The sequence below is a fragment of the Pseudomonas sp. GW821-FHT12A04 genome (assembly GCF_058807755.1).
The window spans coordinates 57672-115043 of sequence record NZ_JBXAQZ010000017.1; the positions used below are offsets into that span (position 1 = coordinate 57672).

The 57372-nt window shown below is 59.9% G+C and carries 48 protein-coding genes and 1 tRNA gene (2 of these 49 running past the window's edge); 17 read left to right on the forward strand and 32 right to left on the reverse strand.

Annotated features, from left to right (window positions below):
- From AC1RS8_RS24675 to AC1RS8_RS24690, 4 genes are all read left to right on the forward strand, one after another.
- Nucleotides 1-706, forward strand: the end of a protein-coding gene (locus AC1RS8_RS24675) for a phenylacyl-CoA dehydrogenase (RefSeq protein WP_057713032.1). It extends 1100 nt beyond the left edge of the window; the window shows 706 of its 1806 coding nt (coding positions 1101-1806); the start codon falls outside the window, past its left edge; its stop codon occupies nucleotides 704-706.
- A gap of 195 nt (nucleotides 707-901) precedes the next feature.
- Nucleotides 902-2194 (forward strand): GGDEF domain-containing protein, encoded by a 1293-nt coding sequence (locus AC1RS8_RS24680; protein ID WP_057713033.1) that lies wholly within the window; start codon nucleotides 902-904, stop codon nucleotides 2192-2194.
- An 85-nt stretch (nucleotides 2195-2279) separates the two neighbouring features.
- A complete protein-coding gene (locus AC1RS8_RS24685; RefSeq protein WP_489339348.1) occupies nucleotides 2280-4076 on the forward strand; it encodes an acyl-CoA dehydrogenase C-terminal domain-containing protein in 1797 nt (598 codons plus the stop codon).
- A gap of 249 nt (nucleotides 4077-4325) precedes the next feature.
- Nucleotides 4326-6104 carry an acyl-CoA dehydrogenase C-terminal domain-containing protein gene (locus AC1RS8_RS24690; protein ID WP_489339347.1) on the forward strand — a complete coding sequence of 593 codons (1779 nt, stop codon included), beginning with the start codon at nucleotides 4326-4328 and terminating at the stop codon, nucleotides 6102-6104.
- A 227-nt stretch (nucleotides 6105-6331) separates the two neighbouring features.
- Here AC1RS8_RS24690 and AC1RS8_RS24695 read toward each other — a convergent pair whose 3' ends face one another.
- Nucleotides 6332-7261, reverse strand: coding sequence for a LysR family transcriptional regulator (locus tag AC1RS8_RS24695; protein ID WP_057713036.1), 930 nt, complete (start codon nucleotides 7259-7261; stop codon nucleotides 6332-6334).
- Nucleotides 7262-7430: 169 nt separating this feature from the next.
- Between AC1RS8_RS24695 and AC1RS8_RS24700 the strand changes: the two genes are divergently transcribed.
- From AC1RS8_RS24700 to AC1RS8_RS24715, 4 genes are all read left to right on the forward strand, one after another.
- Nucleotides 7431-8714, forward strand: coding sequence for an aspartate aminotransferase family protein (locus AC1RS8_RS24700; RefSeq protein WP_489339346.1), 1284 nt, complete (start codon nucleotides 7431-7433; stop codon nucleotides 8712-8714).
- 251 nt (nucleotides 8715-8965) lie between these two features.
- The gene (locus AC1RS8_RS24705) at nucleotides 8966-9322 is read left to right on the forward strand and encodes a type II toxin-antitoxin system RelE/ParE family toxin (RefSeq protein WP_150814013.1); all 357 of its coding nucleotides are present in this window, start codon (nucleotides 8966-8968) and stop codon (nucleotides 9320-9322) included.
- Nucleotides 9315-9635, forward strand: a complete 321-nt coding sequence (locus AC1RS8_RS24710) for a helix-turn-helix domain-containing protein (protein WP_046039442.1) — start codon at nucleotides 9315-9317, stop codon at nucleotides 9633-9635. Before AC1RS8_RS24705 ends, AC1RS8_RS24710 begins: the two co-directional genes overlap by 8 nt.
- 84 nt (nucleotides 9636-9719) lie before the next feature.
- Nucleotides 9720-9878 carry a YqaE/Pmp3 family membrane protein gene (locus AC1RS8_RS24715; RefSeq protein ID WP_003228885.1) on the forward strand — a complete coding sequence of 53 codons (159 nt, stop codon included), beginning with the start codon at nucleotides 9720-9722 and terminating at the stop codon, nucleotides 9876-9878.
- A 131-nt stretch (nucleotides 9879-10009) separates the two neighbouring features.
- Here the strand turns inward: AC1RS8_RS24715 and AC1RS8_RS24720 are convergent, their stop codons facing one another.
- The 10 genes from AC1RS8_RS24720 to AC1RS8_RS24765 form a co-directional block, all read right to left on the reverse strand.
- Nucleotides 10010-11836, reverse strand: coding sequence for a S9 family peptidase (locus tag AC1RS8_RS24720; RefSeq protein ID WP_489339345.1), 1827 nt, complete (start codon nucleotides 11834-11836; stop codon nucleotides 10010-10012).
- Entirely contained in the window at nucleotides 11802-12974 is a 1173-nt protein-coding gene (pqqE, locus tag AC1RS8_RS24725) for a pyrroloquinoline quinone biosynthesis protein PqqE (protein WP_489339344.1), read from the reverse strand. Before pqqE ends, AC1RS8_RS24720 begins: the two co-directional genes overlap by 35 nt.
- Nucleotides 12946-13221, reverse strand: coding sequence for a pyrroloquinoline quinone biosynthesis peptide chaperone PqqD (gene pqqD / locus AC1RS8_RS24730; RefSeq protein WP_015097086.1), 276 nt, complete (start codon nucleotides 13219-13221; stop codon nucleotides 12946-12948). The genes pqqE and pqqD overlap by 29 nt, the downstream gene beginning before the upstream one ends.
- Entirely contained in the window at nucleotides 13218-13970 is a 753-nt protein-coding gene (gene pqqC, locus AC1RS8_RS24735; RefSeq protein WP_489339343.1) for a pyrroloquinoline-quinone synthase PqqC, read from the reverse strand. Before pqqC ends, pqqD begins: the two co-directional genes overlap by 4 nt.
- 124 nt (nucleotides 13971-14094) lie before the next feature.
- On the reverse strand, nucleotides 14095-15006 hold the full coding sequence (gene pqqB, locus AC1RS8_RS24740) for a pyrroloquinoline quinone biosynthesis protein PqqB (RefSeq protein WP_489339342.1): 912 nt from the start codon (nucleotides 15004-15006) through the stop codon (nucleotides 14095-14097).
- An 81-nt stretch (nucleotides 15007-15087) separates the two neighbouring features.
- Complete coding sequence (gene pqqA, locus AC1RS8_RS24745; RefSeq protein ID WP_003444522.1) at nucleotides 15088-15162, reverse strand: pyrroloquinoline quinone precursor peptide PqqA; 75 nt, start codon at nucleotides 15160-15162, stop codon at nucleotides 15088-15090.
- Nucleotides 15163-15320: 158 nt separating this feature from the next.
- Nucleotides 15321-17750 (reverse strand): pyrroloquinoline quinone biosynthesis protein PqqF, encoded by a 2430-nt coding sequence (pqqF, locus tag AC1RS8_RS24750; protein WP_489339341.1) that lies wholly within the window; start codon nucleotides 17748-17750, stop codon nucleotides 15321-15323.
- Between the two features lie 38 nt (nucleotides 17751-17788).
- Nucleotides 17789-18583 carry a carbon-nitrogen hydrolase family protein gene (locus tag AC1RS8_RS24755; protein ID WP_489339340.1) on the reverse strand — a complete coding sequence of 265 codons (795 nt, stop codon included), beginning with the start codon at nucleotides 18581-18583 and terminating at the stop codon, nucleotides 17789-17791.
- Nucleotides 18584-18595: 12 nt separating this feature from the next.
- Nucleotides 18596-20278: a flavin monoamine oxidase family protein gene (locus AC1RS8_RS24760; RefSeq protein WP_154861035.1), complete on the reverse strand. Its 1683-nt coding sequence runs from the start codon at nucleotides 20276-20278 to the stop codon at nucleotides 18596-18598.
- A 222-nt stretch (nucleotides 20279-20500) separates the two neighbouring features.
- Nucleotides 20501-20962 carry an Lrp/AsnC family transcriptional regulator gene (locus AC1RS8_RS24765; protein ID WP_223502307.1) on the reverse strand — a complete coding sequence of 154 codons (462 nt, stop codon included), beginning with the start codon at nucleotides 20960-20962 and terminating at the stop codon, nucleotides 20501-20503.
- 185 nt (nucleotides 20963-21147) lie between these two features.
- On the opposite strand from AC1RS8_RS24765, the gene AC1RS8_RS24770 reads away from it, so the two are divergent.
- Together AC1RS8_RS24770 and AC1RS8_RS24775 are read left to right on the forward strand one after the other, a co-directional pair.
- The gene (locus tag AC1RS8_RS24770; protein WP_489339339.1) at nucleotides 21148-23499 is read left to right on the forward strand and encodes a glucose/quinate/shikimate family membrane-bound PQQ-dependent dehydrogenase; all 2352 of its coding nucleotides are present in this window, start codon (nucleotides 21148-21150) and stop codon (nucleotides 23497-23499) included.
- Between the two features lie 158 nt (nucleotides 23500-23657).
- Nucleotides 23658-24338 (forward strand): zinc metalloprotease, encoded by a 681-nt coding sequence (locus tag AC1RS8_RS24775; protein ID WP_489340650.1) that lies wholly within the window; start codon nucleotides 23658-23660, stop codon nucleotides 24336-24338.
- Nucleotides 24339-24353: 15 nt separating this feature from the next.
- Here the strand turns inward: AC1RS8_RS24775 and AC1RS8_RS24780 are convergent, their stop codons facing one another.
- From AC1RS8_RS24780 to rpsU, 8 genes are all read right to left on the reverse strand, one after another.
- A complete protein-coding gene (locus AC1RS8_RS24780; protein WP_489339338.1) occupies nucleotides 24354-24782 on the reverse strand; it encodes a hypothetical protein in 429 nt (142 codons plus the stop codon).
- Entirely contained in the window at nucleotides 24772-25374 is a 603-nt protein-coding gene (locus AC1RS8_RS24785) for a nucleotidyltransferase domain-containing protein (RefSeq protein WP_057713049.1), read from the reverse strand. Before AC1RS8_RS24785 ends, AC1RS8_RS24780 begins: the two co-directional genes overlap by 11 nt.
- 68 nt (nucleotides 25375-25442) lie before the next feature.
- Entirely contained in the window at nucleotides 25443-25763 is a 321-nt protein-coding gene (locus AC1RS8_RS24790) for a DUF3077 domain-containing protein (RefSeq protein WP_489339337.1), read from the reverse strand.
- A gap of 397 nt (nucleotides 25764-26160) precedes the next feature.
- Nucleotides 26161-26237: transfer RNA gene (locus AC1RS8_RS24795), tRNA-Ile, on the reverse strand.
- Between the two features lie 15 nt (nucleotides 26238-26252).
- Nucleotides 26253-29999 carry a bifunctional diguanylate cyclase/phosphodiesterase gene (locus AC1RS8_RS24800; protein ID WP_150814000.1) on the reverse strand — a complete coding sequence of 1249 codons (3747 nt, stop codon included), beginning with the start codon at nucleotides 29997-29999 and terminating at the stop codon, nucleotides 26253-26255.
- 122 nt (nucleotides 30000-30121) lie between these two features.
- Nucleotides 30122-31969, reverse strand: a complete 1848-nt coding sequence (rpoD, locus tag AC1RS8_RS24805; protein WP_057713062.1) for an RNA polymerase sigma factor RpoD — start codon at nucleotides 31967-31969, stop codon at nucleotides 30122-30124.
- Between the two features lie 67 nt (nucleotides 31970-32036).
- Nucleotides 32037-34004, reverse strand: coding sequence for a DNA primase (gene dnaG / locus AC1RS8_RS24810; protein ID WP_008051597.1), 1968 nt, complete (start codon nucleotides 34002-34004; stop codon nucleotides 32037-32039).
- Nucleotides 34005-34485: 481 nt separating this feature from the next.
- Nucleotides 34486-34701 (reverse strand): 30S ribosomal protein S21, encoded by a 216-nt coding sequence (gene rpsU, locus AC1RS8_RS24815; RefSeq protein ID WP_002551877.1) that lies wholly within the window; start codon nucleotides 34699-34701, stop codon nucleotides 34486-34488.
- A gap of 199 nt (nucleotides 34702-34900) precedes the next feature.
- On the opposite strand from rpsU, the gene tsaD reads away from it, so the two are divergent.
- Nucleotides 34901-35926: a tRNA (adenosine(37)-N6)-threonylcarbamoyltransferase complex transferase subunit TsaD gene (gene tsaD / locus AC1RS8_RS24820; RefSeq protein ID WP_057713063.1), complete on the forward strand. Its 1026-nt coding sequence runs from the start codon at nucleotides 34901-34903 to the stop codon at nucleotides 35924-35926.
- Between the two features lie 23 nt (nucleotides 35927-35949).
- Here tsaD and plsY read toward each other — a convergent pair whose 3' ends face one another.
- Nucleotides 35950-36519, reverse strand: a complete 570-nt coding sequence (gene plsY / locus AC1RS8_RS24825) for a glycerol-3-phosphate 1-O-acyltransferase PlsY (protein ID WP_057713064.1) — start codon at nucleotides 36517-36519, stop codon at nucleotides 35950-35952.
- A gap of 74 nt (nucleotides 36520-36593) precedes the next feature.
- On the opposite strand from plsY, the gene folB reads away from it, so the two are divergent.
- Both folB and folK read left to right on the forward strand, forming a co-directional pair.
- Nucleotides 36594-36950: a dihydroneopterin aldolase gene (gene folB / locus AC1RS8_RS24830; RefSeq protein WP_008051601.1), complete on the forward strand. Its 357-nt coding sequence runs from the start codon at nucleotides 36594-36596 to the stop codon at nucleotides 36948-36950.
- Nucleotides 36941-37459, forward strand: a complete 519-nt coding sequence (gene folK, locus AC1RS8_RS24835; protein WP_489339336.1) for a 2-amino-4-hydroxy-6-hydroxymethyldihydropteridine diphosphokinase — start codon at nucleotides 36941-36943, stop codon at nucleotides 37457-37459. The genes folB and folK overlap by 10 nt, the downstream gene beginning before the upstream one ends.
- Nucleotides 37460-37541: 82 nt before the next feature.
- Here folK and AC1RS8_RS24840 read toward each other — a convergent pair whose 3' ends face one another.
- From AC1RS8_RS24840 to AC1RS8_RS24890, 11 genes are all read right to left on the reverse strand, one after another.
- Complete coding sequence (locus AC1RS8_RS24840; RefSeq protein WP_489339335.1) at nucleotides 37542-38771, reverse strand: multifunctional CCA addition/repair protein; 1230 nt, start codon at nucleotides 38769-38771, stop codon at nucleotides 37542-37544.
- A 63-nt stretch (nucleotides 38772-38834) separates the two neighbouring features.
- Nucleotides 38835-40397, reverse strand: a complete 1563-nt coding sequence (locus tag AC1RS8_RS24845) for a SpoVR family protein (protein ID WP_057713067.1) — start codon at nucleotides 40395-40397, stop codon at nucleotides 38835-38837.
- Nucleotides 40394-41665 (reverse strand): YeaH/YhbH family protein, encoded by a 1272-nt coding sequence (locus AC1RS8_RS24850; protein ID WP_057713068.1) that lies wholly within the window; start codon nucleotides 41663-41665, stop codon nucleotides 40394-40396. Before AC1RS8_RS24850 ends, AC1RS8_RS24845 begins: the two co-directional genes overlap by 4 nt.
- A 204-nt stretch (nucleotides 41666-41869) precedes the next feature.
- Nucleotides 41870-43792, reverse strand: coding sequence for a PrkA family serine protein kinase (locus AC1RS8_RS24855; protein WP_057713069.1), 1923 nt, complete (start codon nucleotides 43790-43792; stop codon nucleotides 41870-41872).
- A gap of 297 nt (nucleotides 43793-44089) precedes the next feature.
- Entirely contained in the window at nucleotides 44090-44419 is a 330-nt protein-coding gene (gene glpE / locus AC1RS8_RS24860; RefSeq protein ID WP_008051614.1) for a thiosulfate sulfurtransferase GlpE, read from the reverse strand.
- A 33-nt stretch (nucleotides 44420-44452) separates the two neighbouring features.
- A complete protein-coding gene (locus AC1RS8_RS24865) occupies nucleotides 44453-45334 on the reverse strand; it encodes a symmetrical bis(5'-nucleosyl)-tetraphosphatase (RefSeq protein WP_489339334.1) in 882 nt (293 codons plus the stop codon).
- A complete protein-coding gene (gene apaG / locus AC1RS8_RS24870; RefSeq protein WP_095944860.1) occupies nucleotides 45334-45714 on the reverse strand; it encodes a Co2+/Mg2+ efflux protein ApaG in 381 nt (126 codons plus the stop codon). The genes AC1RS8_RS24865 and apaG overlap by 1 nt, the downstream gene beginning before the upstream one ends.
- A gap of 114 nt (nucleotides 45715-45828) precedes the next feature.
- Nucleotides 45829-46638 (reverse strand): 16S rRNA (adenine(1518)-N(6)/adenine(1519)-N(6))-dimethyltransferase RsmA, encoded by an 810-nt coding sequence (rsmA, locus tag AC1RS8_RS24875; RefSeq protein ID WP_349736338.1) that lies wholly within the window; start codon nucleotides 46636-46638, stop codon nucleotides 45829-45831.
- Entirely contained in the window at nucleotides 46635-47624 is a 990-nt protein-coding gene (gene pdxA / locus AC1RS8_RS24880; RefSeq protein ID WP_489339333.1) for a 4-hydroxythreonine-4-phosphate dehydrogenase PdxA, read from the reverse strand. The genes rsmA and pdxA overlap by 4 nt, the downstream gene beginning before the upstream one ends.
- The gene (surA, locus tag AC1RS8_RS24885; RefSeq protein WP_139212578.1) at nucleotides 47621-48937 is read right to left on the reverse strand and encodes a peptidylprolyl isomerase SurA; all 1317 of its coding nucleotides are present in this window, start codon (nucleotides 48935-48937) and stop codon (nucleotides 47621-47623) included. Before surA ends, pdxA begins: the two co-directional genes overlap by 4 nt.
- Nucleotides 48918-51716 (reverse strand): LPS-assembly protein LptD, encoded by a 2799-nt coding sequence (locus AC1RS8_RS24890; RefSeq protein ID WP_489339332.1) that lies wholly within the window; start codon nucleotides 51714-51716, stop codon nucleotides 48918-48920. Before AC1RS8_RS24890 ends, surA begins: the two co-directional genes overlap by 20 nt.
- Nucleotides 51717-51846: 130 nt before the next feature.
- On the opposite strand from AC1RS8_RS24890, the gene AC1RS8_RS24895 reads away from it, so the two are divergent.
- From AC1RS8_RS24895 to AC1RS8_RS24905, 3 genes are read left to right on the forward strand one after another with little or no spacing between them, the layout of a single operon-like run.
- Nucleotides 51847-52866 carry an aminoglycoside phosphotransferase family protein gene (locus tag AC1RS8_RS24895; protein WP_057713075.1) on the forward strand — a complete coding sequence of 340 codons (1020 nt, stop codon included), beginning with the start codon at nucleotides 51847-51849 and terminating at the stop codon, nucleotides 52864-52866.
- Nucleotides 52863-53534, forward strand: coding sequence for an N-acetylmuramate alpha-1-phosphate uridylyltransferase MurU (gene murU, locus AC1RS8_RS24900; RefSeq protein WP_489339331.1), 672 nt, complete (start codon nucleotides 52863-52865; stop codon nucleotides 53532-53534). The genes AC1RS8_RS24895 and murU overlap by 4 nt, the downstream gene beginning before the upstream one ends.
- Nucleotide 53535: 1 nt before the next feature.
- Complete coding sequence (locus AC1RS8_RS24905) at nucleotides 53536-54303, forward strand: TerB family tellurite resistance protein (RefSeq protein ID WP_057713077.1); 768 nt, start codon at nucleotides 53536-53538, stop codon at nucleotides 54301-54303.
- A 137-nt stretch (nucleotides 54304-54440) separates the two neighbouring features.
- On the opposite strand, the gene AC1RS8_RS24910 is transcribed toward AC1RS8_RS24905, so the two are convergent.
- Nucleotides 54441-55430, reverse strand: a complete 990-nt coding sequence (locus tag AC1RS8_RS24910) for an alpha/beta hydrolase family protein (protein WP_489339329.1) — start codon at nucleotides 55428-55430, stop codon at nucleotides 54441-54443.
- A 73-nt stretch (nucleotides 55431-55503) separates the two neighbouring features.
- On the opposite strand from AC1RS8_RS24910, the gene AC1RS8_RS24915 reads away from it, so the two are divergent.
- Nucleotides 55504-57372: the 5' portion of a PAS domain-containing sensor histidine kinase gene (locus AC1RS8_RS24915; RefSeq protein WP_489339328.1), read on the forward strand. Its footprint extends 528 nt past the window's final position; only the first 1869 of its 2397 coding nucleotides appear in the window; the start codon lies at nucleotides 55504-55506; its stop codon lies off the right edge, out of view.

A 57372-nucleotide genomic window follows, 5' to 3' on the forward strand; every position in this document is an offset into this window, starting at 1 on the left:
CGCCAAGCAGGTCGACATCGTCAAGTACGGCGTGGACGAAGAAGAGAAGAAGAAAGCCGACGCACTGCTGGCGTTCATGACTCCAATCGCCAAAGCCTTCATGACCGAAGTCGGTTTCGAATCGGCCAACCACGGCGTGCAGATCTACGGCGGCCACGGCTTCATCGCCGAGTGGGGCATGGAGCAGAACGTCCGCGACAGCCGTATCTCGATGCTGTACGAAGGCACCACCGGTATCCAGGCACTCGACCTGCTGGGCCGTAAAGTGCTGATGACCCAGGGCGAGGCTCTGAAAGGCTTCACCAAGATCGTCCACAAGTTCTGCCAGACCAACGAAGGCAACGAAGCGGTTCAAGAGTTCGTCGCTCCGCTGGCCGCATTGAACAAGGAATGGGGCGAGCTGACCATGAAGGTCGGTATGGCCGCCATGAAAGATCGCGAAGAAGTCGGCGCGGCCTCCGTGGACTACCTGATGTACTCCGGTTACGCCTGCCTGGCCTACTTCTGGGCCGACATGGCGCGCCTGGCTGCCGAGAAACTGGCTGCCGGCACTTCCGAAGAGGCGTTCTACACCGCCAAGCTGCAGACTGCGCGCTTCTACTTCCAGCGCATCCTGCCGCGTACCCGCACTCACGTCGTAACCATGCTGTCGGGCGCCAACAACCTGATGGACATGAAAGAAGAGAACTTCGACCTGGGCTACTAAGCCTTAGCGAAGTACTTGAAAAAGCCGCTGCTCCTTCGGGAACAGCGGCTTTTTTGCTTTAAAGGTTGGCGGTGGAAAATGTTTGCAACGCCCTTTGAAAAATACCTCAGTAATTCACTCAGTAACTCGGGCGTCCTGCCGTTACAGTAGTTGGCACATTGCCATCTATTGATTTGACGGGTCGGAGCTTTACCCTTGCCGCGCTCATCTGCTGTACGTTTCAGTCATTTCCTGCCGTCATTGCTGCTGTTGGTGGCGGGGCTTGCGGCTGCTTACATCAAGGATCTGAACGTCTTCTTCACGTCGCTGTTCAACGTGCTGCCCACCCTGGTGTTGTTGCTCGGTGGCGCCTATTGCGCGGTGTACCGACGCCAGCGTGAACTGTTTCTGATGGTCACGGTGTACATCGCCTACTTCCTGCTCGACACCCAGACCGACTATTACCGCGACAACGGCAAGGTGCGTGACGACGCCGCGGTGGTCTTTCATTTGTGTTGCCTGCTGCTGCCGCTGCTGTTTGGCGTGTTCGCGGCGTGGCAGGAACGCACCCATCTGTTCCAGGACATGGTGGCGCGCTTCGCGGTCTTGCTGGCGGTCGGCAGCGTGGCGCTGGGGCTTGAGCAAAGTTATCCACACGCGCTGCTGATCTGGCTGTCGGAGATTCGCTGGCCTGCCTTGCATGGCGCCTGGATGAGCCTGATCCAGTTGTCCTATCCGGTGTTCATCGCTGCGTTCCTGTTGCTGGCCTGGCAATACTGGCGCAACCCGCGACCGCTGCATGCCGCGCAATGGGTGGGGCTGCTCGGGTTGTTCTGGATGTTGCCGAAAACCTTCATCCTGCCGTTCACGCTGAACATCATGTGCAGCCAGGTGATGCTGATGATCGCAGCCGCCGTTGCCCACGAGGCCTATCAAATGGCGTTCCGCGACGAACTGACCGGGCTGCCGGGCCGTCGCGCGTTGAATGAACGCATGCAACGGTTGGGGCGCAACTACGTGTTGGCCATGAGCGACGTCGACCACTTCAAGAAATTCAACGACACCCACGGCCACGACGTCGGCGACCAGGTGCTGCGACTGGTGGCCAGCAAGCTGTCGAAAATCGGCGGTGGCGGTAAGGCGTATCGCTATGGCGGCGAGGAATTTGCCCTGGTGTTTGCAGGCAAGACCCTCGAAGAGTGCATGCCGCACCTGGAAGTCATCCGCGAGTCCATCGCCACTTACAACATTCAGCTGCGCAATCAGGAAAACCGCCCGCAGGACGATAGTCAGGGGCGCCAGCGGCGTGCCGGTTCCGGTGCGTCGAGTGTGTCGGTGACGGTCAGTATCGGCGTTGCCGAACGGATCGAACAACGCACCCCCGAAGAGGTGCTCAAGTCCGCTGACCAGGCGCTCTACAGCGCCAAGGGCGCCGGGCGCAACTGCGTGATGGCGTTCGGGCAGAACCGCCGTGGCGCCGTGCGCATGGACGCCGCTACGGTTGAGTGATGATGGCGCATTCAGCGAGCGCAAAGTGATTGTGAGGTGTGGTCGGCAGCAGTAGGTTGGAGAAATCTGCCGACGGAGAATGACCATGCCCGAGTACAAAGCTCCCTTGCGCGACATGCGCTTTCTGATCGACCACGTCTTCGACTTTCACAGCAACTACGCCGCGCTGGGGGCCACCGATGCCAGCCCGGACATGGTCAATGCGATCCTCGAAGAAGGGGCGAAGTTCTGCGAAAACGTACTGTCGCCGCTGAACCGCAGTGGCGATGAAGAAGGCTGCCATTTCGACAATGGCGTGGTCACGACGCCCGCGGGCTTCAAGCAGGCATTCGCCCAATATGTCGAGGGCGGCTGGCATGGCCTGGCGGCGGATCCGGTTTACGGCGGTCAAGGGTTGCCGATCTCTCTGGGTCTGGTGATCAGCGAGATGGTGGCTTCCAGCAACACCTCATGGGGCATGTACCCCGGACTGACCCACGGTGCGATGTCGGCGATCCACGCCCATGGAACCGAGGCGCAAAAGCAGACCTATTTGAAGAAGCTCACCGCTGGCCAATGGACCGGCACCATGTGCCTGACCGAAGCCCATTGCGGCACCGACCTGGGCATCATCAAGACCCGCGCCGTGCCTGCGGCCGATGGCAGCTACGCGATCTCCGGCAGCAAGATCTTCATCTCCGCCGGCGAGCACGACATGAGCGCCAACATCATTCACCTGGTGCTGGCCAAATTGCCGGACGCACCGGCCGGAACCAAAGGCATTTCACTGTTCATCGTGCCCAAGTACCTGCCCGATGCGACGGGGGAAGCGGGCGAGCGCAACGGCGTGTCCTGCGGCTCGATCGAACACAAAATGGGCATCAAAGCCTCGGCCACCTGCGTGCTGAACTTCGACGAGGCCAAGGGCTTCCTGATCGGCGAGCCGAACAAGGGCCTCAACTGCATGTTCACCATGATGAACCACGCGCGACTGGGCACCGGCATGCAAGGGCTGTGTCTGGGGGAGGCGAGCTTCCAGGGCGCGATCAAATACGCCAACGACCGTTTGCAGATGCGCTCGCTGACCGGCCCGAAAGCGCCGGAAAAGGCCGCTGACCCGATCATCGTGCACCCTGATGTGCGGCGGATGTTGTTGACCATGAAAGCCTTCAACGAGGGCAACCGCGCGCTGACCTACTTCACCGCACAGTTGCTCGACGTTGCACACCTGAGCCCGGACGAAACGGCGCGCCGGGATGCCGAAGACTTGCTGGCGTTCCTCACTCCCATCTGCAAAGCCTTCATGACCGACACCGGGCTGGAGGTGACCAACCATGGCTTGCAGGTGTTTGGCGGTCACGGGTTCATTCGTGAGTGGGGAATGGAGCAACTGGTACGCGACTGCCGGATCGCGCCGATCTATGAGGGCACCAACGGCATTCAGGCGCTGGACCTGCTCGGGCGCAAGGTACTCGGCAGCCAGGGCAAACTGCTGCGTGGCTTCACCAAAATCGTCCACAAGTTCTGCGCGGCGAACGCCGAACATCCACAACTGGCCGGGTATGTGGCGCAGCTCAATCAACTGAACCAGCAGTGGGGTGAATTGACCACCAGGGTCGGTATGGCGGCGATGAAAAACCCGGACGAAGTCGGTGCTGCGTCGGTGGATTACCTGATGTACAGCGGTTACATCATCCTCGGCTACCTGTGGTTGCGCATGGCGCTGGTGGCTCAGGCGCAGCTCGATGCGGGCAGCGGTGATGGTGACTTTTGCCGGGCCAAACTGGCGACCAACGAGTTTTACTTCAAGCGTCTGTTGCCACGCACTGCCGCTCATCGGGCGGCCGTCGAAGCAGGTAGCGATTGCCTGATGCAACTGCCGGCGCAGATGTTTGCGCTCTGACATCGCCCTCTGCTCGCGATGGTCGTCAACGAAAACGCGTAAAACCCGATGCCCGCGGCGTCTTCGGGTTTTTCGCGAGCGAGCTCGCTCCTACAGTTTCATCCGTTCACTCCCGCCTACGGCAATGACTAAAAATAACAAAACGGTCATGAGTTGACCCTATGTGTCGCAAAAGTTGTTGAGGTACACTCCGACCCAACGAAAACACTCTTCCTGTGAATCACCTGTATAGATCTTGCGAGGTTTGCCATGGCTGACTACAAAGCGCCCCTGCGCGATATGCGCTTCGTCCTCAATGAAGTGTTCGACGTCGCCAAACTCTGGGCCGAACTGCCTGCACTGGCCGAAACCGTCGATGCAGAAACCGTCGAAGCCATCCTGGAAGAAGCCGGCAAAGTCACCAGCAAAAGCATCGCACCGCTGAGCCGTGCCGCTGACGAAGAAGGTTGCCATTGGGCGGACGGTGCCGTCACCACGCCGGCCGGTTTCCCGCAGGCCTATCAGACCTACGCGGAAGGCGGCTGGGTCGGTGTCGGTGGTGATCCGTCCTATGGCGGCATGGGCATGCCCAAAGCCGTTTCGGCCCAGGTCGAGGAAATGGTCAACTCCGCCAGCCTGTCGTTCGGCCTGTACCCGATGCTGACCGCCGGTGCTTGCCTGTCGATCAACGCCCACGCCAGCGAAGAACTGAAAGCCGCGTACCTGCCGAACATGTACGCCGGCATCTGGGCCGGTTCCATGTGCCTGACAGAGCCGCACGCCGGTACCGACCTGGGGATCATCCGCACCAAGGCCGAGCCTCAGGCTGACGGTTCCTACAAGGTCAGCGGCACCAAGATCTTCATCACCGGTGGCGAACACGACCTGACCGAAAACATCATCCACCTGGTGCTGGCCAAGCTGCCGGATGCGCCGGCGGGGCCGAAAGGCATTTCGCTGTTCCTGGTACCGAAGTTCATGGTCAATGCCGATGGCAGCCTGGGCGCACGCAACCCGGCCAACTGCGGTTCGATCGAACACAAGATGGGCATCCAGGCGTCCGCCACCTGCGTGATGAACTTTGATGAAGCCGTGGGTTACCTGGTCGGCGAGCCGAACAAAGGCCTGGCGGCGATGTTCACCATGATGAACTACGAGCGTCTGGGCGTTGGTATCCAGGGCCTGGCCACGGGCGAGCGCTCGTACCAGAACGCCGTGGAATACGCCCGCGACCGTCTGCAAAGCCGTTCGCCGACCGGCGCGCAGAACAAGGACAAAGTGGCTGACCCGATCATCGTCCACCCGGACGTGCGACGCATGCTGCTGACCATGAAAGCCTCGAACGAAGGTGGCCGTGCATTCTCCACCTACGTGGCGATGCAACTGGACACCGCCAAGTTCAGCGAAGACGCCGCCACCCGCAAGCGTGCGGAAGACCTGGTGGCGTTGCTGACCCCGGTGGCCAAAGCGTTCCTGACCGACCTTGGCCTGGAAACCACCGTACACGGCCAGCAGATCTTCGGCGGCCACGGCTATATCCGTGAGTGGGGCCAGGAGCAACTGGTGCGTGACGTGCGCATCACCCAGATCTACGAAGGCACCAACGGCATCCAGGCGCTGGACCTGGTCGGGCGCAAGATCGTCGGTAGCGGCGGGGCGTTCTACAACCTGTTCGCCGACGAGATTCGCCACTTCACGGCGACCGCCAGCGCGGACCTCGCCGAGTTCACCAAGCCGCTGAACGACGCCGTGACCTCCCTCGATGAACTGACTGCGTGGTTGCTGGACCGGGCGAAGAGCAATCCGAACGAAATCGGCGCGGCGTCGGTCGAGTATCTGCAGGTGTTCGGCTACGTGGCCTACGCCTACATGTGGGCCCTGATGGCCAAGGCGGCATTCGGCAAGGAAGCGCAGGACGATTTCTACGCCAGCAAACTGGGCACGGCGCGCTTCTATTTTGCCCGCCTGCTGCCGCGCATTCACTCGTTGAGCGCGTCGGTGAAGGCCGGTAGCGAATCGTTGTTCCTGCTGGATGCGGGACAATTCTGATGAAGTAACGTTATGTAAGCATTCTCTTACATAACGTGCTGCTGTTCTCCCATAGATGCAAATTGGATCCACGGCTAATCTACTTCTCATGGACGTAGCGCAGGAAGCGCAAAGCAACAACAGGGACACGTAGGATTCTGCCAGGACGGCGGAGTGAAATGGATGTCAGGGAAACAGTCTGCAAAGCCCCGCTTCGGCGGGGTTTTCTTTTGCCTGAAGAAAAGTTTTCAGCTTGGCCCATCCAGAGCCTGCGCGCTGTTCAAGCGCCCGTCCGGGCCATTTATCACTTCTTCCAGCAATGTCCGCAGCAATGCCAGCGAGGCCTGCTGCCGTTGCACATCCCGACACACCAAACCGACTTTCAGCGGCACTCGCGGTTCGCTCAGGGGTTTCCACAGCAGTTCGTGGTTGCCATGGGTCTTTTGCGAGCGACCGGGCAGTACCGTCGCCAGGCGCGTGTGGGGCAGGCTGTCGAGGATGCCGGCCATGTTGTTCAATTCGGCTTGCACCTGTGGGCGACGTCCGAGGCTTGTCAGCTGTGCCTGCCAGATCTGCCTGATCTGAAACTCTTCGCCCAGCAGCAACATCGGCAGTTCGGCAGCCTGACTCATGGACACTTTCTTGAATTCACGCAGCGGATGCTCTGCCGGGATGACCAGGGTCAGTTCGTCTTCGTACAGCATCACGCCATGCAAGCCAGGCTGGCGGGGTGGCAGGTAGCTGATGCCGATATCCAGAGAACCGTTGAGCAGTCGCCGCTCGATTTCCAGGCCGGTCAGTTCGTAGATCTGCACCACCAGATGCGGCTGCGCCTTGCGCACCCGCTCGAGCATCTGCGGAACGAGGCTGGTGTGCACGGTTTGCAATACACCGATGGCCAGGGTGCGCAGTGCCTGACCCTTGAAGTTGCCGAGCGCTTCCCGTGCCCGTTGCAGGCCATCGAGCAAAGGCAGGGCATGGTTGTACAGCGTGTGGGCCGCGAGAGTCGGCAACAGGCGTTTGCTACTGCGCTCGAACAGGCTCACATCGAGATTTTGCTCGAGGTGGCGGATTTGCTGGGACAGCGCCGGCTGGGAGATGGACAGGCGCTCGGCGGCCCGGCCCACGTGGCCTTCTTCATAGACCGCGACGAAATAACGCAGTTGCTTGAAATCCATAAGTATTACTTATCGAAAATGCTGGGAAATCGAAATGGCTGAACGCCTCGCCTGAGCCTAGTCTAACCGCATTCACAGGGCTTACAGGGCCACAGAGCGCGATGAATACCCTTTGCTTCGATGGTATTTACATAGGTAAGGCAAAAAACCTCAAAAAGGTTTTTTTCAGATGAATCTGTTCAGTCTGCGCCGCAGTCCTCCCAGTCTCGATGATCTGGTCATGGACGCCTCCCCGCCATCCCAAGGCGTTAACCTTTCCAGCGAGTACTTGATGCCCAGTGTCGAGCGGCCAAAACAGGTGTTTGTGCGTGGCCAGGGTTCATGGTTGTGGGACAGCGATGACCGTGCGTACCTGGATTTTTCCCAGGGCGGCGGGGCCAACAGCCTCGGTCATAGCCCTTCGGTACTGGTCAATGCAATCGCAGCCCAGGCTCAGTCGCTGATCAACCCGGGTTTTGGCCTGCATAACCGCGGCATGCTCAGCCTCGCCGAACATTTGTGTGCCAGCACCGGCAGTGACCAGGCCTACCTGCTCAATACCGGCAGCGAAGCCTGCGAGGCGGCGATCAAACTGGCGCGTAAATGGGGTCAACGGCATCGCGGCGGTGCGTCGCGAATCATTGTGGCCAACAACGGTTGCCATGGCCGCAGCCTGGCGACGATTTCGGCGTCGGACAGTTCGACATTGGCCAACCGGTTCGAGCCGCAATTGCCAGGCTTCAGTCGTGTTCCGTTCAATGACCTGCCAGCGTTGCATGCGGCCGTGGATGAACGGACCGTAGCGATCATGCTCGAGCCGATCCAGAGCGAAGCCGGCGTGGTCCCGGCCACCGCGCACTATCTCAAGGGCGTTGAACGCCTGTGCCGTGAACTCGGCATTTTGCTGATCTTCGACGAAGTGCAAACCGGCATCGGCCGTTGTGGCACCTTGCTCGCGGAACAGTCCTGCGGCGTCATGGCGGATATCGTCGTGCTCGGCAAAGGCTTGGGCGGCGGCGTGCCATTGGCCGCGCTGCTGGCGCGGGGCAAAGCTTGCTGTTTCGACATTGGCGAGTTGGCAGGTACTCATCACGGTAATGCGTTGATGACCGCGGCGGGGCTTTCGGTGCTCGATACCGTGCAGGACAAGGCTTTCCTCAAGCACGTCGCAGAGGCCGGTCAACACCTGCGTGAAGGGTTAGGGCGTTTGGCCCATCGTTACGGTCACGGCGAGTTGCGCGGACAAGGGTTGCTTTGGGGGCTGACGCTGTCGGACGACTCCGCTGACGCGGTGGTCAAGGCCGCGCTGTACGAAGGCTTGCTGCTCAATGCCCCGCAAGCCGACTGCCTGCGCTTTACCCCTGCGCTAAATGTCAGCAACGCCAACATCGATGAAATGCTCCTGCGCCTGGCGCGCGCCTTCTCCCGAGTGCGAACCGCACAATTGCAGTGCCGCAAAGGGATTGCCGTCTGATCAGGCGCGCCCTGTACACATTCCAGAACCGTCTCGCGGTATAACGCACGCCTCACGCCCGACACTTTTGGCGTGGGGCGTTTTTTTGTGGCCGGTTTTTTCCAAAGGCAGTTTCGGCTTGAGCGGTTAACACATTAATGGCTTTCTAGCGTGCATCGGCAGGGAGTGCCGGTACTAGCGAAACGGTGTTGCTGTCGCGTTGGTTTTGATTTCTATACCACTGAGTGGTATGTTTTATGGAAGGGATGCCCATGTCACCAAGGCTGTTCAAGACAAAGCGCTTCGCAATGCAGGCTGCCAAGGCCTGGATCGGTGATGACGAGCTCCGGGAGGCATTCACCGAAATGCTCAATGGTCGGGCTGACAATTTGGGTGGCGGGGTCTGGAAGAAGCGCTTGAATGCCAACCGCCATCGCTCGATTATCCTGGCCAGGGGCGGTGCTCATTGGGTCTATCAGTTTCTGTACGCAAAAAAAGATCAGAGCAATATCAGTCCCAGGCATTTGCTCGACTTGCGAGAGTTGGCCAAGACATATGGTGGACTGACCGAAATGGAAATTCAGCAATTGCTGGATGCAAAGGAGTTTGTGGAGATACTAAATGAGTAAAAAATTCAAAAGTGAGCTATCGGAGTCGATCCACGAATCGGCCAGTGCCTTGTACGCCATAGGTGCAATCAGCAAGGCGACCATGCGTGAGTTCGATGAATCCTGTCTTGCAAGAGTGCCGGATGCGATTCCCGCGCAGGAGATCAAGGCACTGCGCGAGCGCAACAATGTCAGCCAACCGGTGTTCGCGCGCTACCTGAACACCAGTGCTTCCACGGTCAAGCAATGGGAAGCAGGGGATAAGCACCCCAGTGGCATGGCGTTGAAGTTGCTGAGTATCGTGCGCAAACACGGTCTGGAGATACTGGCCTGAGGAATCGGGCTGAACCCTGACAAACGGCGCAGGTCGATTAGCTGTAGGGCTCGAACGAGTCCACCCCCAATCAGGAGCTGTCCCATGGACTTTATTCGCATCATCATCGCCATCCTGTTGCCGCCACTGGGTGTGTTTCTGCAAGTAGGATTCGGCGGGGCGTTCTGGCTGAATATTCTGCTGACGTTGTGCGGTTACATTCCGGGGATCGTGCATGCGGTGTACATCATCGCCAAGCGCTGAATTTTTGCGGCGTTAGATCGATCGCTTTCGCGGGCAAGCCCGCTCCCACAGGATTTGTGCACGCAGCAGAACCTGTGGGAGCGGGCTTGCCCGCGAAGGGGACGCCACCGTTTCGGCAATGAACGCAGGCTTCAGTCCACTGAATCCATCACCCGCCGATAAAACAACCACTCCTGCTCCAGAGCATGGGCCTGGTTACCGGCCTTGCGAAAGCCATGGCGTTCATCGGCGTAGTAATGCGCTTCGACCAGGATGCCGTTGTCCTGCAGTGCCGTGACCATGTCACGGGTCTGTTGCGGGACGACCACGGCATCCAGTTCTCCTTGAAAGAAGATCATCGGCACGCGGATGTTGCCGGCATGCAGCAGCGGCGTGCGGGCGGCGTAGCGTTCGGCATCCAGTTGCGGATCGCCGATCAGCCAATCCAGATAGTCGCTTTCGAATTTGTGGGTCGCGCGCCCCAGCGCCACCGGGTCGCTGACCCCATACAGGCTGGCGCCGGCGCGGAACACGTTGTGAAAGGCCAAGGCGCAAAGGCTGGTGTAGCCGCCGGCGCTGCCGCCACGAATGAACGCCTGGTCGCCGTCGATCAAGCCTCGCTGCTTGAGGTAACTGACCACGGCGCAGGCGTCTTGCACATCAACATCACCCCAACTCAGGTGCAGTGCCTGGCGATAGGCCCGGCCATAACCGCTGCTGCCGCGATAGTTGAGATCGGCCACGGCGAAGCCCCGCTGTGCCCAGTACTGGATACGCGGATCGAGCATCGGGTAACACGCCGAAGTCGGACCGCCATGGACGAACACCACCAATGGTGGTTTCGCCTCGCCGGTCATCGCCGGGTAGAAGAAGCCGTGTGCTTCGCCTGAGCCACTTGGGTAGCGCAAGGTTTGCGGGCGGCTGATCTGTTCGGGAGCAAGCGGTGCGATGCCGCCGGCGAGCACTTGCACTTGCCGGCTCTGACGGTCGATGGCGATGACGGCGGTTGAACTGACGGGCGACGCAGCGATGCAATAGATGAACTGCTCATCCACGGCGAGATGGCGGAAGCGGCTGTAGTCGCCGGTAAAGTCGGCGCTGGAGTCGCCGCCTATGGCCAGTCGGCCAAACCCGCCCTCGGTCCAACTGGCCAGATAACTGTTATCGCTCAGCGGCAACCAGGTGCTGCCGCCGAGTTGCCAGGGCGCGGGGCCATGGTCGGCGCTGGCACTTGGCAATGGGCTCAGGCCTTTTTCAGACTCTTTCCATGGCTGCCAGTAACCTGCGCGATCCGTCAGGCAATACAGGCGACCGCCGGCATCAAACCGCGGTTGTTGCACAGACTCTTGAACGCCATCGCCCGCCACACAACGAGCCTCGGCAAAGCCGCCGTTGGCGAGGCGTTCGGCAACCATCAAGCGGGTCGCTGTCCATGGTTGATCCGGGCGACTCCACTCGATCCAGGCCAGGCGCCGGGCATCAGGGCTCAGCGTCGGTGCCGCGTAGAAATCAGCACCCTCGGCCAGCAAGTGACGTGCGCCATCCAACAGATCGATCGCCACCAATCGGTGTTGATCGCGGTGCTCCTCGACCGCCAGCACTTGCCCGTTGGCGAACTGCAGATCGCCATAACGGCATGCTCCGGACGTCAGCCTTTCGGGCGCTTCGTCTTGCAGTGATTGTCGATACAACTGCTGGTCGGCCTCATTGACGAAAACGATTCCATCGTCCGTCAGACACAACGCTCCACCGCCATATTCGTACACCCGACTGCGCACGCTGAACCCCGGTGGCGTCAGGCATTTCGCTGCGCCGTCACGCCAATGCCAGATCCGGCACGCAGCGTCTTCGGGGCGGTATTCGTTCCAGAACAGGCCCTGTCGACCGACCTGCAGTTCGGCAAAATCGATACCGGCGGCCACGGCTTTGGCAGCGCTGAAAGGTTCAGCTTTTGGCGATGAGGCGTGAGTTTCGTTCATTGCGAAAGGCCAGTTGGTCGATGGTCTGGGTCGCGTGCCCGGCTTCTTCGCGAGCCTTGAGGATCACGCCGTGTTGTGGCGACTTGCTGCATACCGGGTCGGCATTGCTTGCATCGCCGGTGAGCATGAACGCCTGGCAGCGGCAGCCGCCGAAGTCTTTTTCTTTTTCGTCACAGGAGCGGCACGGCTCGGGCATCCAGTCGTACCCGCGAAAGCGGTTGAAACCGAACGAGTCGTACCAGATGTGCTGCATGCTGTGGTCGCGCACGTTGGGAAACTGCACCGGCATCTGTCGGGCACCGTGACAGGGCAGGGCGGTTCCGTCTGGTGTGACCGTCAGGAAAATACTGCCCCAGCCGTTCATGCAGGCTTTCGGGCGTTCTTCGTAATAGTCCGGCGTGACGAAAATCAGCTTGCACGGATGCCCTTCGGCTTCCAGTTTTGCGCGGTATTCGTTGGTGATGCGTTCGGCGCACACCAGTTGCTCCTTGGTCGGTAAAAGCCCAACGCGATTGAGTTGCGCCCAGCCGTAGAACTGGCAGGTGGCGAGCTCGACGAAGTCCGCTTCCAGTGCGATGCACAACTCGATGATGCGGTCGATCTGGTCGATATTGTGCCGATGGGTGACGAAGTTCAGCACCATCGGATAACCGTGGGCCTTCACCGCCCGGGCCATTTCCAGTTTCTGCGCGAAGGCCTTTTTCGAGCCGGCCAGCAGATTGTTCACCTGCTCGTCACTGGCCTGGAAGCTGATTTGGATGTGATCGAGACCGGCCTTCTTGAAGTCGCTGATTTTCTGTTCGGTCAGGCCGATGCCGGAGGTGATCAGGTTGGTATAGAAACCCAGCTTGCGGGCTTCAACGATCAGCTCTGCGAGGTCCTGACGCACCAGCGGTTCGCCACCGGAAAAGCCAAGCTGCGCGGCGCCCATTTCCCGCGCTTCACGAAACACCTTGATCCACTGCTCGGTGCTCAGCTCTTTGCCTTGCTCGGCGAAATCCAGCGGATTGGAGCAGTACGGGCATTGCAGCGGGCAGCGATAGGTCAGCTCGGCGAGCAGCCACAGCGGCAAGCCGACCTCGGGTTTGGGCGGTACTTGCCTTGATGAATCAGGCAAGTTCGATCCAGTGCTGCGCACGGGCAACCTCCATGAATTGCTCGATGTCGTCTCCGAGTTCGGGCACGCCGGGAAACTGTTGGTCGAGCTCATTGATGATGGCCGCGACATCCCGTTCACCATCAATCAAACCGCCGATCAGCGCGGCACTTTCGTTGAGCTTGATCATGCCTTCCGGGTACAGCAGCACGTGGCCTTTTTGCGCCGGTTCGTACTGGAAGCGGTAGCCGGGACGCCAGGTCGGGGTCTTGCTGCGATCGAAACTCATAAGGTGATTCCTTTGTGCCAGACCCGTTCCCCGGTCACGCTGTGATACGGCGGGCGTTTCAGTTCGTAGGCCATGCTCATGGCATCAAGCATGCTCCAAAGAATGTCCAGTTTGAACTGGAGAATTTCCAGCATGCGCTCCTGGCCTTCACGGGTGGTGTAGTGCTGCAACGTGATCGCCAGACCATGCTCGACATCACGCCGTGCCTGGCCCAGGCGCGTGCGGAAATACTCGTAGCCGGCCGGGTCGATCCATGGGTAGTGCTGGGGCCAACTGTCCAGGCGCGATTGGTGGATCTGCGGGGCGAACAGTTCGGTCAGCGAGCTGCTCGCGGCTTCCTGCCAACTGGCGCGGCGGGCGAAATTGACATAGGCGTCCACGGCGAAGCGCACGCCGGGCAGTACCAGCTCCTGGGAACGCAGTTGGTCCGGGTCGAGGCCCACGGCCTGGCCCAGGCGCAGCCAGGCTTCGATGCCGCCGTCTTCACCGGGCGCACCGTCGTGGTCCAGCAGGCGTTGAATCCACTCGCGGCGGATCTCGCGGTCCGGGCAGTTAGCCAGAATGGCCGCGTCCTTCAGGGGGATGTTCACCTGATAGTAGAAACGGTTGGCGACCCAGCCCTGGATCTGTTCGCAGGTGGCCCGGCCTTCGTACATCGCCACGTGATAGGGGTGATGGATGTGGTAGTAGGCGCCCTTGGCGCGCAGGGCCGCTTCGAATTCGGCGGGGGACATTGGGGTGTCAGTCATTGCGGTTCTCCGGGGAACAACCAGGATATGTGTTGCTGCTGCCGGCCTCATCGCGAGCAAGCTCGCTCCCACAGGGGAATGCGGTCAACTGTGGGAGCGAGCTTGCTCGCGATAGGGCCATCCGCTACAGCACAATACTCATGCCGTCATACGCCACTTCAATCTGACGCCGATCCAGTTCCGCGCGTTCTGGCGAGTCTTCATCGAGAATCGGGTTGGTGTTGTTGATGTGGATAAGTACTTTGCGCTGGTTGGGCAATTGCTCAAGCACTTCGAGCATGCCACCGGGGCCGTTCTGCGCCAGGTGTCCCATCTCGCGACCGGTGCGGGTGCCGACGCCGCGACGCTGCATTTCATCGTCATCCCACAACGTTCCATCGACCAGCAGGCAATCGCTGCCGGCCATGATTTCCAGAAGCCCTGCATCCACCTTGCCCAAGCCCGGTGCGTAGAACAGTTTGCCGCCGGTGTTGAGGTCTTCGACGATCAGGCCGATGTTGTCGCCCGGATGGGGGTCGAAGCGGTGTGGTGAGTACGGCGGCGCGGCACTGCGCAACGGCAGCGGGGTGAAGCGCAGGTTCGGGCATGCCGGTACGCTGAAGTTCTGGTCGAGTTCGATGCGATTCCAGGTCAGCCCGCCATTCCAGTGGTTGAGCATGGTGAACAGCGGAAATCCGGTGCTCAGGTCTTCATGGACCATGTCGGTGCACCAGACCTGATGCGGGCACCCTTCGCGCAACATGAGCAGGCCGGTGGTGTGGTCGATCTGGCTGTCCATCAGGATGATTGCGCCGATCCCGGTATCGCGAAGGGCGCGGCCCGGCTGCATCGGGGCGAAGCCCTGGAGTTGGGCGCGGATGTCCGGGGAAGTATTGCACAGCACCCAGCTCACGCCGTCATCGGAAATCGCGATGGACGATTGCGTCCGCGCCTTGGCCCGCAGGCTGCCGTCGCGAAAGCCCGCGCAGTTCACGCAGTTGCAGTTCCACTGGGGGAAGCCGCCGCCGGCAGCGGAACCTAGAATCTGGACAAACATGGACGCTCCATCATTTCAACGCTGAAAATAAAACGCCTCGGATAACCGAGGCGTTGTGCTGCATCTCTGCCAAAGCTGAGATTAGCGGCTTGCGAAGTACATGGTGACTTCAAAGCCAATACGCAGGTCGGTGTAAGCCGGTTTGGTCCAGGCCATAAATTGAACTCCTTCAGGTAGGGTAGGACAGCGCTATCTATAGGTATAGTCCACCTCAAATCAGAGAGGTTCCAGATAGTTAGGTTGCTATGTTACTCAAAATTTCAAAGAAATTGCCCGTGAAACTTTGAGAAAGCTCCTTGCAGCCCCGGTAATGATCATTTTGCCGCTTGCCATGGCGCGCCTGGGGTAACGCTGTTGGCAAGGCACAGCCAGCCGCCTTCGGCCTGATTCAGGCGTTGGGCCGCAGCCAGTAGACCGGTCCGGTCAATGTGCACAATGGCCTCGGGCAAGTGCGTCAGATAATCCGACGAGCGGCCGGCCAGTTTGCCTTGCCAGAGCAATTCGGCCGCTTGAGCCGTGGTGAGCGCAGCGCTGCAAAACTGATCCGCCAGGGCCTGGCGTTGAGCGTTGAAGGTGGTGTCGTCGAGTGCGTTGATCAGGTCCGGCAATCGATTCAGGAATTGCTCGATGTGTTGCAGCAGCTCCACAGGCGCAACGCTTGGCGATTGCACGCCGAACAGCACCCCGGTTTGCCCGTGAATCTGCCGCAGGGCGCTGAACACCGCATAGCCGAGTTGCAACTCCACCCGCAGGCGTTGGTAGAACGGTGTCTGGCAGACATGCGCGAGCAAACGCCACGCGGCTTCGTCGGCCATTTCCTGGGTGGCTGCAGGACAGAACAGCAGCAACGCGTGCTCGCTGGAGGCGGTATCGACAGTGCTCCACAGATGCCGTGCAAGGATCGAAGAGGGCGGCGTCAGTTGATTGTCCGGCGTGCCGGGTATGCGGCTCAAGGCCAGGCCCATGGCCGCTTGAGTCTGAGCCGATAACCCGATGGCCAGCCCATCCCATCGCGCACTCGACCAGAGAGGTTGCACGTCATCCGAGTTCGCGGACTGCCCGAGGCAGTATTCGGGTAATGCCTTGAGCAGTTGTCGAATCGGTATTGGCGCAACGCTCGTCGATTCGGCTTGTGAGACAGCGGCGTCAGGTTTTGTCAGTTCTTTCAGCGCATGCTCCAGGACGCTGGGCATCGGCTCCTGTAGCCCGTTCAGTTTGAGCAGCCATTCGTTGCCCGATGCACTGAAGGAAAATTCCACACCGGCCTGGTGCGCGTCTTCGCGCAACGGTTGCAGGTGGTTTTCCAGCCGTGATTGAAGGTGACTACCGGGAGCCGAGTCCAGACGCCAGCGCAGATAAATCGCGCCTTCAGCACCGTTGTCCGGCCATGCCTGGCTGAATTGCATCGGCGAACGTTCACGACGGCTGCGCGAACGGTCCTGGGCAAAAGTGCGCAGGCCTCGGTGGGCGCTGGTCTGGCCGCGAATCAATCCGGCGTTGGCTGCCGGTGCTTCGGAGCACAAGAACGGGTTGGGGGCCGGCAATTGCCATGGGCCGCTGAAGTTATCCACAGCGCCGATTTGTTGAAGGATTTGCTTGAGGGCGGTAACACCCGGCTCGGATAACCCGACTTCGCGTTGTTCGCTGTCCAGTCGGGCCAGTTGCAAGGCGCCGCTGACTTGCTGTTGGCGCTGGAGCAGGGTGGCGTACTCTTCGCGCAATCGGCTCCAGTCTTGCGCGGCAAAGAAACCGAGCCAGTCCATCAAGCGTTCGTGGATGCCTGAAGCCGGGTCTGCGGTGGGCAGGGTGAATTCGATATGCAGCAAGGCTTGCCCGGCGAACTGGTACAGCGGCTGGGCTTTGAGGTGATCGGCCAGCCCGCGCTCGCGCAGGTCCGCCATTAAGCCACCGGGTTTTGCCAGGTTCAGCCAGTGGCACAGGAACGCCAACGCATCGGCAGAGAAATCGGGTAGCACTTCAAGGGCAAACAGCAGATCCAGGCGTCGCTCGCCAGTCTGTTGATAACTGTTGGTTGAGGCGTCCATCAGCGGTACTGGGGGCAGTTGAGTGGCTGTCTGGCCTTTGGCAATGACACTGCCAAAGGCTTCGGCCATTGCCTTCAACTCAACGAGGCTCTGTGGCCCGGCCAGGCTCAAGGTCATTTGCCCGGTCTGGTAAAACCGCTGATAAAAATCCTGCAGCGCCTGCTGAAACTCGGGTTGTTGCAGCGGCAGACTGTCGCGATTGCCGGCATGAAAACCCCGTAGTGGATGAGCCTCGGCCAAGCCATTGAACAGTGCAAATTGCTGCTGCGCCTTGGCATCCTGCGACCAGGCGACAAACTCTGCCTGCAGCACTTCCCGTTCCCGCTGCTGGTCGTCCGGGTTCATACGCGGATGGGCGAGCATGTCTGACAGACGCTCCAGCCCACCGGCAAACGCCTGGGGTGGCAGTTCGAAAAAGTAGTCCGTGGTGCGTTCGCCGGTCCGCGCGTTTACCTGGCCGCCATGACTCTGGACGTAGGCCATCAACCCTTGCCCGACAGGAAAACGCTCAGTCCCCAGAAACAGCAGATGCTCAAGAAAATGCGCCAGACCGGGCCACGCCAGCGGCACATCATGGCTGCCCGCGGCCACCCGCAACGCTGCTGCGCAACGCTTCAAATTCGGGGCATGACGCAGCGTCACCTGCAGGCCATTGGCCAGGGTTTCAGTGTGGGGGCGAGGGTGATTCAGCGCGGGCATGGGCACTTCCAGAACAGTGAAGTGCCAATGCTAGCGGATTAGGACTTGTTCAGCTCGCCGTAAAGCTCGGGGCGGCGATCGAGGAGGTAGCGATTGGCGGCGCGGGAATCGACCATCAACTGTCGATCCAGCTCACCGACAATCAGCGATTCATCCAGTCCCGCCTGAGCGATGCGACTGCCATCCGGCGCAGCGATGCTGCTCTGGCCGCAGTAGTGGATGTCGCCTTCGTGCCCACAGTAATTGGCATAAGCCACGTAGCACTGGTTTTCGAAGGCACGGGCGCGCACGGTGACATCGGCGACGAAATCGAACGGAATCATGTTCGCAGTCGGCACCAGGATCAGCTCGGCACCGGCCAGGGCCAGGCGTCGGGCGTTCTCCGGAAATTCCAGGTCGTAGCAGATCAGGAAACCGAGCTTCCAGCCGTTGAGCTCAACGATGGGAAACTCGTCGGAACCTGCGCTGAACATCGAGTGATCCAGATCGCCGAATAGATGGGTTTTGCGGTAGTTGCAGACGCGCTCGCCGTCAGCGTCGATCAACTGCACGGCGTTGTAGATCTGTCCGTCCTCGGTGCGCTCGGGATAGCCATACAAAATGGCGATCCCGGCAGCCTTGGCAATGCGCGCAACCTGCTGCGCCGACTCACCGTTGTACACCTCCGCCAGCACGCTGACGGCATCGACGCCGATGTTGTAGCCAGTCAGGAACATCTCCGGCAGCACCAGCAGATCGGCGCCTTTTGCCTCCAGCGCAAGCTGCTGCAAGCGTTGCAGGTTGCCGGCGACATCCAGGGGCAGCGGCGGACATTGGTAAAGGGCTACGCGCATTTCAGATTCCTCTTACTCGGGCAGGGCGATCGGTCCGATCTCGTTGAACACATCTCCTGGACCCGGATTCTCGGCGTGAGTTGCACCGCCGAAATGTTTCATGATGCCCCACACCGCGTTGAGCGAGGTCTGTACCGCACCCTCAACCCAGGCCGGTGTCCACGAAACGTCGTCACCGGCGATGAAGATCCCGCGCTGTTCGGCTGGCATGTCGTCCTGCATGAAGTGGGCGTACATGCGTTGGTTGTAGCGGTAGTGGCCGGGCAGGGCGCCTTTGAACGCGCCGAGGAAATGCGGGTCGGCTTCCCACGAAACGGTGATCGGGTCGCCGATGATCCGCGCGGCGATGTCGACTTTCGGGTAGATCTTTTTCAGTGCATCCAGCGCCAGTTTCACGCGTTTTTCCACCGGTTGGGGCAGCATTTTCAGCGCGTCGCTCATCCACGAGTACGACAGGCAGATCACCCCCGGCTTGTCGTCGCCGTTGTCGAACAGATAAGTGCCACGGGTCAAGCGGTCGGTGAGGGTCATGCTCATCAGGTCGCGGCCGGTTTCCGGATCCTTGTCCTTCCAGAACGGGCGGTCGACCATCACGAAAGTCTTCGACGACTGCATGTAGCGGGTGCGGTCCAAAGCCATCCACATTTTTTGCGAGAACAGGGTTTCGTCGCATTCGATCTGGGTGGTCAGCAGCCAGCTCTGGCAGGTGGTCAGCACCGCGGCGTACTCGCGGGTGTCGCCCCAGTTGTCGGTGACGGCGAAACGGCCGCCCGGCGCGTGGGCAATCTTCTTCACGCCGGTACGCGGTGCGCCGTTGTGCAGCGAGCTGAGGCTGGTGCCGACCGGCCAATGCGCGCAACGCTCCGGCACATGGCGCCAGATGCCTTGTGGCACCTGTTCCACGCCGCCGACCACCAGGTGCTGGTGGTCGTCGCAGTTGGTCATCACCACGCGGAAGATTTCCAGCATCGAGTTCGGGAAGTCCGAATCCCAGCCGCCGGTGCCGAAACCGACTTGGCCGAACACTTCACGGTGATGGAACGAGAGCTTGGCGAACGCCTTGGAGGTGGCAACGAAGTCGTAGAAGGTGCGGTCGTCCCACAGCGGCACCAGGGTGTTCCACAGTTCCTTGAGGCGTGGTACGTCGCGGTCGCGAATGGCTTGCTGGATATCGGAGAACTGCGAGCCGGCTTCCAGGGCATCGGCCCAGGCGTCAGCCACTTCCTGGAACAGTGCAGGAAGGTCCGACAGCTTCTGTGCGTAATGGGTCTGACCTTCGAGGTCGATCACCGTGCTGCCCGACGCGGGCGTAAGCGGGTTGGGAAAAGGTTTGGTTTCCAGACCCAGTTTGTCGACGTAGTGATAGAACGCGGTTGACGACACCGGGAAGCGCATCCCGCCCAGTTCGGCAACGATGCCTTCGGCGCCATTGAATGCCTGGGAGCGCAGACGGCCACCCATTTTCGAAGCTTCGTAGACGACCGGTTTCAGGCCCAGCTTCATCAACTCATACGCCGCCACCAGGCCGGCGATCCCGCCGCCGACAATCGCCACTTCGGCACCGTGATTGTGCTCGGGAATACTGCCCAGCCCGGCCGGGTGTTCGATCCAGTCGTCGAAGGCGAAAGGAAAGTCCGGGCCGAAAATGGTGACTGGTTTCTTACCGTCTGCAGGATGGCGATTGTTCTTGTTCATGGCTGACCTTGCTGGCGACCCGACGCGCAATGCGCATCTGAGTATAGGAAAAGATGCCAGCCATTCTAGAGAGCACGGAACACGTTAATAAGACGCAAAGTGTCGTCATTTTGCTATTTGTTTGATCAGTATGACGATCTATCAATACACACTGACCACTGTGGGAGCGGGCTTGCCCGCGAAGAGGCCAGCTCTGGCACCCAAAAAACTACAGGCAGAAACTCAAACCGGCTGCCCCCGATCAATCTTGCTGCTCAAGATGATCGAAGTCGTGGTCTTCTCCACCCCATCCACACTGCCAATCTGGTCCAGCAACTGATCCAGCTGCTCCGGCGAATCGGTGCGCAACCACGCCACATAATCAAATTCGCCACTCACCGCACACAACTGCTGCACCTGCGCCATCGCGCTCAGGCGCCGCAGCACCTCCTTGCCGGAGCGTGGTTGCACGGTGATCCCCACATACGCCTGCAACCCGCCATCCACCACCCGCTGCCCGAGGCGAACACCGTAACCGGTGATCACCTTGGCCTTTTCCAGCCGTGCCAGACGCGAAGTCACTGTGGTGCGGGCAATGCCCAATTGCCGGGCGAGCATGGCCACGCTCTCGCGGGCGTTGATCTGCAGGGCGGCAATCAGTTGGCGGTCGATTTCATCGAGAACAGGCGTGCGAGTGTCAGACAAAGGGTTGTCTCCAGCGGCATGGATCAGTGCGCAAGCATGTTACAGGCAGTTTCTGCAGGACGCTCGCGACGGAGATGTGATCTAGCCTCAATACCGTTCATGACATTTTTGTCTGCGACAAATTGCCATAAGTAACTAGGTAGTACATTATTCCGCCCTTGTCACAAATGGGGAAAATTTCCGACATGAACAATTCTGGGGCTGCCGCCGGCAGTAAATGGTTGCTGGCGGGGCTGGGTGTGCTGATTGCACTGATCGGGCTCGGCCTGGCCGGTGGCGGTGGCTATCTGATCGCGCTGGGTGGCAGTTGGTATTTCCTGCTGATGGGGCTGGCGATGCTGGCGTCCGGGTTGATGATTGCCCGGCGCAAGCCGCTCGGCGCCTGGCTGTATGGTGTGGCGTTGGTCCTCACTGCGATTTGGGCCGTTTGGGATGCGGGCCTCGAATACTGGCCGCTGGTCTCACGGATACTGACCTTTGCCGTGATCGGTCTGGTTGTGGCGCTGATCTATCCGACCCTGGTCCGTGCTTCGGGCGCGACCGGCGGGCGTGGCGCCTACGGTCTGGCTGGCATTTTGGGTGTTGCAGTCGTTGCGACGATGGCCTACATGTTCGTGCCGACCCACGTGGTCAAGGCCATCACCGAACCTGCGGTAACGCCGATCACTCCGGGCACCGAACAGAAAGACTGGGCGCACTGGGGCAACACTACCGCCGGTAATCGCTTTGCCGCCCTGGACCAGATCAACAAGGGCAACATCGACAAATTGCAGGTCGCCTGGACCTTCCGCACCGGCGATATTCCGCAAAGCACCGGTGCCGGCGCCGAAGACCAGAACACTCCACTGCAAATCGGTGACACCGTCTACTCCTGCACCGCCTACGGCAAAGTCTTCGCCCTGGATGCCGACACCGGCGCCCAGCGCTGGAAGTTCGACCCGCAAGGCACCGCGCCCAACTGGCAGCGTTGCCGTGGCCTGGGCTACTCCGAAACCCCGGTGTCTTCGGACAATCAGCCAACCGCCTGTACGAAACGTCTGTTTCTGCCGACCGGCGACGCGCGTCTGATCGCCATTAACGCCGACACCGGCAAGCCCTGCGAAGAGTTCGGCAACAAAGGCACCGTTGACCTGACCACTGACATGGGCGAAGTAAAGCCCGGTTACTACCAGCAAACCTCGACCCCATTGGTCGCTGGGGACGTGGTGATCGTCGGTGGTCGCGTGGCCGATAACTACTCCACCGGCGAACCGCCGGGCGTGGTGCGTGCCTACGACGTGCGCAGTGGTGAGCTGGTATGGGCATGGGACCCGGGCAACCCGAACACCACCAAACGCCCACCGGCCGGCGAGACTTACACCCGTGGCACGCCGAACGTGTGGTCGGCCATGTCCTACGACGCCAAGCTCGGTCTGGTGTACCTGCCGACTGGCAACGCGACGCCAGACTTCTTCGGCGGCCAACGTACCGAGTTCGACGACAAGTGGAGCTCGTCCATCGTCGCTATCGATGTGAAGACCGGCCAGGTACGCTGGCACTTCCAGACCACTCACCACGACCTGTGGGACTTTGACCTGCCGGCACAGCCACTGCTGTACGACGTGCCGGACGACAAGGGCGGCACCCAGCCAGCCCTGGCGCAAGTCACCAAGCAGGGCGAAATCTTCCTGCTAAACCGCGAAACCGGCGTGCCTATCGCCCGCGTCGAAGAGCGCCCGGTGCCGCAAGGCAAGGTTCCCGGCGAACGCTACTCGCCAACCCAGCCGTTCTCGGTCGACATGCCGTCAATCGGCAACAAGACCCTGACCGAATCCGACATGTGGGGCGCCACGCCGTTTGACCAGTTGATGTGCCGCATCCAGTTCAAAGGCATGCGTCACGAAGGCGTCTACACCCCGCCGGGCATGGACCGCGCCCTGCAATTCCCGGGCTCGCTGGGCGGCATGAACTGGGGCAGCGTCTCGGTTGATCCGAACACCCACTACATGTTCGTCAACGACATGCGCCTGGGCCTGGCCAACTACATGATCCCGCGCGACAAGATCAAAGCCGGGGCCAGCGGTATCGAAATGGGCGTGGTACCGCAGGAAGGCACGCCGTTCGGCGCCATGCGCGAGCGCTTCCTCTCGGCGGTCGGCATTCCGTGCCAGAAACCACCGTTCGGCACCATGTCGGCCATCGACCTCAAGACCCACAAGCTGATGTGGCAAGTCCCGGTCGGCACCGTGCAAGACACCGGCCCGCTGGGCATCCGCATGCACCTGCCGATCCCGATCGGCATGCCGACCCTCGGCGCATCGCTGGCCACCCAGTCGGGCCTGCTGTTCTTCGCTGGCACCCAGGACTTCTACCTGCGCGCCTTCGACACCGGCAACGGCAACGAAATCTGGAAATCGCGATTGCCAGTGGGCAGCCAGTCCGGGCCGATGACTTACGTATCGCCGAAAACCGGCAAGCAGTACATCCTGCTGACGGTGGGTGGTGCGCGGCAGTCGACCGATCGTGGGGATTATGTGATTGCCTATGCTTTGCCGTAGGAGCGAGCTCGCTCGCGAAGGTCGTGAACGATAACGCGTGCTGTCTGAATGGGCGCGGTGCTTTCAAATCCATCGCGAGCAGGCTCGCTCCCACAGTGCGCGGGGAGCTAGAGTTACTCGTAGTCGAATGCTAGAACGAAGGTTCAGATGCAATGGAAATGACGAGGAAGCTGCCTCCCGCAGTACGCGACCGTGCCTTGCAGATCGCTCATCACGAAATGGGGCACTACGTGGTGGCCCGCTTCCTGGGATTTCAAACGGGCGGCGTCACCCTGACAGTGACCAAGGATTTGCGGCACCAGGGAGGGGCCTCCATTACGTTGGTGCGCCCCATTTCGTCGATGGAAGCCATGAAGGAGCATCTGGAAGCCCGGATGATGGTGCTCCTGGCTGGCGCAATGGCGCAGACACTCCCTTCAAAAACTTCAGCCGCCAAACGCGTCGATAAGCTGAAAGCCACAGCCATCCTCAAAGGCGGGCAGGGGGCGGAACAAGACTACGCAAAAATCAGGGAGCTTCAGCATCTGCTGCGTAATATCACTTGCCCCGATACCGATCCTGCGTCGTCTGAGCAGATAGCGGCGGAGCTCAAAGCGATGACAGATCGGGTTTGGATTCGGACTCAAGGAATTATCGAAGATCAGGCCGGGACGATTGCCGAATTGGCGGCGACATTGGTCGACGGCATGGTGCTCGTTGAGCAATGGGGGCGGGGGGCGGATACGTATGAGGTTGTGTACACCGGGCTGATGCTGGAACGGTTGCGGGTGGTGCAGGCCATCCCTTCGTTACGTGTTTGGACTGACAGTTGCAGTGATGCCGTTCAGTACTGGAAATAACGAAGAGCTGAAGTGTTACTTGCTATCAAACATTGCGTCTTGCACCCGTAGCAACAGTGCATCAGTCGCCCCTAGTAGCTCAGCCAGAAGGGTTTCGTCTACATCCATATAACCTTCGTACTCAGCCAGATTGCGGCGCTCGTGACAAAGCGCAAACAGGCGTACCTGGATTTTGTTCAGACCGAGAGTATGTACAAGGCATTGAAACACCAGATAACGGCGGTCAGAGCGAAAACCCTGCAGACGCATGGCCGTCAGTGCCAGGGCATGTGCGGCGTTGTAGGCGAGGTCGAAGCGACTGGCGAAGGACAGGGCCGAACTGTGGGCATCCTTCAAGCGGTCCGTGGCCGATCTCAGCAGCCCTTCACATTCCTTGCGATCTGGCGGTTCGGCTTTGAGGCCGCCGCTACGCACCAGGTTTTCCAGATTTTCGTTACTGCCCATCGGCTACCTCTGCTGGATTGTGGCCAATCAAATCAATTTTGTCCTGTTGTTCAACCCGCACTACAAAGCTGTTGCCGGCCGCCTTCTTGGTTTGCCAGTCGACCAGTGTGTAGAGCGTTGGGTTAATGGTGCGGCCAAGCTGTTCCTCTACGGGCAGTACCCGTTCCATCAAGTCGCTGTAACTGAGATTTTCACCAATCAGCATCAGGTCAATGTCACTGCCTGCGTGCTCGTTACCCTTGGCAATGGAGCCATAGATGAACGCCCATACCAACTGATCATTCAGCGGAGTCAAGGCCGCACGCAGCTGCTCTGCAATGCCAAAAGTCTTACGCACTATCCCAAGCAGTTCTGCATAGATGGGGCACTCAGGGTTGGCTTGGTAGTGCGTCTGATTACCCCGTCGACTCATGGTGAGAATGCCTGCGCTATGCAGACGCTCGAGCTCACGCATCAGGCTGCCCTTGCCGACCTGCGCCCAGCGGGATATTTCATTGGCATAGAAGCTCTGATCCGGTTTGCCATACAACATGCCCAGCACTTTTTGCTGGGTGGCAGTAAAGAGAGCATCGCTTAGCGGGATGGCAGGCATGGTCGGTTCTATAAGTCCCAAAAAGGGAACGATAGGTCCCTTTTTGGGAATTATCAACTTTGTCGTGATTATGTGTTTTTCGATGGGTCTGCTTCCTTTCTCATTTGAACAGGCCGGCGCGTCAGCACCTTTACCACATCATCAATCACCGCTTTGCTCATCGTCGTCAGGTAATGCGCGGCCCTGGCGTGGCGGTCGGAGTCTTGGGAGTAGGCGGCGTCCACGATGAGGGACTTGGCGAGGAACAGCAGGTCGGAGGCTTGGGCCAGAGCGTCGGCGATGGGGACGTTGCGGCAGACGTGGAACAGAGGTTGATCCGAGAGGTACAGGAAGGGTGTGAAGCCGGCGGTTTTCAGGTCTGAGGGTGCGGGTGAATCTGCTTCAGTCATGGTTTTACTCCTGGGTTCTAGGAGCCGCCACAATCGTTTCCAAGCGAATGGGTGACGGCTGTACGCAGGTTGGAAAACCGGGAACCTAGGAACCGGCACGCCCGAAGGCGTCCCACGCACAGCCGTCATAACTCAGGATCACACAATACAAGCAATCGTGATGAGGGCGCTGTTGCGGCTAGAGTTCGGCGGGTTTCCAAGCCCGATCGCTGAATGGTCAGCGACGTCCGGAGACTATCCCGTCGAAGAAAAGGGCAACAAGGCGGCAAAGTGCCCAAATAGAAGATTCGGAGTTTGCCTACAAGGTCTGCGGGCGTCATCCGATAAAGCGAGAGCTTAAGTAAACAAAACTAAACGCCAGGCACGAAAAAGCCGCGCATTGCGCGGCTTTCTTGTTTGGTGGGCCCACACGGACTTGAACCGTGGACCAAAGGATTATGAGTCCTCTGCTCTAACCAACTGAGCTATAGGCCCTCAGTAGGTCGCGGATTATAGCGACGGTTTTGCGACTGTGCTATCCGAAAAAGCCTTTACTGCTGTACGAAGAAACGTTGCGGCAAATTCGTCGGGGGGTAGGGGCAGGCTGACGATGTAGCCCTGGATTTGTTCACAGCCTTCGGCGGCGAGGAATTGCTGTTGCGCGTGGGTCTCGACTCCTTCGGCAATCACGGTGAACTGCATGCTGCGTCCGAGGGCGATGATGGCGCGGACGATCGCCGCGTCGTGGGGATCGTCCGGCAGGCCGCGGACGAAGGACTGGTCGATCTTGAGAATGTCCAGCGGCAGGCGCTTGAGGTAACTCAAGGACGAGTAGCCGGTACCGAAGTCATCGATGGCCAGTTGCACGCCCAGTTGTTTGAGTTGATGCAATACCGCCAGCGCTTCTTCCGCCTGGCTCATGATGAAGTTTTCGGTGATTTCCAGTTGCAGGAAACCAGGGTTGAGACCGTTGTCCTTGAGCAACTGTTCGATGCGACCCAGCAGGTTGGGTTGGCGTAGTTGGGCACCGGCCAGGTTGACCGACAGCGGGCCGGGATTTTCGTACAGCCGGTGCCATTCGGCCATCTGCCGGCAGGCGGTTTCCAGGACCCAGTCGCCGATTTGCAGGATCATGCCGTTTTCTTCGGCCAGCGGGATGAAGTGTTCCCGCGGCACGTCGCCAAAGGTCGGATGGTGCCAGCGGATCAGGGCTTCGGCGCCGACCAGGCTGTAGTCTTCGAGGCTGATTTTCGGTTGGTAGCACAGGCGCAACTCGTTGCGCTCGATGGCACGGCGCAGTTCGTGTTCCAGCGCCACGCGTTCGCTGGCCTGGGCGGTGAGGTCGCGGGTGTAGCTTTCGACACGGTTGCGGCCCTTGGCCTTGGAGCGGTACATCGCGGCGTCGGCGTTCTTGATCAGTGTGGCAACGTCGCAGCCATCCTTCGGATAGAGGCTGGTGCCGATGCTGGCGCTGATGAAAAACTCGTGTTCACCGGCCTGGAACGGCGCGGCGAAACAGTTGAGCAGTTTGGTGGCGATGTGGTCGGCATCGCTGGATTGTTGCAGGCCTGGCAGCAGGATAATGAATTCGTCACCCCCCAGGCGCGCCACGGTGTCGATGTCACGCAACTGTTCCTTGAGGCGCACGGCAATGCCCTTGAGCAGCAGGTCGCCGACCGGGTGGCCGAGGCTGTCGTTGATGTGTTTGAAGCGGTCGAGGTCGAGGAACAGCACCGCGCCCTGGCCGCCGTTTTCCTGCTGGCTGTTGAGCGCCGTCAGCAGACGGCTTTCGAACAGCGTGCGGTTCGGCAGGCCGGTCAGCGGGTCGTGGTGTGCCTGGTAGTCGAGTTTGGCTTGGGCGTGCTTGAGGCTGGAAATGTCGGCGAACACCGCGACAAAGTGGGTGATGAAGTTCTCCCGGTTGCGCACGGCACTGATGGTCAGCCAGCTTGGATACAGCTCGCCATTCTTGCGTCGGTTGGAAATCTCGCCTTGCCAGTGGCCTTCGGCGGTCAATTGATGCCACATGGCCGCGTAGAACGCGCTGTCATGCAGGCCCGAGGCGAGCAGGCGTGGCGTGTGGCCCAGGGCTTCGCTTTCGCTGTAACCGGTGATTTCGGTGAAAGCACGGTTGACCGCGCTGATGTGCTGTTGGGTATCGGTGATCAACACGCCTTCGGCGGTGCTTTCGAACACGGTGGCGGCCTGTTGCAGTTTTTCCTGCATCAGGTGCCGCTCGGTGATGTCCCGGGCGATTGTCAGCATGCAGTCGTCATCGCCAATCGGCAGTGGTCGGCTGGATACTTCACAGAGTCGGATCTGCCCGTCGCTGCGGCGGATATGGCAGCTGAAGTCGCGGACAAAACCATCGCGGCGCAGCAGATCGAGCATTTGCTTGCGTTCATTGAGGTTGACCCAGATCCCCAGGTCCAGCGCCGAACGATCCACCGACATGGCGCTGTTGAACCCGGTGATGCGGCTAAAACCGTCGTTGACCTCCAACAGCAAGCCATCGCTTTGCCGTGACAGCAGCAAACCGTCGGGGGAGGCGTGGAAGGCCTTGGCGAATTTTTCTTCGGACGTTTGCAGCTGTTGCTGGGTTTCCTTGAGTTGGGTGATGTCCCGCACCACGACCACCAGCGCCGGTGTCATGTCGAGGTCGAACGGTTCGGCGGAGATCAGGCCGGTAAACACCTGGCCGTTGCTGCGGCGAAAGGGCATTTCCAGGTTGCGGATGCTGCCGGCCTGCAAGCGTTGCAGCAGGCCCGGCCCGACACCGGGAATCCCCCAGATGTTCAGGTTGGTGGCGGTCTGGCCAATGACGTCCTCGGCCTTGAGGCCGATTTGCTCCTCGAACGCTTCGTTGACCTCCAGCAGGCAACCGTCGCTCAGGCGCGCGATCACCAGAATGTCCGGGCATTGCTGGAACACGGAGGCAAATTTCTGTTCCGACAGGCGCAGTGCTTCTTCAGTGCGCTTGGCGTCGGTGATATCGATCATCAAGCCGCGCAGCACCGGCTCATGCCCGTGCTCGATCAGGCTGACGATATCTCGCACCCACAGGCAGCGGCCGTCGGCGGTGATCACCCGGTAATCGAGGCGGTGATCGCGCCCGGCCAGTACTTCGTGATCGCAGAAGGTCTGGGCTCGGGTCAGGTCGGCGGGGTGAATGATGTTGCGCCAGAAGCCTGGAATCAGCCAATGGGACAGGGGATAACCGAGAAGGTCTTCGGCGTGGGGCGATACATAGCTGTAGGTGAAGTCCGTGACTTTTGCTTCCCAGGCGATTGCCGACAGGCTCTCCACCAGGCCGCGGTAGTGGTATTCGCTGCTGCGCAGTTCCTGTTCAAGGTCGACCCGGCGGGCGATTTCCGAGCTCAAGCGGCGGTTGATGCGGATAACCACCGCCAGCACGGTAGTCAGCAGCAGCAATCCGGGCAGGCCGTACACCAGCAAGTCACTCCAGAAAGTTCGATGATCGAGGACGTTACCGACCCAATGCTCCTGAATGGCGCTGATTTCAGCCGGGCTCATGTCCGCCAGGACTTTGTCGAGAATGCCGACCAGCATCTTGTTGTTGCGGGGTACACCCATGGCCAGTTGATAGCGATAGGGCGTTTCACCGCTGACATACAACCCATCGAGCTTGAGTTGGCGCAGGCTCCAGACGCTGGAAGCCAGATCGCCTACCACTGCGTCTACTTCGTCGATGGCCAGCGCCTGCAGCGCCGAACTGACGTTGGGCATCGCCACAAGGTTCAAGTCAGGATGGTGGGTGCGCAGCAGTTCGTGGGGGGCGTAGTTTTCCACCACGGCGATTTTCAGGCCGTACAGGTCTTTTAGGTTATGTGGCTGAGGGCCTCCGACATGGGCCAGGATGACAATCGGAAAATCCAGATAGGGGCGGGTGAACGACAGGTAATTCTGGCGTTCCGGGGTCGACATGATGCCCGGCAGCAGGTCCAGCTTGCCCTTCTTGGCCTGTTCCAGGACGGCGGTCCAGCTCACCGGCTCGATGGGCGTGAGCCGGGTTGCCAGCCTTTTGCGGATGACCTCAATGTAATCCGCGGCAAGGCCCTGGTAGCGGCCCTCATCGTCACGAAACTCGAAGGGCGGCCATGACGCATCGACACCCAGGCGCAATTCCGGGTGAGCCGCCAGCCAGCTACGTTCTTCGTCAGTGAGAGTCAGCGCGCCAGCCGTTGCGGTCCAGGTCATCAGCGACAGCAAAAAAAGCACGGTCGGCAGTCTGGGCATAACGGTCTCGTTATGGCTCGGGGGAATGTTTCGAGTGTAGACGGCTACAGGGCGGAGGGGGGAAGCAGGGGGATTTAATCTGTACAAAGCAAAACCCCCGGCCTGGGCCGGGGGTTCTGTGATCACTCGTCGAGGAAGGAGCGCAGATGCTCGCTTCTCGTCGGGTGGCGCAGCTTGCGCAGCGCCTTGGCTTCGATCTGACGAATCCGCTCACGGGTCACGTCGAACTGCTTACCAACCTCCTCAAGGGTGTGGTCGGTATTCATGTCGATACCGAAACGCATGCGCAATACCTTGGCTTCACGGGCAGTGAGGCCGGACAGTACTTCGCGAGTCGCTTCTTTAAGGCTCTCAACGGTTGCAACATCGATTGGCGACTGCATGGTCGAGTCTTCGATGAAGTCGCCCAGATGGGAGTCTTCGTCATCACCGATCGGGGTTTCCATGGAGATCGGCTCTTTAGCGATCTTCAATACCTTGCGGATCTTGTCCTCAGGCATTTCCATGCGTTCGCCCAGCTCTTCCGGGGTCGGTTCGCGACCCATTTCCTGCAACATCTGGCGGGAAATACGGTTGAGCTTGTTGATCGTCTCGATCATGTGCACCGGAATACGGATGGTGCGGGCCTGGTCGGCGATCGAGCGAGTGATCGCCTGACGGATCCACCAGGTGGCATAAGTCGAGAATTTGTAGCCGCGACGGTATTCGAACTTGTCTACCGCTTTCATCAAGCCGATGTTGCCTTCCTGGATCAGATCGAGGAATTGCAGGCCACGGTTGGTGTACTTCTTGGCGATGGAGATCACCAGACGCAAGTTGGCTTCAACCATCTCTTTCTTCGCGCGGCGGGCCTTGGCCTCACCGATCGACATGCGACGGTTGATGTCCTTGATCTCGGCGATGGTCAAACCGGTTTCGGTTTCCAGCGCGGTCAGCTTCTGCTGGCAACGGATGATGTCCGGCTGCAGACGACCAATGGCTTCAGCGTATTTGCCTTTGCCTTTGGCCAGGGCATCACTCCAGCTTTCGTCGACTTCGTTGCCCGGGAACTGGCGCAGGAAGTCGGCACGCGGCATGCGCGCATCACGAACGCAGAGCTGCATGATTGCGCGCTCTTGCTGACGCAGGCGATCCAGGGCGCTGCGAACACGCTCGACCAGGCCTTCGAATTGCTTCGGCACCAGTTTGATCGGCATGAACAGCTCGGCCAGGGCCAACAGCTCGGCAATCGCTGCCTTGTTGTTGCGACCGTGCTTTTTCAGCGCCTTGCGGGTGATTTCCATCTGATCGGCCACAGCGCCAAAACGCTGTGCAGCGATGATCGGATCCGGACCGCTTTCGGCTTCTTCCTCGTCATCGGAGGCTTCACCCTCTTCGTCGTCGGAATCGTCATCCGCCTTGACGGCTTTCGCGTCAATCGGCGGCGGCACTTCTGCCGCAGGCGGCGCGATGCCGTCGTCCGGGTCGATATAACCGCTCAGAACGTCGGACAGGCGACCACCTTCGGTGGTGACGCGGGTGTACTCGGAGAGAATATGATCAACCGTGCCAGGGAAGTGCGCGATTGCGCTCATCACCTCACGGATGCCCTCTTCAATACGCTTGGCGATTTCGATTTCGCCTTCACGCGTGAGGAGCTCCACCGTACCCATTTCGCGCATGTACATGCGCACCGGGTCGGTAGTGCGACCAATGTCGGTCTCGACCGCAGCCAACGCTGCAGCGGCCTCTTCGGCTGCGGCTTCGTCGGTATCGGCGTCGGCCAGCATAAGGGAATCCTTATCTGGCGCAACCTCGAATACGTTGATCCCCATGTCATTGATCATGCGGATGATGTCTTCCACCTGTTCCGGATCTGAAATATCCTCCGGCAGGTGGTCGTTGACCTCCGCGTAAGTCAGGTAGCCCTGCTCACGACCAAGTGTGATCAACTCTTTGATACGAGACTGCTGTTGCGCTTTTCCGGACATAACACCCTATCCACTGAAGGTCTTGGCGGGCAAAAAACAAGCCGAGGATTATACCTGAGCTATGACCTCACGCGCCAGTTGAGGTCGGGTTTGATGCGGAAACATTGCGACTCAAGAGGTCGCGCAGTTGATTTTTCTCTTCGCTGGTCAATTCGCTTTGACGCGCTTTTCGCAGAAGTTGTTCCAGGTTTCGCTCGCGTTGGCGGGCTGACAAGCTAGTAATGGTGTCGAAAAACTGTTGTTCAAGGTTATCTCCATCAATCAGCCATTCCTTTTCCGCCAAGGCCTTGAGCAAGCGGCCTTGTTCTGTGCCGTGCCAACGCGCAATCAGTTGAATTGAGTTTAGCTTGGGATTCTTCTGTACAGCTTCGAGCAGCGCCACCAGCAATTGCGTGTTGGTGTGATCCTCGGCGGCGAAGTGCCCGGCATCCTCGACTTTTTCGGCCAGTTGCGGGTGATGCAGCAACGTGCGCAAGGCGGCGAGGGTTGGCGGTTCTACGGCGGCGGGCACCCGTGGCGCGCGGGGTTGATCACGATCACCGCCCCGTTTGCCATTCTTGTCCCACGGTTTCTTGTCCCATTTCTTGCCTCCTGCACCGGGTTTCTTCGGCGTCCATTCCTGCTGCGGCACATACATTTCCTGTGCCTGCGGCTGATGATAGTCGCTGTAATCGGGCATCGCGTCGTAATCGATGCCCGGGTCGTAGGCCGGCGGTGCTTCTTGCGGGGCGCTTTGTGCCAGCTGACTGACCGCTTCACCGCTCAGGCCGGTGATTTCGCTCAGGCGCTGACGCATCAGGGTGCGCAGGTTGGCGCCCGGGACTTTGTCGATCAACGGCGCGGCGAGGGTGGCCATATGGGCCTTGCCCTCAAGCGAGCGCGGGTCGGCTTCTTCCGTCAGTTGCTGGAAGAAGTAATCGGCCAGTGGCTGCGCGTGCTGGTTGATCCGTGCGCGAAAGGCGTCGGTGCCTTCGGAGCGGACCAGGGTGTCCGGGTCCTCGCCTTCGGGCAGGAACAAAAAGCGTGCGCGACGACCGTCCTGCAGGCTCGAAAGTGTCGCCTCCAGCGCCCGCCATGCCGCATTGCGGCCGGCCTGGTCGCCGTCGAAGCAGAACAGCACGCTGGGCACGACGCGAAACAGCCGCTTGAGGTGTTCCTCGCTGGTGGCGGTGCCCAGGGTCGCGACGGCATTGCGCAGGCCTTGCTGGGCCAGGGCAATGACGTCCATGTAGCCCTCGACGACGATGATCTCGTCGAGGTTGCGGTTGGTCTTGCGCGCTTCATACAGGCCGTAGAGTTCCTGGCCTTTATGGAAAACCGGGGTTTCCGGGGAGTTCAGGTATTTCGGCTTGTCGTCGCCCAATACCCGGCCGCCGAAGGCGATGACGCGCCCGCGACTGTCGCGGATCGGAAACATCACGCGGTCGCGGAAGCGGTCGTAGCGTTTACCGCTTTCGGCGTTTTCGATCAGCAGGCCGGCATCGATCATGGCTTTTTGTTGCAGGGTATCGCTGCTCAAGTGCTTGAACAGGTTGTCCCAGCCAGGCGGAGCAAAGCCCAGGCCGAAGTCCCGGGCGATTTCGCCGGTCAGCCCGCGACCTTTCAGGTATTCCACGGCGGCCTTGCGCGATGGGTGGCTTTTGAGGGCCTGGCGATAAAAGTCGGCAGCGGCGCTCAGTAGCGGATACAGCGGCGAATCGGTCGGCTGTCGCGGTTTGTGCGGCCGGCCGCTTTCTTCGCGGGGGATTTCCATGCCGGCGGCTTTGGCCAGTTCTTCGACAGCCTGGACGAAATCCAGGTTGTCGTGGTCCATGATGAAGCCGAGGGCGTTGCCGCCGGCGCCGCAGCCGAAGCAGTAATAGAACTGCTTGTCGGGGCTGACGCTGAACGACGGAGTCTTTTCCTTGTGGAACGGGCAGCAGGCAGTGTGATTTTTGCCGGCCTTTTTCAATTGCAGGCGCGAGCTAACCACATCGACGATGTCGGTGCGGTTCAGAAGGTCGTCAATGAAGCTCTGGGGAATTAGCCCGGCCATGGCGTTCTCGTCATCTGCGCTGAAAAGGAACCCGAAACGTACGGCGACCGAACGCGGTCATTGTTTGAGGCGCGCAAAGTGTGCGGCTCGACCAGTGTCGTCTGCGTAATCGCTGTCGGGAAGTGTATCTGCCGAAAATCCACTGACGTTAATGCCAATCAGTATTCGACTGTTTGAATGTGTTGCGCTGAATCCGCTGTGGCCAATCAAAGGCCCCGGATAGCTCATCATCTGGCACGCAAGCAGGTGCCTTGGGCTGATCGTCGTGAGAGGAATCAGTGGGTGTGCTCGTCAGTAGCCTTGAAAGGCTCGTCAGAAAAGACGTGCACCGCTGGCAAAAGAGCCAGGTCTGACGCGGTGAAGCAGATTTGTCTCGGTCGCGTCTGCGGCTTTGACAGTGAAGCATCAAGCGTTTTACGCAAATGCCATAAGCCCGGCTGAGGGCCGGGCTTGGCAGAAGCTTGCTACGATCGTCTGTGTATTAGTACAGACGAACGGCGCGGCGCTGTTCGCGCTGAACTTTCTTGGCGTGACGCTTAACAGCGGCTGCTGCTTTGCGCTTACGCTCAGAAGTTGGCTTCTCGTAAAATTCGCGGCTACGAACTTCAGCCAGTACACCGGCTTTTTCGCAGGAGCGCTTGAAACGACGCAGAGCTACGTCGAAGGGTTCGTTCTCTTTTACTTTGACGGCTGGCATCCAGAGCTACCTTCATTCATTACCGGGGTCAACATCCTCGCGGCAAAAGAGCACTTGAAGACGTCGGTTTTTAAGGGTTGCGGATGTTAACCCCTCAACGCTCGGAATGCAAAGCCTCTGATCGAAAACCGCTGGTAGGGGCATCACGCGACGACTATTATGCGCGCCTTCGAATTCAGCCTAAACAAGGCGCAAACCCATGCTAGTACTGGGATTAGAAACATCCTGCGACGAAACTGGTGTCGCATTGTATGACAGTGAACGCGGCCTGCTGGCCGACGCGTTGTTCAGTCAGATCGACCTGCACCGTGCCTATGGTGGCGTGGTGCCGGAGCTGGCTTCACGCGATCACGTCAAACGCATGCTGCCCTTGATTCGTCAGGTGTTGGCCGAGGCCGACTGCGTGCCGACCGAGATCGATGCGATCGCCTACACCGCGGGTCCTGGCCTGGTTGGTGCCTTGCTGGTAGGGGCTTCCTGTGCTCAGGCGCTGGCCTTTGCCTGGGGTATTCCGGCCCTTGGCGTGCATCACATGGAAGGCCATTTGCTGGCGCCGATGCTGGAGTCGCAACCGCCGGAATTTCCGTTCGTCGCTTTGTTGGTGTCGGGTGGTCACACGCAACTGGTTCAGGTCGACGGAATCGGTCAGTACACGCTTCTGGGCGAGACCCTGGATGACGCCGCCGGCGAGGCCTTCGACAAGACGGCCAAGATGATGGGGCTCAATTATCCGGGCGGACCGGAGATCGCTCGCCTTGCAGAACAAGGCGTTGCAGGGCGTTTCGTCTTCCCGCGGCCGATGTGCGACCGTCCGGGCCTGGATTTCAGCTTCAGTGGCCTGAAAACCTTTGCGCTGAACACCTGGCAACAGTGCGTCAACGCCGGGGACGACGGAGAGCAAGCCCGTTGCGACATCGCGCTGGCATTCCAGCAGGCCGTGGTGGAGACTTTGACCATCAAGTGCAAGCGTGCCCTGAAGGCCGCTGGCATGAAGCGCCTGGTGATTGCAGGGGGCGTCAGTGCCAACAAGGCGTTACGCACTTCCCTGGAGAAAATGCTCGGCGACATGAAGGGCGATGTGTTTTATGCCCGTGCGCAGTTCTGCACCGATAACGGCGCGATGATTGCCTTTGCCGGCTGCCAGCGCTTGCAGGCCGGTCAGCAGGAAAGCCTGGCGATCAGCGTGCAGGCGCGTTGGCCGATGGAGCAGTTGACCGCATTGTGATGAGCGGTGCTCATGTCCGGCGGCTAGAAATGCCGTTCGCGCCCGGCAAACAGGTCGCGTAGATTGCCGCGATGACGCCATACGATCAGCCCGGTGAGCGTGCTCATGGGCAGCAGGGCGGCCGGTTCTTGCCAGGCCAGCAACGGCAAGGTCAGCGGTGTGGCGATGAGGGCGGCCAGGGAGCTGGTGCGGGTCAGGTAGAACGTCAAGAGCCAGGTGCAGACCGCCAGAAGGGCAGCGGGCGGGTACAGTCCCAGCAACATGCCGGCAGCGGTGGCGACGCCCTTGCCGCCGCGAAAGCGAAAGTACAACGGAAACAGATGGCCGATGACGGCATAGACGCCGATCCAGGCCTGTTCCTGCTGCGAAAGACCCGCAAGACGCGCAATCAGTACCGGCAGCAGGCCTTTGCAAAGGTCCCCGAGCAGGGTCAGGATGGCGAGCTTCTTGCCGGCCAGGCGCAACATGTTGGTGGCACCGGCATTGCCCGAGCCACTCATTCGCGGATCGGGGTTACCGGTCATGCGGCTGAGCAAAATGGCAAAGGACAGAGAGCCGAGCAGGTAGGCGAGGATCGCCAATAACCAAAACATGCTAACTATTCCGGGCGAGGAAGCCCTGATTCTAACGGCGCATTGCGCCCTTGTCGTGTAGCGGAGAGAAGTGCTTGGACAGAGTGTTTATCGAGGGCCTGGAAGTCGACACGGTGATTGGTGCCTACGACTGGGAGCGAGGCATCCGACAGTGCTTGCGTCTTGACCTGAGTTTCGCCTGGGATAATCGCCCGGCCGCAGCCGGTGATGACCTGACCCTGGCGCTCGACTACGCCAGTGTTTCCTCGCGCATCCAGGCGTTTGCCGAGCAGGCGCAATTCCAGTTGGTGGAAACCTTTGCCGAGCGCCTGGTTGAAGTGCTGATGAGCGAATTCAAGATCACCTGGATGCGCCTTAAGCTGACCAAGCCCGGGGCCGTCCCGGCGGCCACCGGCGGTGTGGGCGTGGAGATCGAGCGCGGATGTCGCTGACTCAGGTGTACCTCGGGCTCGGTAGCAATATCGAGCGTGAAACCCATTTGCGGGCGGGACTCGATGCTCTGGCGGCATTCCTTGTCGATATCCGCTGTTCGGCGGTGTTCGAAAGCCAGCCGGTGGGCATCAAGAGCGGGCCGTTCTTCAATTTCGTGGTGTCGGCGTATACCGATCTGCCGCTGATGGAACTTGATCGTCGATTGAAGTTCATTGAGGCGGATAACGGTCGTTACGCACCGGATCGCCGAGGTTTGCCGCTGGATATCGACGTATTGTTGTTCGGTGACCAGGTGGGCAATTTCGATGGCTTGATCTTGCCGCGGGCAGAAATTCTGAAAAATGCGTTCGTTCTGTGGCCGTTGTCGTTGATAGCGCCGGATCGCGTGCACCCGGGCGCAGGCAAGAGTTTTGCGACTTTGTGGGCTGAAGCGCAGATCGATCAGGTGTTGGCGCCAGTAGCGTTCGAATGGCGCGGTGAACAGCTGACACCTTCAGGTTTGTTGTGACCTTACTGACGTCTTCGCGAGCAGGCTCGCTCCCACAGGTACGATGCAATTCCTGTGGGAGCGGGCTTGCTCGCGAAGCTTTTCAGGCAGACGTCGCCTCTTTGTAAGCCTTCAGCGCCTTGAGCCGCTCGCGCTTGATCTCCTTCCCCAACTCCGGCCCCTTGAAGCCTTTCTCCAGCAACGGCTGAACCGCCACGCTACGCGCCGCAGTTGCCGCGCCGCGCAAGTAATCTGCCTGTGGGTAACTTCTTTCTTCCAGCCCTTTGCGTCCACGCGCATCCATCTCGCAGGCGGCGATGAACTCCTCGAACCGCTGTGGCCGACGGTAAATGTCGAAGCTTTGCAACAACTCCAGCAATGTCGATGGCTTCAGCTCAAGGGCGCGATGCCCATGGGTGTGGTACTCGCCCACCAGCAGCGCCAGTTCCTGGCAGTCCCTCGGCACCTTGAAACGTTCATTGACCGCTTTGATCAACTTCAGGCCCTTGAACTCGTGGGCAATGTGTCGCGGCCATTCATCCTCTGGCGTCAGTCCCTTGCCCAGGTCGTGCAGCAGGCACGCCCAGCGCACGGTGAGTGGCTGTTTGTGTAGTGCGGCTTGCTGCAACACGCTCAGGGTATGTACACCTGTATCGATTTCCGGGTGATGGGCGGGTGGTTGCGGTACGTCAAACAGCGCGTCGACCTCGGGCATCAGAACCTTGAGTGCGCCGCATGCGCGCAGAACCTCAACAAATACCTGTGGCTGATCCTCCAGCAGGGCGCGGGAAATTTCCTTCCAGCTGCGCTCGGGGGTCAGCGCTTCAAGTTCGCCTGACTCGCTGAGTTGGCGCATCAGCGCCAGGGTTTCCGGGGCAACGGTAAAACCCAGCGTCGCGTAACGCGCCGCGAAGCGGGCAACACGCAGGACCCTGAGTGGATCTTCGGCAAATGCCGGGGAAACATGGCGAAGCAGGCGTGCCTCAAGATCGCGCTGGCCGTGGTACGGGTCGGTCAGGTTCTGCTGATCGTCCTCGGCCATGGCATTGATGGTCAGGTCGCGGCGGATCAGGTCTTCTTCGAGGGTGACTTCAGGGCTGGCGTGAAAAGTGAACCCGCCATAACCGCGTCCGCTTTTGCGCTCGGTGCGGGCGAGGGCGTATTCCTCACCGCTTTTGGGATGAAGGAACACCGGGAAGTCCGCGCCCACCGGGCGAAAGCCCTTGGCGAGCATTTCTTCGGTGGTAGCGCCGACCACAACCCAGTCGATATCGGTAACCGGTTTGCCCAGCAGGCGATCACGTACCGCACCGCCGACTTTATAAATACGCATAAAAAACCTCCGTTAGCTCGACAGGATAACCGTTGCATCGAGCTTTCGGAGGCACAAACCGGATCAAAGATGGATGACGGCCAGGTCCAGGCGGCCGTAATCACCTTCGCTGTGCTCGCTTCTGGGCGGCACATGGTGGGTTTTCATGACCTGATCGCCTTGCAGGGTTTCCAGGTGAATGTCGAAGCCCCAGAGGCGGTGCAGGTGTTTGAGCACTTCTTCGGTCGAATCCCCCAGTGGTTTGCGGTCGTGCTGCTGGTGACGCAGGGTCAGGGAGCGGTCACCGCGACGGTCGATGCTGTAGATCTGCACGTTGGGCTCGCGATTGCCCAGGTTGTATTGTGCCGCGAGGGTTTCCCTGATGATGCGGTAGCCACCTTCGTCGTGAATGGCGGGCACCAGCAGGTCGTCCTTCTGGTCGTCATCGAGAATGCTGAACAGCTTCAGGTCGCGGATCACCTTGGGCGACAGGTACTGCAGGATGAAGCTCTCATCCTTGAAACTGCTCATGGCGAACTTGATGGCTGCCAGCCAGTCGGTACCGGCAATGTCAGGGAACCAGCGGCGATCTTCTTCCGTAGGCTCTTCGCACATGCGGCGGATGTCGCGGTACATGGCAAACCCCAGGGCGTAGGGGTTGATGCCACTGTAGTAGGGGCTATCGAAGCCAGGCTGGAACACCACGCTGGTGTGGGACGTCAGGAACTCCATCATGAAGCCGTCGGTGACCAGGCCTTCGTCGTACAGGTCGTTCATCAGTGTGTAGTGCCAGAACGTGGCCCAACCCTCGTTCATGACCTGGGTCTGACGCTGTGGATAAAAATACTGGGCGATCTTGCGCACGATACGCACGATTTCCCGCTGCCATGGCTCCAGCAGCGGTGCATGTTTTTCGATGAAGTACAGGATGTTTTCCTGGGGTTCGGCGGGGAAGCGTGCGTTGTCCTTGTCGCTGTACTTGTCCGCGCCCTTGGGAATGGTGCGCCACAGATCGTTGATCTGTTTCTGTAAATGTTCTTCCCGGTCCTTTTGCCGGCGACGTTCTTCCTCCGCGGAGATCGGATAAGGGCGTTTGTAGCGGTCGACACCATAGTTCATCAGCGCATGGCAGGAGTCGAGCAGATCCTCGACCGCGTCGATACCGTGGCGTTCTTCGCACTGCATGATGTACTGCTTGGCAAACACCAGGTAATCGATGATCGAACTGGCGTCGGTCCAGGTGCGGAACAGGTAATTGCCTTTGAAAAAGCTGTTGTGCCCGTAGCAGGCATGGGCCACCACCAGCGCCTGCATGCAGATGGTGTTTTCTTCCATCAGGTAGGCGATGCATGGGTCGGAGTTGATCACGATCTCGTACGCCAGCCCCATCTGGCCGCGGGTGTAGGACTTTTCGGTGCTGAGGAAGTGCTTGCCATAGGACCAGTGGTGATAACCCAGCGGCATACCGACCGAGGCGTAGGCGTCCATCATCTGTTCGGCGGTGATCACTTCGATCTGGTTGGGATACGTATCGAGCGCGTAACCGGCCGCAATACGACTGATTTCGCGGTCGTAGGCCTGGATCAGCTCGAACGTCCATTCGGAGCCGGTGGAAATGGGTTGGCGTTTCTGCTCTTTGGCGGTCATGTCACTAACCTGCGCTGGAAGAGTTCACGGAAGACCGGATAGATATCCCCGGCCGAGACCAGTTGTTGCTGGGCAAATGTATCGGAAAAGGCTTCGGCGATGCGCTCGTACTCGAACCATAGGGCCTGGTGTTCGCGCGGGGTGATCTCAACGTAAGTGTAGTACTGCACGAATGGCATGATCTGGTTGATCAGGATGTCGCGGCAGATCGGAGAGTCGTCGTTCCAGTTGTCACCGTCTGAGGCCTGGGCGGCGTAGATGTTCCACTCGTTGCTCGGATAACGCTCGGCCATGATCTCCTGCATCAGTTTCAAGGCGCTGGAGACGATGGTGCCGCCGGTTTCCCGGGAGTAAAAAAACTCCTCTTCATCCACTTCGCGGGCGCTGGTGTGGTGGCGGATGAACACGACGTCGATCTTGTCGTAGTTACGTTTGAGAAACAGGTACAGCAGGATGAAGAAGCGCTTGGCGATGTCCTTGGTCGCCTGGGTCATCGAGCCGGACACGTCCATCAGGCAGAACATCACGGCCTTGGAACTGGGGTTGGGCTGTTTGATGAGCAGGTTGTACTTGAGGTCGAAGGTGTCGAGAAACGGTATACGGTGAATGCGTGCGCTGAGTTTTTCGATTTCTGCTTCGATTTCCTGGATATCGCCGAAGTTGTCCGGTTCTTCTTGCTTGAGTCGCAGAAGTTCTTCCTTGGCTTCACGCAGTTTTGCGCGGCTGCTGCCGGACAGGGCGATGCGCCGGGCATGGGCTGAGCGCAGGGTGCGGATGATGTTGATCCGCGACGGGTTGCCCTCGTTGCTGATCCCTGCGCGCACGGTCTTGAAGGTGTCGGTGCCGGTCAGGTTGCGTTTGACCAGGTTGGGCAGTTCGAGGTCCTCGAACATGAACTCGAGGAACTCTTCCTGGGTAATCTGGAAGACGAATTCGTCCATCCCCTCGCCGGAATTGCCCGCCTTGCCGGGGCCTCGGCCGCCACCGCCTCCCGGTGGGCGGGCGATATGTTCGCCGCTGGTGAATTCCTTGTTGCCCGGGTGCACGACCGTCTGCTTGCCACCGCGACCGTGATGAAGCACCGGCTCGTCGATGTCGCGGCCGGGAATGCTGATTTGTTCGCCGTGTTCCATATCGGTAATGGAGCGCCGGCTGACCGCCTCTTCGACAGCCTTCTTGATGTGATCACGGTAGCGCCGCAGAAAACGCTGGCGGTTCACCGTGCTCTTGTTCTTGCCATTGAGACGTCGGTCGATCACATAGCTCATGACTGCTCCTTAGAAGCTGTCCTGAAAGGGGCGAGCGGTTATGCAGCATCGGACCGGTGCCAAGGGATGTTCACGCTCCCCCAAGCGCTTTTGGATGCTGCCTGTACCTCGCTACTGACTTTCGAACACCTTCCAGAGGTCTGTGTAACAGAAAACGCGTACACAGGCCTCTGGCTGACGACAACCGGTCTGACCGGCAGCGGGTTACTGTGATTTTCTGACCCGCAGGTACCACTCGGACAGCAGTCGTACCTGTTTGTCGGTGTAGCCCCGCTCGACCATCCGTGTGACGAAGTCGTTGTGTTTCTGTTGGTCCTCTTTGCTGGCCTTGGCATTGAAGCTGATGACCGGCAGCAGGTCCTCGGTGTTGGAGAACATTTTCTTCTCGATGACCACCCGCAGTTTTTCGTAGCTGAGCCAGGTCGGGTTCTTGCCGTTGTTGTTGGCCCGGGCGCGCAGTACGAAGTTGACGATTTCGTTGCGGAAATCCTTCGGATTGCTGATGCCGGCCGGTTTTTCGATTTTCTCCAGTTCTTCGTTCAACGCTACGCGGTTGAGGATTTCGCCGGTTTCCGGGTCGCGGTATTCCTGGTCCTGGATCCAGAAGTCGGCGTACAGCACATAACGATCGAAGATGTTCTGGCCGTACTCGCTGTAGGACTCGAGGTAGGCGGTCTGGATCTCTTTGCCGATGAATTCGATGTAGCGCGGTGCCAGGTACTCCTTGAGGAAGCGCAGATAGCGTTCGCGGGTTTCGGCCTGGAACTGTTCCTGCTCGATCTGTTGTTCAAGCACGTAGAGCAGGTGCACCGGGTTGGCGGCAATTTCGTGCGGGTCGAAGTTGAACACTTTCGACAGGATCTTGAACGCGAAGCGGGTCGACAGACCGTTCATGCCTTCGTCGACGCCCGCATTGTCGCGGTATTCCTGGATCGACTTGGCTTTCGGATCGGTGTCCTTGAGGTTCTCGCCGTCGTACACGCGCATCTTCGAGTAGATGTTGGAGTTTTCCGGCTCCTTGAGGCGCGAGAGCACGGTGAACTGGGCCAGCATCTTCAGGGTGTCGGGTGCGCAATGGGCCTTGGCCAGCGAGCTGTTGAACAAGAGCTTGTCGTAGATCTTCACTTCGTCGCTGACCCGCAGGCAGTACGGGACTTTGACGATGTAGATCCGGTCGATGAAGGCTTCGTTGTTCTTGTTGTTGCGGAAGGTGTGCCACTCCGATTCGTTGGAGTGCGCCAGCAGGATCCCGGTGAACGGAATTGCGCCGAGGCCTTCGGTACTGTTGTAGTTGCCTTCCTGGGTGGCGGTCAGCAGTGGGTGCAGCACCTTGATCGGTGCCTTGAACATTTCGACGAATTCCATCAGGCCCTGGTTGGCCCGGCACAGGGCGCCCGAGTAGCTGTAGGCGTCGGCGTCGTTTTGCGGGAATTCCTCCAGTTTGCGGATATCGACCTTGCCCACCAGCGCCGAGATGTCCTGGTTGTTTTCGTCGCCAGGTTCGGTCTTGGCCACAGCGACCTGGTTGAGGATCGACGGGTAGAGTTTGACCACGCGGAACTGACTGATGTCGCCACCGAATTCGGCCAGGCGTTTGGTCGCCCATGGCGACATGATGGTGTTGAGGTAGCGCCGTGGAATGCCAAAGTCTTCCTCGAGGATCGCGCCATCTTCGGTGGCGTTGAAAAGACCCAGGGGCGACTCGAAAACCGGCGAGCCCTTGATTGCATAGAAGGGCACTTTTTCTATCAGTTGCTTGAGCTTCTCGGCCAGGGACGATTTACCGCCACCGACAGGGCCGAGCAGGTACAGGATCTGTTTCTTCTCTTCCAGGCCCTGAGCGGCATGGCGGAAATACGACACGATCTGGTCGATGCATTCTTCCATCCCGTGGAAGTCTTCAAAGGCCGGATAGCGGCGGATGACCTTGTTGGAGAAGATGCGCGACAGTCTCGAGTTGGTCGAGGTGTCGAGCAGTTCCGGTTCACCGATGGCCAGCAATAGACGCTCGGCGGCGGAGGCGTAGGCGCTGCGGTCCTGTTTGCACAGCTCAAGATACTCTTGCAGAGAGAGTTCTTCCTGGCGTGTGGACTCGAAGCGTTGTTGGAAGTGGCTAAAGATACTCATGACGTCACCTCGCTCGATACGTGGAGCCGACGCCGGATCACTCAGTCGATGCTGGCAGCAACCGAACAGGCGATTGCTGTTTACCCCCCAGAACTCTCCCGGAGCTGACTACTCCGAAAGCTACTCCCGATGACCCGTGCGCCGGTGTACCGGCTCTCCCCTGTTTTGGATGGCCTGGGCTTAAGGATAGTTGGGAATTCGGGAGGTAAAGGCGAGATACGTAATTAGTTGTGGCAGACCGTTCGTCTGCCACCGCGCTAGCCCGCGGGAGCCGGGGCCTGCAACGTTACAAAAAAATTATTCAGTGGTGCCTTGCGCCGTTTCCGCAGGATACGTCGTACGCCACAACTCGAATCCGCCATCCATGCTGTAGACGTCGGAGAAGCCCTGGCTGATCAGGTAAGCGGCCGCGCCCTGGCTGGAATTGCCGTGATAGCAGACCACCACGGTCGGTGCATCGAGGTCGGCACCCTGGATGAAAGCGTGCAGGGAATGGTTGTCCAGATGCTTGGAGCCTGCGATGTGCAGGGCGGCAAAAGTGGCCGGGTCGCGGACGTCGACCACCACTGCGCCTTGTTCGCGCAGGGCTTGGGCCTGTTCCGGGGGAATACGTTTGAATTCGCTCATGGCGGGCTCCTGTGGCTCGGCTGAATGGGCAGTCTAGCGCGGGGCGCTGGCTGGTGATGTTTGGGGAATGGATGAGGCGACTGGCGGCACGGCATGGCCGTGTTCGTCGCATTTGCAGGACAGGCGCTCAAGGCTGTCGACGTCCATCAGGGTCAGGGCGCCGCCCCAGACACAGCCTGTATCGAGCGCCGAAATACCCGGCTCTTCGACGTTGCCTTCCAGTGCTGCCCAGTGACCGAAAATGATTTTCAGGTTCTTGGTCTTGCGTTCCTTGTGCTGGAACCAGGGTTTGTAGCCAGGTGGTGCGGTATCGAGGCCTTCCTTGCTCTTGAGGTCGAGTTTGCCTTCGGCGGTGCAGAAACGCATGCGGGTGAAATAGTTGGTGATCACCCGCAGGCGCGTCACGCCTTTGAGGTCGTTGTCCCATTTCGCCGGATCGTTGCCGTACATGCCATCGAGGTAGGGCGGCAACAGGTTGTCGTCACGCAAGGCAGCCTCGACTTCGGCGGCACATTTCAAGGCCTTGCGCAGCGACCACTGCGGTGGAATGCCGGCATGGACCAGTGCAACGTTGCGCTGTTCGTCGTAGTGCATCAGCTTTTGCTGGCGCAGCCATTCGAGCAACTCGGCGCTATCCGGCGCTTCAATGATCTCGCGCAGGGTATCGGCCTTCTTCAGGCGTTCGATGTTGCGTCCGGCCGCCAGCAAGTGCAGGTCATGGTTGCCGAGCACGCACACCAGCGATTCGCGAATGCTGTAGAGGAAGCGCAAGGTTTCCAGCGACTGCGGGCCGCGGTTGACCAGGTCGCCCACCAGCCACAGACGATCGCGTTTCGGGTCGAACGCCACTTGTTTGAGCAGGCATTGCAGGGCCTGAAGACAGCCTTGCAGGTCACCGACAGCGTACGTTGCCATCAGTGCAGGGCTCCGGGCACCGCCAGGCGGAAAGGCGCGATGATGGCATCGAAATGTTTACCGTCGTCGGACAGCATCTGATAGGTGCCTTGCATGGTGCCGACCTTGGTGGTCATGACCGTGCCGCTGCTGTAGGTGTGGCTCTTGCCGGGCTCGATCAACGGTTGCTGGCCGACTACGCCTGCACCGCGCACTTCTTCGACATGCCCGTCACCATCGGTGATGACCCAGTGCCGTGAAAGCAGTTTGGCGGGCATTTCACCGTTGTTTTGCACGGTGATGGTGTAGGCGAAGGCAAAGCGGTCGTGCTCGGGTTGCGATTGTTCTGCCAGATAGCGGGTGACGACGCTGACGTCGACCTGATAGCGAGGATCGGACATGCAAGGGGCCTTAAAAACGGAGCGGGACGCGGGGCGTAGCTGTTGGGTTCAGTCTAGGCCAAGTATCGGGTAGTAGACCAGAGTGGCGTCCTACCCGATAGCGCTCATCGCCTGTCAGTCAGCGGCAGGCTTTTGTTCGCTGAGCTTGTCGGCCAGGCGCACGAACGCGGCCAGGTCGAGTTGCTCGGGACGCAGGCTGCCATCGACGCCGGCTGCTTCGATTTCGGCATTGCTCAGCAGCAGCTTGAGAGTGTTGCGCAGGGTTTTGCGGCGCTGGTTGAAAGCTTCGCGCACGACGCGTTCCAGCAGGCGGTGATCCTTGGCCGGGTGTGGCAGTACCGCGTGGGGTACCAGGCGCACGATGGCCGAATCGACTTTCGGCGGCGGGTTGAACGCGCCCGGGCCGACGTTGAACAGGTGCTCGACCCGGCAGTGGTACTGAACCATGATCGACAAGCGACCCCAGTCGCCACCACCAGGGCCGGCAGCCAGGCGCTCGACCACTTCCTTTTGCAGCATGAAGTGCATGTCGCGAATCAGGTGCGAGTTGTGCAGCAGGTGAAAAATCAGCGGCGTGGAGATGTTGTACGGCAGGTTGCCGACCACGCGCAGGCTGCCAGGCGCGGCATTCAGGCTATTGAAGTCGAACTTCAGCGCATCGCCCTGATGCAGGTTGAAGTTGCTCTTGCCGGCAAACTGCTGGTTGAGAATCGGGATCAGGTCCTTGTCCAGCTCCACCACGTCGAGTTGCGCGCCGCTGCTGAGCAGGCCTTGGGTCAGTGCGCCCTGGCCCGGGCCGATTTCCAGCAGGCGGTCTTCTGCCTTGGCATGAATGGAGCGCAGGATGCGGTCGATAACGCCGGCATCGTGCAGGAAGTTCTGGCCAAAGCGTTTGCGCGCCTTGTGTTGGTATTGCTCGGTCATAAACGGGTCTCGGCCATCTGGTAGGCGGTTTCCAGGGCGACTTGCAGGCTGCCGGTGTCGATCTTGCCACTGCCGGCCAGGTCCAGGGCGGTGCCGTGGTCGACCGATGTGCGGATGATCGGCAAGCCGAGGGTCACGTTGACTGCCGCGCCGAAGCCTTTGTACTTCAGCACCGGCAGGCCCTGGTCGTGGTACATCGCCAGCACCGCATCGCAGTGCTCCAGATATTTGGGGGTAAACAGAGTGTCGGCGGGCAGGGGGCCTCGAAGGTCCATGCCCTCGCCGCGCAGGAGCTCTAATGTGGGTTCGATGATATCGATTTCTTCATGGCCCAGGTGTCCGCCTTCGCCGGCATGGGGGTTGAGCCCGCAAACCAGGATGCGTGGCCGGGCGATGCCGAACTTGTTTTGCAGGTCGGCGTGCAGGATTCGCGTGACGCGCTCCAGACGCTCCGGCGTGATTGCATCGGCAATCTCGCGAAGGGGCAGGTGAGTGGTCACCAGGGCTACGCGCAAGCCGCGCGTGGCCAGCATCATCACCACTTGCGCGGTGTGGGTCAGGTCGGCGAGGAATTCCGTATGCCCGGAAAAGGCGATGCCGGATTCGTTGATCACGCCTTTGTGCACCGGCGCGGTAATCATGCCGGCGAAATCTCCGCTCAGGCAGCCTTGGCCGGCGCGGGTCAGGGTTTCCAGTACGAAGGCAGCGTTGGCCTTGTCCAGTTGCCCGGCGACGACCTTGGCGTTGAGCGGTGTATCCCAGACATACAGGCTGTTGGCTGGCGCGGGTGCATCCGGCCAGTTGTCCGGTGTGACCGGCAGCAAATCGACAGCCACGCCCAGTTGCGCGGCCCGCTCAATGAGCAGGTCGCGGCTGGTAATGGCAATCAGGGGGTGAGGCTGGGCTTGCGAGGCGAGCAGCAGGCACAGGTCGGGACCTATGCCGGCCGGTTCGCCGGGTGTCAGCGCGAAACGTTGGGGTTTCACTGCGCTGCCTGGTCGGCGCCAGGGAGTTTGATTTCCACGTACGCTTCGTCACGGATCTGACGCAGCCAGGTTTGCAGCTCTTCGTCGTATTTGCGGTTACGCAAAACGGTCATTGCTTGCTGCTCGCGAGCCTGTGTGGTGCTGTCGGTGGCGCGACGGCCAAGGACTTCCAGGACATGCCAGCCGTATTGAGTCTGGAACGGCTTGGACAGCTGACCTTGCGGGGTACTGGCCATCACTTCGCGGAACTCGGGCACCAGTGCGTTCGGGTCGATCCAGTTCAGATCGCCGCCGTTGAGGGCGGAACCCGGGTCTTCCGAGTAGCTTTTTGCCAGCTCGCCGAAGTCTTCGCCAGCCTCGATACGGCTGTAGAGCGAGTCAGCCAGGGCCTTGGTTTTTGCTTCGTCGCGGATCGGGCTCGGTTTGACCAGGATGTGGCGCACATGCACTTCATCGCGCATCTGGGTCTGGCCGCCACGCTTTTCGAGAATCTTCAGGATGATGAAGCCGCCCGGGGTGCGCATTGGCTGGGTGACATCGCCCACCGGCATGGTGCTCAGCAGGCGATCGAACGGCGGCGGCAATTGAGCGGCTTTACGCCAGCCCATGTCACCACCTTCCAGTGCGGTTTCGCTGGCGGACTTGGCGATCGCCAACTGACTGAAGTCAGCGCCTTGCTTGAGCTGCTGGTAAATCGCATCGGCCTGCTTGGCTGCACTCTGAATCGCGTCGGAGTTGGCGCTTTCCGGCGTAGGAATCAGGATGTTGGCCAGGTGGAACTCTTCAGACAGTTGCATTTTGCCCAGGTCCGACGCCAGGAAGTTCTTCACTTCCTGCTCGGAGACCTGAATGCGTTCGGCAACCCGACGCTGGCGTACACGGCTGATGACCATTTCGCGGCGAATCTGCTCACGTGCGTCGTCGTAGGACAGGCCGTCGCGAGTCAGGGCGGCGCGGAACTGCTCGACCGACATGTTGTTGCGCTGGGCAATGGTGCCGACAGCCTGGTTCAACTCTTCATCGGTAATGCGGATGCCGGAACGCTCGCCGATCTGCAATTGCAGGTTTTCGACGATCAGGCGCTCAAGTACCTGCTGCTCCAGCACGCTGGCCGGCGGCACGGCAGAGCCACGCTTGGCAATGGTTTGCTGAACTTCATGAACGCGTTGGTCCAGTTGGCTCTGCATGACCACGTCGTTGTCGACGATGGCCACCACTTTATCGATGGACTGTACGGCGGCGCTCGCCGCCGTACTCAGGAACAGCGCGCCCAGCATCAGCGGGCGCAGACAATCAGAAAGCTTGGTCTTCACGTTCACGATAACCTTGAATGCCTTTGTCGAGGAAGCTCTCTACCTTGGCGCCAGTCAGGCCGCCGAGTCCCTTCAGAACAATTTGGAGGAAGACGCCATGGTCGCCTTTTTCGTTTTGCGGTGCTTCCTGACTGAACTCGTCATAGGAAACAAAGTAACGGTTGATCAGGCGCAGTTTCCAGCAGCAGTTGTCGTACTCGAAGCCACCGAAGGCTTCCAGGGTACGGTTGCGGTTGTAGTCATACTGCCAACGGCTGATGGCGTTCCATTGCGGCACGATCGGCCAGATCACCGAGAAGTCGTGCTGTTCGATCTTGTAGTAATCCTTCACGTAGCCAGGCTGGCCGGGGACGCCGTAATCACCCCCACCCACGGTCCACTTACCAGTGTTCTGGTCATAACGGACCTGGTCATTGCGATAGCGATAGCCGGCGTTGATGACCTTGTTCGGGTTGTCTTCAGGCTGGTAGTGAAACATCGCGCTGCCCGAGCGAGGGCTGCGGCTGTCAGGGTCCCAGTTGTAGTCGGCGGTGGTACGCCAATCTCGGTTCCAGCGATATTCGTACTCCAGGGCGTAAGGCGAAACGTTTGCTTGGGTATCCTTGCGGGTTTTTGCATCGATACCCGGCAATTGAACTTCGCGGTCCTTGAAATAAAAGGCCTGGCCGACGCTGATACGTTGGCGTTCAAAGCCATTGTCTTCGATCCAGCGGCTGGTCACACCCAGGGACAGTTTGTTCTCGTCGCCAACACGGTCGGAGCCGGAGAAACGGTTGTCACGGAACAGCGACGAGTAGTTGAAGGTGTATTCGCTGGTATCAAATACCGGGATATCTTCTTGGTCGACCTCAGGCACGTACAGGTAGAACAGGCGCGGCTCGAGGGTCTGGCGGTAGTTTGTGCCGAAATACTGGGTATTGCGATCGAAGTACAGGCCGCTGTCGATGCTGGCGATCGGTACGCCGCGGTTCTGATTGCTGTCGAATGTTCCCTGGAGCCTGTCCTGTTCTGCGTTCTGACTGGCAATCTGAGCTTTGCCAGTGTTGTCCAGGTCCAGTTGGTACTGGGTGTACTGGTACTTGAGCTTCGGTGTCAGGAAGCCGTACGTCGCGTTCATCGGCAAGCTGACGGCGGGCGCGAGATTCAGGCGGTCACCAGTGGCGCGTGCCAGGCCTACAACGTTGGTGTCCAGTCGTGGGGTTACATTACCGTCTTCATCGGAGTAATTGCCCTTCTGCAGATCTCGGTCAAACCGCACGATTTCGGTGTTGTACGAAAAATTCAGACCGTTCGGATGATACGGCAGCGCACCATCAAAGGTGATCTCTGGCAAGCGGTCATACGGCGTAATGTTCGATACGGTCGCCAGTTGATAAGCCTGAGCGTTCACGCGAGCCACATAGTCGTCGCCACGATAGCTGACGGAACCTTGCTGGTTTACGAAGTCAGCACTTTTCACGCCAATCTGGTCGGTCTGCAGATCCTGGAAGTAATACGGATCGCTGATCTTGGTGTAGTCGACTTGCGTGAGTACTCGCGAGTCGAGACCACCCTTGTGCTGCCAGTTGTACATGTAGCGGGTTTTTTCGGCGTCGCTCTGCTTGTCGCGTTCGTCGCTTTCGTCGTTGAGGTACGCCGCGCCGAACTGGCCTTCGCTGGACTTGGTCAGGTAGCGGAATTCGCCTTCCATCAACAAGCCGTGCTTTTCCATGTAGCGTGGGTACAACGTGGCATCGTAGTTCGGCGCCAGGTTGAAGTAGTACGGGGTGACCAGCATGAAGCCGGTATCGCTGCCGGTGCCGATGGTCGGCGGCAGGAAGCCCGACTGGCGACGGTCGTCGATCGGGAAGTAGATGTACGGCGTGTACAGGACCGGAATGTCCTTGACTCGCAGCGTCACGTTGGTCGCCGTACCGAAACCGGTGGCCGGGTTCAGGGTGATGTTGTTGCCCTTGAGCTGCCAGGCGTTGCTGTTCGGTTCGCACGTGGTGTACGTACCATCCTTGAGCCGGATGATCGCGTTCTCGGCACGTTTGGCGTACAGCGCATTACCGCGGATGCGGGATTTGTGCATCACGTATTCGGCGTTGTCGACCTTGGCTTCACCGGTGTCGAGCTGCACGTCGGCGTGGTCGCCGACGATCAGGGCACCGTTGTCGCGAATGCGCACGTTGCCGTTCAGTTCGCCACGGCTTTCGGCCTGATACAGGTTGGCTTCGTCGGCTTCGACCTGCATGCTGCCCTGACGCATGACAACGTCGCCGGCCAGGGTCGCAACTTGCTCATCCTGCTTATAGCGGGAGGCTTTTGCGCCGATAAAGGTTGGAGCGTCACTTTTATCCGTCTTGTCATCCATGCCAGGACGAATCGGTTCGATATAGGAACCGGAGCAATAAGGACCGGTTTCGGCCAATTGTGCGGCGGTAAGCTGCTCGCGGGGAACCCAGTCGAGGTGACTGTAGTCTGCGCTACGCGACTTCAGGCCACGGCCTTTGGATTCGGTGACCAGCACCGGCTTGGCGTCGGCGTCTTCGCTGGAACCGTTTTCGGTCGGGGCTTCGCCGGTGGCGGAAACTGCGCTGCCGTCATGGACGGGACGCGGTGGCAATGCAGCCGCCGGCGTCTTTGGCGCACAGTCCCAGGAACCCGAAGCAGAGACTGAGCAGTCAAACTGTTCCGCGGCGACCACGTAGGAAGTGGCAAGGGGTTGCAGCGCCAGCAAACTGCCGGTAACCAACAACGGAAATTTTTTACGAAACGCGGGGGATTTCAATGCCATCTTATTAGTCCGGGCTTCCTGCGTGCCATCTGCCCGCGGTGTGGGCCGCACGCCTCTCGATGGTCTGAAAAAGATGCTGGATAATAAAGCATGACCCGCTTGACGGCTAGCGCCGTCGGAGACCCTTGCAATGCCTGATCAAGATGTACGCTTACAACACCTGAAAGTTTGGCTCGATGAACAATTGGCGACCCTTTTTGCCGAGCAGGGCTGGGGCGTCGTACCCCCGGCCACGTTGACTGCGGCCAGCAGCGACGCGAGTTTTCGGCGGTATTTCCGCTGGGAAGGCGGTGACAAAAGTTTCATCGTGATGGACGCGCCGCCGCCCCAGGAAAACTGCAAACCCTTCGTGGATATCGCCTTTTTGCTGGCGAAATCCGGAATAAATGTGCCGAAAATTTATGCCGAAGACCTCGAGCGCGGCTTTCTTTTACTCAATGACCTGGGCAACAAGACCTATCTGGACGTGATCGACAGCGAAAACGCCGACGATTTGTTCAAGGATGCCCTGCAAGCGTTGCTGGCTTTCCAGCAGCTGCCGATGGTTGCGCCTCTGCCGAGCTATGACGTGGCCTTGCTTCGTCGCGAGCTGGAGTTGTTCCCCGAGTGGTACGTGAAGCGCGAGTTGGGCATCGAACTGGACGCGGCGCAGCAAGTGCTCTGGCAGCAGGTCAGCGAACTGTTGATCGACAGCGCCCTGGCACAGCCAAAAGTCCTGGTGCATCGCGACTACATGCCGCGCAACCTGATGCTCAGCGAACCCAATCCCGGTGTGCTGGACTTCCAGGATGCGGTGTATGGCCCGGTGACCTACGACGTGACCTGCCTGTTCAAGGACGCATTCCTCAGCTGGCCCGAGGAGCGCGTGCACGGCTGGCTCGAAAGCTACTGGCAGCAAGCGGGTGCCCTCGGGATTCCGGTTCAGCCCGACTTCGAGGACTTCCTGCGTGCCAGCGACTTGATGGGCGTGCAACGTCACCTGAAAGTCATTGGCATTTTCGCGCGCATCTGCCATCGCGACGGCAAACCGCGTTACCTGGGTGATGTGCCACGTTTCTTTGCGTACATAGACGCGGTGATTGCGCGCCGCCCTGAACTGGCCGAGCTGGATGTATTGCTGGCCAGTCTGCGTGCCGGAGTGAAAGCATGAAGGCAATGATTCTGGCCGCGGGCAAAGGCGAGCGCATGCGCCCGCTAACCCTGACTACGCCAAAACCGCTGGTTCGTGCAGGCGGCGTGCCGCTGATCGAGTATCACCTGCGAGCACTGGCCGCCGCCGGCTTCACCGACATTGTGATCAATCACGCCTGGCTCGGTCAGCAGATCGAAGACTATCTGGGCAATGGTTCGCGTTATGGCGTGAGCATTCAGTACTCGGCCGAAGGTGAACCCCTGGAAACCGGCGGCGGAATTTTCCGCGCGTTGCCATTGTTGGGGGATGAAGCGTTTGTCGTGGTCAACGGCGACATCTGGACCGATTACGACTTCAGCGTGCTGCATCAGCCCATCAACGGCCTGGCGCACCTGGTGCTGGTCGGCAACCCGCCCCATCATCCGGCCGGGGACTTCAGCCTGGTAGAAACGCGGGTGCTCGACGGTCAACCAGGGGCTGGCACCTTGACCTACAGCGGTATCGCCGTGTTGCATCCGCAGTTGTTCGACGGTTGCACCGAGGGGGCCTTCAAGCTCGCTCCACTGTTGCGCAAGGCCATGGCTGACGGGCAGGTGACCGGCGAGCAATTGAGGGGGCACTGGGTCGATGTCGGCACTCACGAGCGTCTGGCCGAAGTTGAAACATTAATAGAAGCGAGCCGCTGAGATGCTGTGGCCAGGGACTCTGATCGGAGCCGGAGCAGGCTTTGCCATAGCCAGCATTCCGGGGGCCATGCTCGGCGCGTTGTTGGGGCAGGCGCTGGACCGGCGCTTGCACCTGCAGAGTTGGGGGCATTTGCTGGAAAAGCTTGGTGGTCGTCCGGTGCTGCGCAACGATGAATTGCTCTTCGTGCTACTGGGACGTCTGGCGAAGTGCGACGGGCGGGTGGTGGATGGCCACATCCAGCAGGCCCGGGCGGAAATGCGCTCGCTGGAAATGTCCGAACCGGCCCAGCGTCGGGCGATTGCCGCGTTCAATCGTGGCAAATCGGGCAATGACCGCCTGCGCGGTTATCTGCGTCGCCTGAGTGCCCAGCCCCATGCGGCGGAAGGTGTGTTGCGCGCCTGCTGGCGAATGGTCTGGGCCGATGGTCGTGCCGGCAGCAGTGAACGTCAATTGATCGGCCAATGGGGCAAATGGCTGGGCTGGACCCCCCATCAGGTGCAGGCGTTGGCCCACGACTATGAGCCACAGAAACGGCCATTGGGCAACAGTGTGCCAAGTTATCAGGACGCGTTGAGGCTTTTGGGGGTGTCGGCCACCACTGAACCGGCGCAGATCAAGCGTGCATACCGGCGCCTGCTCAGTCGCCATCATCCGGACAAGATTGCCGGCAGTGGTGCGACGGCGACGCAGGTGCGTGAGGCCACCGAGCGAACGCGTGAACTGCATAATGCCTATACGCTGATTCGGGAGCGGCGGGATTTTCGCTAGCCTGGAAAACTTGCTTCGCCAGTGATACCGCTATCGCGAGCAAGCTCGCTCCCACAGGTTCATGTCGTCCGCAATTTTGTGATCGGCATAAAACCTGTGGGAGTGTGGCTTGCCCGCGATGAAGGCGCCTCGGTCTGTCAGTCCGCGGGGTTCTGCGGATTCAACCAACCCCGCACTCGACGGAACAGTTGCTCCTGTTCGGCCTTGGTATCCGGCAACGCCTTGAGTGCGACCTGGTTGAATGCCGATGACTTCAGGCGTTTGCTGGCCTGCAGGCGCTCCAGTGCAGCGTTGCGATCCAGCGCTTTGTCCTTGTAGAAAATATCCGCGGTCGGCAGTTTCAGGGTCGGGGTCAGCTCTGCCAGCCCGGGCGTGGCTGCCACAGGTGTCCGGGCGGCAACCATCACCAGTTTTTCGACCTGCGATGGCTGCTTCTCGCTCAGATAGCGCGCGGCCCAATAGGCGCCGGAACCGTGCCCCAACACCACGATACTGCGGGCGCTTTGCTGTTCGGCGAATGCAATTGCGGCGTCGATCCGGGCGAAGATGCGCTCGGCATCAGCCTTGGACTGTTCTTCGGTGGTTTCGATGACGGCCTTGTCGGCCACATCGGCCTCGCCTCCGGCCACCTGTTCGATAGGGGCTGCGGTGGTCGAGTCTTTACTGCCGGTTTCGGCGGGCTTGGTAGCCAGCGCTGCTTCCACGGTTCGTGGCGCAATGGCGTCGCTTTGCAGGTCCGGCAAGGTGATACTCAGACTGCTCCACTCGGCATCCGGTAATTTGCGCCGCAAAGGGCCGATCGCTTGCGGCCAGTCAACGGTTTCACCGGCGCCCGGGATGATAATCACCGCGCCTTTAGGTTCGGCGGTATTGGCCGGTTTCCACAAGGCCAGAAAGGTGTCGGAGCCTGCTTGCAGTTGTTGCTGTTCCTGAGCCGGGATTTTTCGCTCAAGTGCAGTCGCTTCTTCCTGACTACGCTCAGGCAGCGGCTGACGTTCGAGTGATTTTTCTTCGGCGGTTTTTTCCTCCGCGGCGGGCGCCGGGTCGGCCGCCTTGACGGAAAAAGCGCAAGGCAGGATCAGCGACAGGCACAATGCTGGCAGTGCCAGGCGGTAGACAGAGGGCATCGGGTATTCCAGGCCAGAAGTTGTTCCGGCAGCCTAATGGGTTGGTCAGTATTTGTCAGTGTGTGAGAGTTCAATGATGCTTTTTCGCTGCCTGTGGGTTATCGGCTGTTTGTGGTTTCCCTTGATGGGCTGGGCGGCCGCCGCGCCCCCGGCGCCCGCTGCCCAACTGTCCCCTGAACAACGGCACTGGCTGGCGCAGCAGGGCGAGTTGCGGGTCGGCGTGGTGTTGCAGGCGCCCTATGCGCAATACGATCGCCGCTTGCAGCGCCTGTCCGGGGTGAACGTCGAGTTGATGAAGTGGCTCGCAAAAAACCTCAATGTCGAACTGAGCTGGCGCAATTTTCCCGATCTTGAGCAATTGGAAGCCGCGGCCCGCGAGGGCGAAATCGACATCGCTCCGGGGGTGACCCAGACCCCTGGCGGGCTGCGCCTCTGGCAGTTTTCCGACCCCTACATGCGGGTGCCGCAATTGGTGGTCAGCGATCAGAAAAGCGCTGGCGCGGTCGAGCTGGAAAAACTCGACAGCCAGACCCGCGTCGCCGTGCGCATGCCCAGTGCCATCGCCGATTACCTGCGCAGCAACTACCCGCACCTGAATCTGCAAGGCGTACCGATGGAGCGCCAGGCATTGCAATTATTGGCGGGCCAGCAGGCGGCTTATGCGGTGGTCGATGAGGCGCAGCTGGGACGCTTGTCGGTCGAACCGGAGTTCGCCGGATTGGTCGTGGTGGGGGATGTCGGTCTGCCGCAGTTGCTGCGGGTGGCCACGCGCCGTGACAAACCGGAACTGGCGGGCATTGTCGAAAGTGCATTGCGGGCGATCCCGGCCAAGGATCTGGAGCAACTGCACAATCAATGGCTGCAGCCCAAGTATCCGCGGCTCACCGAGTCGCCGGGGTTTTGGCAGAACCTCTGCCTGCTGCTGGCCGTGCTGGCGATGAGTTGCATGGCCATCGTGGTCTGGCAGCGTCGCCAGCAGCACAACCTGGAGCAGCGCCTGTTGGCCGCGCAGGAAGACATTGCCTTGCGCGCCGCCAGCGAAGAGGCCTTGCGGCTCACCCAGTTTTCCATCGACCAGAGCACCGTCGGCATCCTCTGGGTCAACTGGGACAGCCATGTGCGCTACGCCAACCGCGCGGCGGAAAGCATGCTGGGCTATCCGGCCGGAGGGATCATCGATCGGCCCCTGATCGATTTCGAGCCCGGTCTGCACATGGACCGTTGGCTGAACCTGTGGAAGCGCGCCCGGGCCAGTGAGGAGGGCCCGCAAAGTTTCGAATCCAATTGCGTACGGGCTGATGGCAGCATCCTGCCGGCCGATGTCTCGTTGAGTTTCCTGCGCTTTCGCGATGGCGAATACCTGGTGGTTTACCTCAACGATGTCACCGAGCGGCGCCGCGCCCTGGCGGCCTTGCAGGAAAGCGAGGCGCGGCTGCAAGGCATCGCCGCCAACGTTCCGGGACTGGTTTTCCGGCTGGAGCGGGCGCCAGTAACCGGTCAGATCGACTTTGCCTACATCAGCGAAGGTAGCGAAAGCCTGGTGGGTTACTCGCCGGCCACGTTGGCGCATCGCGATAAAGGCCTGCGCAGCCTCGTGCATCCGGATGACAAGGTCAGCTATCACCAGACCCAGGATCATGCGCTGGATACCGACAGCGACTGGTCGTGGCAGGGGCGAATCCTCACGCGTCAGGGCGAGCAGCGTTGGGCGGAAATCAAGGCCATCACCCGCCGGCTGGAAGACGGCGCCTATGTTTGGGACGGGATCGTCTGGGACATCAGCGAGAGCAAGCGCATCGAAATTGAACTGGCCAGCTCCCGGGAACAACTGCGGGAGTTGTCCGCGCACCTGGAAAGCGTGCGCGAAGAAGAAAAAGCGCGCATTGCCCGGGAAGTTCACGACGAATTGGGGCAGATGCTCACCGTGTTGAAGCTGGAAACG

Excerpts from the sequence above, each read along its gene's own strand:
- AC1RS8_RS24845 (WP_057713067.1), bottom strand. The coding sequence starts at position 40,397 with ATGACCGCCAAAGAGCAGAAACGCCAACCCATTTCCACCGGCTCCGAA.
- AC1RS8_RS24760 (WP_154861035.1), bottom strand. The coding sequence starts at position 20,278 with ATGAACAAGAACAATCGCCATCCTGCAGACGGTAAGAAACCAGTCACC.
- AC1RS8_RS24690 (WP_489339347.1), top strand. The coding sequence starts at position 4,326 with ATGGCTGACTACAAAGCGCCCCTGCGCGATATGCGCTTCGTCCTCAAT.
- pqqB (WP_489339342.1), bottom strand. The coding sequence starts at position 15,006 with ATGTTTGTCCAGATTCTAGGTTCCGCTGCCGGCGGCGGCTTCCCCCAG.
- plsY (WP_057713064.1), bottom strand. The coding sequence starts at position 36,519 with ATGTTTTGGTTATTGGCGATCCTCGCCTACCTGCTCGGCTCTCTGTCC.
- AC1RS8_RS24755 (WP_489339340.1), bottom strand. The coding sequence starts at position 18,583 with ATGCGCGTAGCCCTTTACCAATGTCCGCCGCTGCCCCTGGATGTCGCC.
- glpE (WP_008051614.1), bottom strand. The coding sequence starts at position 44,419 with ATGAGCGAATTCAAACGTATTCCCCCGGAACAGGCCCAAGCCCTGCGC.
- dnaG (WP_008051597.1), bottom strand. The coding sequence starts at position 34,004 with ATGGCCGGGCTAATTCCCCAGAGCTTCATTGACGACCTTCTGAACCGC.
- AC1RS8_RS24895 (WP_057713075.1), top strand. The coding sequence starts at position 51,847 with ATGCCTGATCAAGATGTACGCTTACAACACCTGAAAGTTTGGCTCGAT.
- AC1RS8_RS24710 (WP_046039442.1), top strand. The coding sequence starts at position 9,315 with ATGAGTAAAAAATTCAAAAGTGAGCTATCGGAGTCGATCCACGAATCG.
- tsaD (WP_057713063.1), top strand. The coding sequence starts at position 34,901 with ATGCTAGTACTGGGATTAGAAACATCCTGCGACGAAACTGGTGTCGCA.
- folK (WP_489339336.1), top strand. The coding sequence starts at position 36,941 with ATGTCGCTGACTCAGGTGTACCTCGGGCTCGGTAGCAATATCGAGCGT.
- rsmA (WP_349736338.1), bottom strand. The coding sequence starts at position 46,638 with ATGACCGAGCAATACCAACACAAGGCGCGCAAACGCTTTGGCCAGAAC.
- AC1RS8_RS24780 (WP_489339338.1), bottom strand. The coding sequence starts at position 24,782 with ATGGGCAGTAACGAAAATCTGGAAAACCTGGTGCGTAGCGGCGGCCTC.
- AC1RS8_RS24770 (WP_489339339.1), top strand. The coding sequence starts at position 21,148 with ATGAACAATTCTGGGGCTGCCGCCGGCAGTAAATGGTTGCTGGCGGGG.
- AC1RS8_RS24790 (WP_489339337.1), bottom strand. The coding sequence starts at position 25,763 with ATGACTGAAGCAGATTCACCCGCACCCTCAGACCTGAAAACCGCCGGC.
- AC1RS8_RS24855 (WP_057713069.1), bottom strand. The coding sequence starts at position 43,792 with ATGAGTATCTTTAGCCACTTCCAACAACGCTTCGAGTCCACACGCCAG.
- AC1RS8_RS24905 (WP_057713077.1), top strand. The coding sequence starts at position 53,536 with ATGCTGTGGCCAGGGACTCTGATCGGAGCCGGAGCAGGCTTTGCCATA.
- AC1RS8_RS24720 (WP_489339345.1), bottom strand. The coding sequence starts at position 11,836 with ATGAACGAAACTCACGCCTCATCGCCAAAAGCTGAACCTTTCAGCGCT.
- AC1RS8_RS24850 (WP_057713068.1), bottom strand. The coding sequence starts at position 41,665 with ATGAGCTATGTGATCGACCGACGTCTCAATGGCAAGAACAAGAGCACG.
- AC1RS8_RS24800 (WP_150814000.1), bottom strand. The coding sequence starts at position 29,999 with ATGCCCAGACTGCCGACCGTGCTTTTTTTGCTGTCGCTGATGACCTGG.
- murU (WP_489339331.1), top strand. The coding sequence starts at position 52,863 with ATGAAGGCAATGATTCTGGCCGCGGGCAAAGGCGAGCGCATGCGCCCG.
- rpsU (WP_002551877.1), bottom strand. The coding sequence starts at position 34,701 with ATGCCAGCCGTCAAAGTAAAAGAGAACGAACCCTTCGACGTAGCTCTG.
- apaG (WP_095944860.1), bottom strand. The coding sequence starts at position 45,714 with ATGTCCGATCCTCGCTATCAGGTCGACGTCAGCGTCGTCACCCGCTAT.
- AC1RS8_RS24685 (WP_489339348.1), top strand. The coding sequence starts at position 2,280 with ATGCCCGAGTACAAAGCTCCCTTGCGCGACATGCGCTTTCTGATCGAC.
- AC1RS8_RS24840 (WP_489339335.1), bottom strand. The coding sequence starts at position 38,771 with ATGCGTATTTATAAAGTCGGCGGTGCGGTACGTGATCGCCTGCTGGGC.
- AC1RS8_RS24785 (WP_057713049.1), bottom strand. The coding sequence starts at position 25,374 with ATGCCTGCCATCCCGCTAAGCGATGCTCTCTTTACTGCCACCCAGCAA.
- AC1RS8_RS24865 (WP_489339334.1), bottom strand. The coding sequence starts at position 45,334 with ATGGCAACGTACGCTGTCGGTGACCTGCAAGGCTGTCTTCAGGCCCTG.
- AC1RS8_RS24695 (WP_057713036.1), bottom strand. The coding sequence starts at position 7,261 with ATGGATTTCAAGCAACTGCGTTATTTCGTCGCGGTCTATGAAGAAGGC.
- AC1RS8_RS24715 (WP_003228885.1), top strand. The coding sequence starts at position 9,720 with ATGGACTTTATTCGCATCATCATCGCCATCCTGTTGCCGCCACTGGGT.
- AC1RS8_RS24890 (WP_489339332.1), bottom strand. The coding sequence starts at position 51,716 with ATGGCATTGAAATCCCCCGCGTTTCGTAAAAAATTTCCGTTGTTGGTT.
- AC1RS8_RS24910 (WP_489339329.1), bottom strand. The coding sequence starts at position 55,430 with ATGCCCTCTGTCTACCGCCTGGCACTGCCAGCATTGTGCCTGTCGCTG.
- AC1RS8_RS24700 (WP_489339346.1), top strand. The coding sequence starts at position 7,431 with ATGAATCTGTTCAGTCTGCGCCGCAGTCCTCCCAGTCTCGATGATCTG.
- AC1RS8_RS24705 (WP_150814013.1), top strand. The coding sequence starts at position 8,966 with ATGTCACCAAGGCTGTTCAAGACAAAGCGCTTCGCAATGCAGGCTGCC.
- AC1RS8_RS24775 (WP_489340650.1), top strand. The coding sequence starts at position 23,658 with ATGACGAGGAAGCTGCCTCCCGCAGTACGCGACCGTGCCTTGCAGATC.
- pqqF (WP_489339341.1), bottom strand. The coding sequence starts at position 17,750 with ATGCCCGCGCTGAATCACCCTCGCCCCCACACTGAAACCCTGGCCAAT.
- rpoD (WP_057713062.1), bottom strand. The coding sequence starts at position 31,969 with ATGTCCGGAAAAGCGCAACAGCAGTCTCGTATCAAAGAGTTGATCACA.
- pqqD (WP_015097086.1), bottom strand. The coding sequence starts at position 13,221 with ATGAGTTTCGATCGCAGCAAGACCCCGACCTGGCGTCCCGGCTACCGC.
- pqqC (WP_489339343.1), bottom strand. The coding sequence starts at position 13,970 with ATGACTGACACCCCAATGTCCCCCGCCGAATTCGAAGCGGCCCTGCGC.